Here is a 57253-nt window from a genome sequence, read left to right on the forward strand (position 1 = left end):
TCGATCAGCCGCCGCGCGCCCTCGTCGCCGTCAAGCGATGTCAGCCCTGCGAAGAAGTCGGCGCCGAAGCCAATAGGGTGACCCCGCTGCCCGGCGTGAAAGGGCGCAACGCAAGCGTGCGAGTCAAGTGCGTTGGCGACTTGAGTGATGGTCTCGGGTGCAATCCAGGGCATGTCGGCCAGGGCGATGATCCACCCGCCGGCTTGCGGGCGCGCGGCCACACCGGCTGCCAGGCTGGCGCCCATGCCACGAGCGGCATCGGCACACCGCAGGACTTCGCAGCCTGCTTCGCCCAAGAGCGCGGCCAACTGTTCGACCTGCGCGCCGTGCGTAGCAGCGGCGGGCACCACGGCCACCACGTCACCCAATGCCTGCTTCAGATGGCGCGCGGCCTGGACCGCCACGGGGGTGCCGTCGGGCAGCGGGGCAAGCAGCTTGTTGGCCACGCCCGCCGCATCAAACCGGCTGCCGCGGCCTGCGGCCAGCAACACGCCAACAACAGGCCGCTGCTGCATCAGACCACCTCGGTCTTGAGCGTGACTTCCACGTTGTTACGCGTGGCGTTCGAATACGGGCACACCTGGTGCGCCTGGGCCACCAGTTTCTCGGCATCGGCTTGCGACAGACCGCTGATCCGTGCGGTCAGGCCCACCTTCAGACCGAAACCGCCTTCCTCCCGCGTACCGATACCCACATCGCAATGGATCTCGATGTTGCTCGGATTGAGCTTGAGCATGCTCTTGGCAACGAAGTCGCACGCCGAGCCAAAGCAGGCGGCATAGCCGGCGGCAAACAGGTCTTCGGGTGTGGTGGTGTTGGGCTTGCCGGGGCCGCCCATGGCCTTGGGCACCGACAAGTCGTGCGAAACCTGGCCGTCTTCGGTCTGCGTGTGGCCGTTGCGGCCGCCTGTGGCCTTGGCGTGGGCGGTGTACAGGATATTCAATGCCATGACATGCTCCTCCGGAGGGTGAACAACGCAATCGCGGACGCAAGAATCAGTCCGCAAAACTCAATGGATAGGGCTGCAAAAACAAGAAAGCCGGCACACATGACTGCATGCCGGCTTCGATCACATCACGCGACGATGACACTCACACCGTATCGAACGGCAGCTTGCGCTGACGCTTGCCGGTCAGGGTGAACAACGCGTTGGCTACCGCCGGTGCAATCGGCGGCGTGCCGGGCTCGCCCAGGCCGGTCGGGTTGTCTTCCGACGGCACGAAGAACACGTTCACCGGCGGCGCGTCCGGCATGCGCACGGGCGGGAAATCAGTGAAGTTGCTGTTCTTGGTGGCACCGTTTTCGATGTCGATGGCAAAGCCCGGTTGAATCATCGCCAGACCGAACACGCACGCACCCTGGATCTGCGCTTCCGCGCCCATCGGGTTGACGACACGGTTGGCATGCACGCCGGCCGTGACGCGATGCACGCGCGGCTTGCCCTGGTCGACCGACACCTCCACCACATACGCCACCACCGATTCGAACGACGCATGCACCGCCACGCCCCAGGCCTGGCCCTTGGGCAGCTTGCGCTTGCCGTAGCCGGACTTGTCGACGGCGAGTTGCAGCGCCGCACGATGGCGTTCGTGTTCTTTACCGGTGAAGCGCGCCAGACGGAAGGCCACGGGGTCTTGCTTGGCGGCATGCGCCACCTCGTCGACCATCGTTTCCATCACGTAGGCCGTATGCGTGTGGCCCACGGAACGCCACCACAGCACCGGCACGTTCACGTCCGGATGGTGCACCGTCAGCTGCATCGGGAAGCCGTAGTCGTTTTCGACCACGCCCTCGACCATGGTCTCGTCCACACCGTTCTTGACCATGAAGGCCTCGAACGGCGTGCCCTTGAGGATCGACTGACCGACGATCACGTGGTCCCAGCCGACGACCTTGCCGCTGTTGTCCACGCCCACGTTGACGCGGTGTAGATGCATCGGGCGGTAGTAGCCACCGCGGATGTCGTCTTCGCGGCTCCAGATCACCTTGACGGGACCGTTGTGCCCGGCCGCCGCATAGGCCTTCGCCACGTTGGCCGCTTCCACTACGTAATCCGACGTGGTGATCGCGCGCCGGCCAAAACCGCCGCCCGCCATCATGGTGTTCAGCTCGATCTTCTCGGGCGATACGCCGAGCACCTTGGCGATGGCGCCCTGGTCGATGGTCTGGAACTGGGAGCCAACCCACACCTTTGCACCCGTGGTCTTGCCGCCGTCTTTCTGCAGATCGATCGTGCAGTTCAGCGGCTCCATTGGAGCGTGCGCCAGGTAAGGAAACTCGTAGTCGGCCTGAATGCGCGTGGCGGCAGATTGGATGGCGCTCATGTCGGCAGCCTTGGCCACCGTGCCGGGTTGGCCGGCGAGCTTCTTGTATTCCGCCATCAGTGCGGGCGTGGACACCGTCGAGCCGGCGTCTTCCCACGTGACTTGCAGCGCATCGCGGCCCTGCTTGGCGGGCCAGTACCCGTCTGCAATGACGGCCACGCCTGTGCCGCCACGATCGGTCGGGATCTGCAGCACATCGACCACGCCCTTCACCGACTTGGCCGCGGCCACGTCGTACTTGGCCACCTTGCCGCCAAAGCGCGGCGGGCGGGCCAGCACGGCCACCTTCATGTTGGGCAGGCGCGTGTCGAGGCCAAACTTGAGCGAGCTGTCGAGCTTCGCACGTGCATCCAGACGTGGCGTCGGCTTGCCGACAATGCGGAACTGCGATGGGTTCTTCAGCGTGACCTGCGCGGGCACGGGCAGCGCCATCGCCGCCTGGGCCAGTTCGCCATACGTGGCGTGGTGGCTGCCCGACGTGACCACGCCATTGGCCGTGCGGCATGTCGACGGATCGACCTTCCAGCGTTCAGCCGCCGCCGAGATCAACATCGCACGGGCACGCGCGCCCAACTCGCGGTATTGCTGGAACGAGTGGTTCAGCGCGGTCGAACCGCCCGTCATCTGGATACCGAAGCCCGGGTCCTTGTACGGATCGCCGGCTGGCGCCAACATGCCGCGCACGTTGCGCCAGTCCACGTCGAGTTCTTCAGCCAGCGCCATCGGCAAAGCCGTGTGCACGCCCTGACCGAACTCAAGCCGGTTGACCGCCACCGTGACAGTGTTGTCCGGCGCAATGATGATGAACGCCTGCGGCGGCGAAGGCGGCTTGGCCTTGGCGTCCTGCGCGCCAGCCAGCATCGGCGCCACACCCAGCGCCAGGCCGCTGCCGGCCAGCGTCGTGAGTTTCAGAAAGCTGCGGCGATCAAACGTTGCCGACCCGGCATCCGCAGACGCCGGTTGATGTTGCGCGCCGCCACCGGCCAGCGCTTCAAGATTTCGAATACGCATCGTGAATTCTCCGGTGGGGCTCAGGCCAGCGATTTTGCTGCATCGTGAATGGCCGCGCGAATGCGTTGGTACGTCGCGCAGCGGCACAGGTTGCCGGCCATTGCGCTGTCGATATCGGCGTCGGTCGGCTTCTTCTTGGTGCGCAGCAAACCCACCGCGCTCATCATCTGGCCGCTCTGGCAGTAGCCGCATTGCGCCACATCGTGCTTGACCCAGGCATCGAGCACGGCCTTGCCGACCTTGTCATCGGCGATGTGTTCAGACGTGGTGATCTGCTGGCCGGCCACCGCAGAGATCGGCAGCACGCAACTGCGCGTGGGCTGACCGTTCAGGTGCACCGTGCAGGCGCCGCACGAAGCGACACCGCAACCGAATTTCGTGCCAGTCAGACCGAGGTTGTCGCGCAGCGCCCAGAGCAGCGGCGTCGACGGGTCAGCATCAACTTCCACTGGTTTGCCGTTGATGTTCAACGTGACCATTGGGGGATTCTCCTTGTGGGGCGTGAGGGAGTCTTGCCGTTATAGACCCTTTGATATAGCGGGCTGGCGGCATGGACGGGGTGTATTAAAGCAGGTTCGGATGGGTTCTGCTGGCGCCCACGTCACATGGCTTCTGGCGGGCAGCACACGTTTTCGTCGGCTCTGGATCCGGCGTTTCATCTGCCCCAAAAAACCGTCCGGAATCCGCCCCGTCAACTTGACAACACCCCGCCTTCCCCATCACTATCGGCGAATGCACTTCCAGCAGACCACCCTCCCAACCGCTCCTGCCCGCACCCTCTCGTGCGTGCGCGGTCTGCTATCCGCTTCTCTACTACGCGTGTAAGCGCGTAGATCTCTCTTTCCCCCTCGTTCCGGTATTTGACCGGTCCGTCCCTAACCGGCGACGGGCCTTGTGTGTGGCGCAGCCTGTGCGCCGAATCGTTGGAGCCTCTCATGCCTGCCTCGATCCCGCTTTCGCTACGACTACCGATCGGTTGCCAGACCACGCGCCCGTGGCTGTCTGGCCGCCACATCCCAAACCCGATTCCGGCCACCCCGGACGCTGCCCGCGCGGCCGTCCCCGTTGTACGAAACCGATCTCGATCTCACAGGACGCACACACCATGTTGAAGAACCCCGGCACCAAATACCGCCCCTTCCCCGCCATCGCCCTCGCCGATCGCACCTGGCCCAACAAGACCATCACCCGTGCACCCATCTGGATGAGCACGGATTTGCGCGATGGCAACCAGGCCCTGTTCGAGCCCATGAACGCCGAGCGCAAGATGCGCATGTTCAAGATGCTCGTGCAGATCGGCTTCAAGGAAATCGAAGCCGCTTTCCCCGCTGCCTCCCAAACCGATTTTGATTTTGTGCGCGAGCTGATCGAGGGTGGACACATCCCCGACGGCGTGGCCATCGAAGTGCTCACGCAAGCGCGCGAAGACCTCATCCGCCGCACGATGGAATCGCTGCGGGGCGCCAAGCGCGCCATCATCCACGTCTACAACGCAACCGCGCCGGTGTTCCGCCGCACGGTGTTCAACACTGACCGCGAGGGCGTCAAGCGCATTGCCGTGCAAAGCGCCAAGCTGATCCGCGAGATTGCGGAAACGATGCCCGAGACGCAGTGGACGTACCAATACAGCCCGGAAGTGTTCAGCGGCACCGAACTGGATTTCGCGCTGGAGGTTTGCAATGCGGTGACCGAAGTATGGGAGCCGACGCCCGAGCACAAGATCATCTTCAACCTGCCGGCCACGGTGGAGATGGCCACGCCAAACATCTACGCCGACCAGATCGAATGGATGCACCGCAACCTGGCGCGTCGCGATTCGATCATCCTGTCCGTGCATCCGCACAATGACCGCGGCACGGCCGTGGCCGCGGCTGAACTGGCCGTGATGGCCGGTGCGGACCGCGTGGAAGGTTGCCTGTTCGGCAATGGCGAGCGCACCGGCAACGTGGATCTCGTCACGCTTGCGTTGAACCTGTACTCGCAGGGCGTGGATCCGGAGCTGGATTTCTCGCACATCAATGACGTGGCACGGACCTGCGAAGACTGCACGCAACTGCCGGTGCATCCGCGTCACCCGTACGTGGGCGACCTGGTGTTCACGGCGTTCTCCGGCTCGCACCAAGACGCAATCAAGAAAGGCTTTGCGGTGCAGAAGCCCGATGCGTTGTGGGAAATGCCCTACCTGCCGATTGACCCGGCCGACGTGGGCCGCACGTATGACTCGATCATTCGCGTGAACAGCCAGTCGGGCAAAGGCGGCATCGCCTATCTGCTGGAATCCGGCTATGGCGTTGCCATGCCGCGCCGACTGCAGGTGGAATTCAGCAGCACCGTGCAACAACTGACCGATGAAAGCGGCCGCGAAGCCACGGGCGCCGACATCTGGGCACTGTTCCAGCAGACCTATCTGCGCGGCGACGGCGCGATCGGCTACGTATCGCACCGCCTGACCGAGCGCGACGACGGCAGCCAGCATATCCGCCTGGTGGTCAACATCGCTGACCGCGAGCACATCTGCGAAGGCACCGGCAACGGGCCGCTGGATGCGCTGGTCCATGCGCTGTCGCACGTGCTGACGGCACCCCTGTCGATCCATCACTACGAGGAACGTGCGCTGGGCCAGGGCGCCAATGCCGATGCCATCGCGTTTGCAGAAATGGCCGCGTCGGGCGTGGCGGGCAGCGTATTCGGCGTGGGCGTGGATGCCAACCTGACAACGGCATCGATTCGCGCCGTGGTGGGGGGCGTGAATCGCCTGATCGCACGCGCCGGTAACGGCATGCTGCGCAGCGGCAAAAGCGAGGCGCAAGCGGTGTAACGCACAAGTCGGGCTCACGCTGTGGAGCGCGAGTTGCTAAATTGGAGAGATGAGTCTCGGGCCCTGCCCGGGCTCATCCCTTCCCAAGCGCGCCAGCGTGCACATCCACTGCCACAGGAGAACCGACATGACCACTCGTCCGACCGCGAAAGAGAATGCCAAGCGATTTGCCAGTGTGATCCAGGCGCTGCAGGCATGCGAGGCCGCTTGCACTCATTGCGCGACGGAATGCAGCAAGAATGGCCACGCCGAAGCCATGGCCCGCTGCATCAGCGTGTGCACGGATTGCGCGGAATACTGCGCCCTCACGCGCAAATTCCTGGAGCGCAACAGTGAATTCGCAGAACTGCTTCTGGAAGACTGCGCCGAGATCTGCTCCCAATGCGCCGAAGAATGCGATCATCACGGCCAAGGCCATTGCAGCGCCTGTGCAACTGCCTGCCGTGCCTGCCTGGACGCCTGCCTGAAAGTCGCTGGCGTTGAAGCGGTCACCGCGGAGCCGACTGTTTTCTGATTCTTTTTTCAACGCGTATGAAAATTGGCGAACTCGCCCAGCGCACGGGCATCAGCATCGAGACCATCCGCTTCTACGAAGCGCAGGGCCTGTTGCCCCCGCCGGCGCGCGCCGCCAACAACTACCGCGTCTACACGCCCGAGCATGTCGAGCTGCTAGCCTTCATTGCGAAGTGCCGGTCGCTCGACATGGCGCACACAGAAATCCGCCGCCTGCTCGAATTGCAGGCCAACCCGCAGGCGTCGTGCGAAGAGATCAACAACCTGCTGGACGAACACCTGCGTCACGTTGAAGCGCGCATCGCCGAGCTAACCGATCTCAAGGGCCAGATCGAGGCGATCGGTCAACGCTGCACGACGGCCGCTTCGGTGGCTGAGTGCGGCGTGCTGCAATCGCTGCACGAAGAGCCCGTCGCCGCCAATCATCACGGCCACAGCCATGAACATGGCGAGAGCGAACACGCGCACCGGCATATTCGCGGCGTGCATCGCTGAGCTGTCTTTTCCCACGCCGGGCACGCCACTTTGACGTGCGCTTTGACGTGCGATACTCGCCGCATTTCACGACACGTGGGTGAGGCGGATGAAGACGAAACTGGCTGCAGCAGCACGATTCCAGCATCGACAACGCGTGGCATGCACAGCGCTTGGCGCGATCGCGTCTGCCGTGGCTGTCACAGCGCAGGCAGCGACGCCTTCGCGCATCACCGATGTCACGCTGTATCCGGATAGCGCCACGGTCGTGCGCACGGCCACGGTGGCCGCAGGCGCCCGCAGCGTAGAACTGACCTGCCTGCCGATGTCGTTCGACGCAGGCAGCCTGCGTGTGGAAAGCGACAGCAGCATCCGTGTGGGCGATGTGCGCGTGGAGAGCGTTCCCAGCGAAGGCAGCGGCTGCGCCAGAACGGCGCTGGACACACAAATCCGCACGCTGGAAGACCAACGCGCCGCGCTTGGCGTGCAGATCCAGGCGAATGCGCTGTCAGCCAGCTACCTGAAGGCCGTGAGCGAACGCACGGGCGGCGATGGCCGCGCACCGGCCACCGATTTTTCGACGCTTGGCCGCGCGACCGACGCGCTGGCACGCAACGCGCAAGACGTCTTTACCCGCCAGGAACAACTGAAGAAGCGCGACGCTGAATTAAAGGCGCAGCTCGACGCGCTGCAACGCACGCACGGCTCGGCATCCAGCACGCTGCGCACGGTCCGCATTGCGGTGGCGGCGCCGCGCGGCGGTGAGTTGCGCATCAGCTATCAGACCTCGCGTGCAGGCTGGCGACCGGCCTATCAGGCGAGTGTGGATTCAGTGCGTTCGAATGTCGTTGTCGAGCGGCAGGCCACGCTTGCGCAATCCACCGGCGAAGACTGGCGCGGCGTGCATCTGCGCCTGTCAACGGGCCAGCCCCGCAATACGCCGCGCGGGCCGGAACCGTACGCGTGGCAGTTGGATATTCAGCCACCGCCGCAGGCGATGCCCTACCCCGCCGCACCTGCTGCGGCGATGGCGCCAGCACCCAAGGCCAGATTTAGCCGAAGCGATGAGCAACGTGAGGCGGACGGCGGCCCGCTATTCGAAGTGAACGCCGTTCAGACCGCCTTCGCCACCGAGTTCGATGTGCCAGGCGCTGCCGAACTGCCGTCGGACGCGCAGAAGGTGACCCTCACGCTGGCCAGCGAAACCCTGCCCGCCAAGCTGGCAGCACGCAGCACCCCACGCCTGGATACCTCGGCTTACCTCGTTGCGACGGTGGACCGCCCGGAAGGCATCTGGCCCGCAGGCAACATGCAGTTGCGCCGCGATGGCGCGGTGGTGGGCAGCACGCAGTGGAATCCGGCAGGCGAAGACCAGAAGGTCACGCTGCCCTTCGGCCGTGACGATCTCGTGAACGTCGTAGTGGAAACGCCGAAGACGTTCCAGCGCAGCGTGGGCCTGCTGGACAACCGCAACGAGCGCCAGTTGGCCGCGCTCTACACGGTGCGCAACCGGCACCGTGACGCGATCGACGTGCAGATCCTGGAAGCCACGCCGGTCAGCCAGTCCGACGACATCAAGGTGCGCTCAACCTTCTCGCCGGAACCCGCCAAGCGCAACTGGGAACGCCGCCCCGGCGTGATCGCGTGGGAGCAGACGATCCCGGCCGGCGAAAGCGCACGCTTTTCGGCCGACTACCAGATCACCTACCCGAAAGACGCGCGCATCACCGGCTTGCGCTGATCGCGTTGCCCCGCGCGCGCCGGCAAATCAGGCGCGCGTGCGCATCACGCGCAGGCCGTTGAACACCACCAGCAGGCTCGCGCCCACATCGGCGAAGATCGCCATCCACAACGTGGCGTCGCCCATCACGGCCAGCGCCAAAAATACCGCCTTGATGCCCAGCGCCAGCACAATGTTCTGACGCAGCACGGCCACCGTGCGACGGCTGATGCGGATGAAGCTGGCGAGCTTGCGCGGGTCGTCGTCCATGATGGCCACGTCAGCCGCTTCCAGCGCGGTGGCGGTACCGGCGGCGCCCATGGCGAAACCGATATCGGCCCGCGCAAGTGCCGGAGCATCGTTGATGCCATCGCCCACCATGCCGACGAAGCCGTGCTGTGCGGCAAGCTCGCCCACCACGCGTTGCTTGTCGGCGGGGAGCTGCTCTGCGTGCACCTTGTCGATGCCGACCGTCTTGGCGATGGCCTGTGCGGCGCGGCGGTCGTCGCCGGTGAGCATGACGGGCGTCACGTCCAGCGCGCGCAATGCCGCGATGGCCTCGGCGCTTTCGGCACGCTCGCGGTCACGCACGCCGAACAGCGCCACGACACCGTTCGCATCGCACAGCGTGACGGCGGACATGCCCTCCGCTTGCAGCGACTCAGCAGCGGCGCGCCAGGCGGACGTGTCGAAGCCCCGCTCTGCGACGAGCGCCGCGTTGCCAAGATGCCAACGCACACCGTTGAGCGTGCCCGCCACGCCACGGCCCGGCAGCACCGACAGGTCTTCCACCGCATTCGCATCGACTGCACCGTGCGCCGCAGCGGCCTGCACGATGGCCACGGCAATCGGGTGCGTGGTGTTGGCATCCAGCGCTGCGGCCACTGCCAGCGCATGCAATTGCGTGGTGTCGGTTGCGGCGTTCAGCTCTGCGACGGCGCGGCGTGCGCCGTCGGGCAGCATCACTGCATCCAGCACCGGGCGGCCGGCGGTGAGCGTGCCGGTCTTGTCCAGCGCCAGCGCGCGCAGGCGCCGGCCGCTTTCCAGATACACGCCGCCCTTCACGACGATGCCGCGGCGCGCCGCAGCGGCCAGGCCGCTGACCACCGTGACCGGCGTGGAGATCACCAGCGCGCACGGGCAGGCGATCACCAGCAGCACCAGCGCGCGATACGTCCACGCCAGCCAACCGTCGGCCGTGACCAGCGGGCCGATGACGGCCACCGCGAGCGCCAGCAACATCATCGCGGGCGTGTAGATGGAAGAGAACTTGTCGACAAAGCGCTGTGTGGGCGCGCGCTGCGACTGCGCTTGCTGAATGGCCCCGGCGATACGCGCCAGCGTGCTATCCGCAGCCACCGCCGTGGCCTGCGCTTCGACCACGCCGTCGGTCACGATGGTGCCGGCGAGGATGGTGTCCCCCATGGCTTTTTCCACCGGCAGGCTTTCGCCTGTGACGGGCGATTCGTCCAGCGCGGCGCGACCGCTCACGATGCGCGCGTCGACAGGCACGCGGCTGCCGGTGCGCACACGCAGGCGCGCGCCAACGGCAACGCTGTCGACAGCCACGTCGCGCCAGCCGCCTGCGCCATCGGCCAACTCTGCGGTGTCTGGAGCGATGGCGGTGAGTGCGCGCACGGCATCGCGGGCACGCACCAGCGCGCGCGCTTCAATGGCTTCTGCCACGGCAAACAGGAAGATCACCATGGCGGCTTCGGCCCACTTGCCGATCAGCAGGGCACCGATGACGGCCACCGCCATCAGGAAGTTGATGTTGAACGTGAGCGCGCGCACGGCAATCCAGCCCTTGCGCAGCGTCGGCCCACCCGCCAACGCGATGGAGGCAAGCGCCAGCGCCAGCACAGGCCAAGCGTGATCGCCAAGCGACCAAGCGATGGCCTCCGCCCCGAACGCCGTTACGCCGCCGATACCGAGCAGCCACGTACGGCGCGAAATGCGGGTCGGCTCCGCAGGAGTTGCCGCCAGGCGATCGCGCCGTTCAAGCACCTCGCCATCCATGCCGATGGCACGCAGCGCCTCCAGGAAGGGCGCCACATCGTCAACGGTGTGGTGGATGGTGAGATGACGCTCCAGCAAGTTGAAATCCAGCGCGACAACGCCGTCGGCGCTGCCCAGCTTGGCGCGAATCATGCGCTCTTCAGTCGGGCAATCCATCTGCTCGATGCGCACGACGGTGCGGCCGGTGGCGGCTGCGCGCGCTTCGGCATCTAAGGGCGCCGCGGCTTCGGGCGCTTGGCCGTGATCATGATCGTGGTGGTCGTGATCGTGATGATCGTGGCCATGATCATGCGCATGTTGGGCGGCGTCCCTTACGACCGGTTGTGCATGACCGCAGCAACCGCCACAGCCGGACGCTTCCGGCTTGGCGTGGTCGTGGACAGGCAAGGTGGAGGCGAGATCGGGTTTCATGCCTCCATTCAAAACCCTGAAGAAGCTTCAGGGTCAAGCCCCGCCTTCCCGTGACGTCAGATGAGGTCTTTCATCCACTTGGTGACGATGGCACGGGCTTCCGGCCAATCGCCCAGGCCGGATTCGGCATTGATATGGCCGCGCGCGCCCAGGTCGACGGGCTCCGCACCCCACGCTTCGGCTTGGCTGTGGCTCCAGGCTGCGTTACTGAACGGGTCGTCGGTGCTGAAGACGAGCACAGCGGGAAACGGCAAACGCTGCTGCGGAATGGGCCGGAAGTCGGCCAGCTCTGGCGGCATGTCGGCGCGATCGAGTTGGGGCGGTGCAACCAGCAAGGCCCCGCGCACTCGCACGGCGCGAGCGGAAGTGGCCGCCCAATGTGCCGTCAGCACGCAGCCCAGGCTGTGCGCCACCAGAACGACATCGCCAGGCGCCGCGCTGACTTCAGCTTCCAGCGCGGCCACCCAATCCGCACGCTTGGGGGCAAACCAGTCGCGCTGTTCAACACGGCGATCACCATGCAGGCGTTCCCAGCACGATTGCCAATGCTCGGGGCCGGAGTTCTGCCAGCCGGGCAGGATCAGGACGGTCGGGGTAGCGCTCACGGGGGCTCCGGCGTTGGGTGGTTGGATTGGGATGCGAGACATTCTGCCGGGATTTGGCAGGCGGCGTCGGCACCACTCATCGGCGAATCCGCACAATCGATCCAAATATTCTGTTTCACAGGCAGATCCCCAACTTCTACAGTCGCTCCTAAATCCCGCCAACAGGGATTCCGAATCCTAGGGTCCATCGACCCCTCACTCGGAGGAGACCATGCTCGCACTGCTCGGGCTGCTGACCATCGTTGCGCTGTTTGTCGTCATCCTGACCAAACGCATGTCGCCGTTGGTCGCGCTCATCGCCATTCCCGTCATCGCCGCGCTTGTGGGCGGCTTCGGACTCAACACCAGCAAGTTCATCATCGGCGGCATCAAAGACGTCGCGCCCGTGGCGGGGATGTTCATCTTCGCCATCCTGTACTTCGGCATCGTGACCGATGCCGGCATGCTGGACCCGATCATCGACCGCATCCTGCGCACCGTGGGCAGCCGCCCGCCGCGCATCGTGGTGGGCTCGGCGCTGCTGGCCCTGCTGATTCACCTGGATGGCTCAGGCGCGGTAGCGTTTCTGATCACCATTCCCGCCATGCTGCCGCTGTACGACCGGCTCGGCATGGACCGCCGCATCCTCGCGTGCGTGACGTCGATGGCGTGCGGCGTGAACTTCCTGCCGTGGACCGGGCCGATGATCCGCGCTTCCGCGTCACTGCATATGCCCGTCACGGACATCTTCAACCCGCTGATCCCGGTGCAGATTGCGGGGCTCATCTTCGTGTTTGCCTGCGCATGGCTGCTGGGCAAGCGTGAAGAAAAACGCCTGGGCCTCGCCAACCACGCTGGTGGCGCGCAAGTCGTCGCGCGCCCGCTGTCAGATGCAGAACAGGCGCTGCGCCGCCCGCGCAATTTCTGGATCAACCTCATCCTCACCGTCGTGGTGATGGGCGTGATGGTGAGCGGCAAGGTCGACCCGGTGGTGATGTTCATGCTGGGCGTGGTCGCCGCGCTGCTGATCAACTACCCGAACGTCGATCAGCAACGCCAGCGCGTGGACGCCCACGCCAAGGCCGCCCTGATGATGGCGAGCATTCTGCTGGCGGCGGGCGTATTCACCGGCATCATGAGCAAGTCCGGCATGCTCACGGCAATGGCCAAGACGGCGGTCGATTTCATTCCGCCCGGCATGGCGCACCACATTCCGGTGGTGCTGGGCGTGCTGTCGATGCCGCTGTCGCTGCTGTTCGATCCCGATTCGTTCTACTTCGGTGTGCTGCCCGTCGTGGCAGAAGCATCAAAGATGCTGGGGGTTGCGCCGGTGCATGTGGCACAGGCCGCCGTGCTCGGCCAGATGACCACCGGCTTCCCGGTCAGCCCGCTCACACCGGCGACCTTTCTCGTGGTCGGCCTGTGCGGTATCGAGTTGGCAGACCACCAGAAATTCTCGATCCCCTTCCTGTTCGGTGCCTCGCTGCTGATGACCGCAGTGGCCGTGGTGCTGGGCGTGCTTCCGTGGTGATGGCATGAAGACCGCGTTGAAAACATTCCGCATCGGCGGCGGCGCCGGTTATTCGGGCGACCGCATCGAACCGGCGTTGGAACTGGCCGAGCACGGCAACATCGACGTGCTGATGTTCGAATGCCTGGCCGAGCGCACCATCGCGCTCGCGCAGCAGGTGCGCCGCAAAGACCCATCGCATGGCTACGACCCGCTGCTCGAAGCGCGCATGCGCGCCGTGCTGCCGGCATGCGCGGCACGCGGCATCCGCATCGTCACCAACATGGGCGCGGCCAACCCGCAGGCGGCTGCCGAGCGCACGCGCGACATCGCACGCGAGCTGGGCCTCAAGCTGCGCGTGGCGGCCATCACCGGCGACGATGTATTCGATCTGCTGCAGGCCCGCGGCCAGGACTTCACGCTGATGGATGGCGGCGCGACAGTCGCATCGCTGCAGGCACGCATGGTGTCGGCCAATGCGTACCTCGGCGCGCAAGGCATTGTCGATGCGCTGGCGCAAGGCGCGGACGTCGTCATCACCGGGCGCGTGGCCGATCCGGCGCTCGCGCTCGGGCCGCTCATTCATGCGTTTGGATGGCGCATGGACGATTGGCATCGCCTGGGCTGCGGCACGCTTGCGGGGCATCTGCTCGAATGCGCGGGGCAAATCACGGGCGGCTACTTTGCCGACCCCGGCATCAAGGACGTACCCGATCTCGCACGTCTGGGCTTCCCCATTGGCGAAGTCGGGGAAGACGGCTCGGTGCTCATCACCAAAGTCGCCGCGGCCGGCGGGCTCGTCACCGAAGCTACGTGCAAGGAGCAGTTGCTGTACGAAATTCATGACCCGGCGCGCTACCTGACGCCTGACGTGGTGGCGGACTTCTCCAACGTGCGCATGCACGGCAGCGGCAAAGACCGCGTCGTCATCGAAGGGGCCACCGGCACCCCGCGCACGGGCCAGTTGAAGGTTTCGATCGGCTATCTCGACAGCTATATCGGCGAGGGCCAGATCAGCTATGCCGGCCCAAACGCGGTGGCCCGCGGCAAGCTGGCGCTCGACATCGTGCGCGAGCGGTTGGCGCTCACCGGCGTGCAGATGACGGAGACGCGCTTCGAGCTGATCGGCGTGGATGCACTGCATGGCGCTGCCCTTTCCCGCACCGATGCCGAACCGTACGAAGTGCGCGTGCGCGTGGCCGCGCGCACCGAGTCGATGGCCGAAGCCGTGCGCATCGGCAACGAAGTGGAAACCCTGCTGACGTGCGGCCCGTCCGGCGGCGGAGGCGCGACCAAGAGCGCGCGCGAGATCATCGCCGTCGCATCGACGTTGATTCCCGCTGAACTCGCCCCGCACGCCGTGCACATTCTGGAGAGCTGACATGCCCCGCACCCTCCGCGACCTCGCCCACACCCGCGCCGGCGACAAGGGCGACATCTCGTGCATCTCCGTCATCGCGCTTCGTCCGGAATGCGCGGAAGAATTTGCCTTGCTTGAGCAGCACGTGACGGCCGAGCGCGTGCGCGCGCATTTCGCTGAACTCGTCCGCGGCGATGTCGAGCGCTACGTGCTGCCGCAGCTTAGCGCGCTCAACTTCGTGCTCCAGGGCGCCCTGGCCGGCGGCGTGACGCGATCCCTGGCGCTGGATGCGCATGGCAAGTCGCTCGCAAGCGCGCTGCTCACGCTGGAGATTCCAGGCTAAGCTGGCACACCACGCCCGGCATCGCCATGAACCTCTCCGTCAAGCAGCTCCGCGCCTTTGCCGCGCTGCGCGAGCACAAGAACTTCACGCAGGCGGCACAGACGTGCCACTTGTCGCAATCGGCCTTCAGCGCGCTGATCCAGAACCTGGAGGCCGATGCCGGCGTGCGCCTGTTCGACCGCAATACGCGCCATGTTGAACTGACCCCCGAGGGCGAAGCCTTTGCCGAATCGGCGCTGCGCCTGCTGGCCGATTTCGAGGCGACGTTCTCGGAGTTGCGCGATCGCGCCGCGGCACGCACCGGGCGCGTGACGGTGGCCGCCTTGCCGTCGATCGCGGCGGGCATTCTGCCGGGCGTGCTGGCCGCGTTCTCTGCCCAGCATCCGGGCATTCAACTGGCGCTGCACGATCAACTCTCGGACCCGTGCATCGACATGGTCCGGCGCGGCGCGGCGGACTTCGCCATCGCGGCCATGGGCGCCGACATGGCGGGTCTGGCCGCCCAACCGTTCTGCACCGACGATTTCCACCTCGTCTGTCACCAGGATCACCCGCTCGCGCGCAAGCAGGCGCTGGCCGTGGGCGACCTCGTCGATACGCCGTTCATCCACCTCGCGCGCAACACGAGCATCCGGCAATACCTCGATGCGGCGCTGCACCCGACCAAGCTGCGCAGCGGCATGGAAGTCGAACACCTGGCCACCGCGGCCGCGCTGGTGGCGGCCAACCTGGGCATCACCGTCATTCCCGCGCTGGCGCTGTTCCAGTTCCGGTTGCCGGAGCTGGTAGTGCGGCCGCTGCCGCTGCCTGGGCTCGTGCGCACGCTGTATGTCATCCGGCGCGACGGGCGCAGCCTGTCGGTGGCGGCGCAAGGGCTGCTCGACTTGCTGCTGGCGCACCCCGCGCGCACGACGGCGCCCGTTTGATGCGGCGCAACCCGGGCACATCCGGGTGCAGCATCGCCCACCTGCGCTGCTACAGTGAGGCATTCACATTCCGATTCTGCGGAGCGCCCCATGCATCAACGCATTCTTGCCGCTTTTGACGGCACTCATGAAGCCCACCTGGCGGTGGAGGAAGCCGCCGCCCTGGCCCGCGCCTTCAACGGCCGGGTCCGGGTCGTCTGGGCGATCGGATCGCCGGCCATGCCGGAGTCGCGCGAAATCTACAGCGTCGACAAATTGCGCGAAGAGGCACACCGCACGGCCAGCGCATCGCTGGTCGAATTGCAGCGCCTGTTCGACGCTGACGGCACCGCTGCTGAAACCGGTGTGCTGATGCTCGACTCCACCGACGACGACATCGGCCACGCGCTCGAGCACGAGGCCGAGCGTTGGCAGGCCGACACCATCGTGGTGGGCTCGCACGGCAAGCACGGGCTCGCGCGCCTTCTGCTGGGCAGCGTGGCCGAGCGCACGGCACGCCTGTCGCACCGCACCGTCATCGTGGTGCGTGCCCAGCACCCGGACCACGCTGCCGGCTGATCCTGTCTGAAGTCGAATAGCCCCACTATGCAACTTGTTGCATAGAAAAACACGGCTGTGCTATGTTGCATCCCACGTTGATGCAATCCGTTGCACTTTCTGCTCAGGAGCCAGCATGCCGCAGCCGATTCCCCAGACATTGAACGCCCCCGCGCAAGCCACGCTCGAGGCCTGGCATGCCATGCTCGACAGCGGCAACATGGATGATCTCGACCGGCTGTTCGCCGACGACGTGGTCTTCCGCTCACCCGTGGCGCATACGCCTTACCCGGGCCGCACGGCGACCACGCTGGTGCTGCGCACCGTCAACACCGTCTTTGAAGACTTCAAATACCACCGCAGCTTCGCCACCGACGAGGGGCTAAGCGTGGTGCTCGAATTCAGCGCCAACGTGAGCGGCAAGGCCCTCAAGGGCATCGACATGGTGCGCTTCAACGCTGAAGGCAAGATCGTCGAGTTTGAAGTCATGGTCCGCCCGGCCACTGGCTTGCAGGCACTCGGCGCGGCCATGGGCGCCAAGCTAGGCGACAAGATCGGCCTGCTCAAGGCCGGCGCCTGAATACCCATCCCCCCAATTCCGAATTCCATACCAAGACCAACGGAGACTGCCATGTCGCTGCCCCCGATCCTGCAAAACCGCCTGTCCGTGCCCGTGGTGGGCTCGCCGCTGTTCATCATTTCCAACCCCGACCTCGTGATCGCGCAGTGCAAGGCGGGCGTGGTCGGCTCGTTCCCGGCGCTCAATGCGCGGCCGGCCGAGCTGCTGGAAACCTGGCTGCAGCGCATCACCACGGAGCTGGCCGAATACGACGCGCAGCACCCCGACAAGCCGTCGGCACCGTTTGCAGTCAACCAGATCGTGCACAAGTCGAACGACCGCCTGGAGCACGACCTGGAGCTGTGCGTGAAGTACAAGGTGCCCATCGTCATCACCTCGCTGGGCGCACGTGAAGACGTGAACCAGGCGGTGCACAGCTACGGCGGCATCGTGCTCCACGATGTCATCAACAATAAATTTGCCAAGAAGGCGATCGAGAAAGGCGCGGATGGCCTGATCGCCGTGGCGGCGGGCGCGGGCGGCCATGCGGGCACCACCTCGCCGTTTGCGCTGATCCACGAAATTCGCGAATGGTTCGATGGCCCGCTGCTGCTGTCGGGCGCCATCGCCAACGGCAATGCGATCCTGGCGGCATTGGCAGCGGGTGCGGACCTGGCCTACGTCGGATCGGCGTTCATCGCCACCGAAGAAGCCAACGCGATCGAGGGCTACAAGCAAGCGATCGTGGAAAGCACCGCCAGCGATATCGTCTACACGAACCTGTTCACCGGCGTGCACGGCAACTACCTGCGCAAGAGCATCGAAGGCGCCGGCCTGGACCCAGACGCGCTGCCGGAATCAGACCCGAGCAAGATGAACTTCGGCTCGGGCGGTGGCGCCAAGGCCAAGGCATGGAAAGACATCTGGGGTGCCGGCCAGGGCGTGGGCGCGGTCAAGCGCGTGGTGCCGGCAGCGGAACTCGTCAAGCGCTTTGCCGAGGAGTTCGAAGTGGCGCGCCGTCGCCTGAACAACATCGAAGCGCTGCGCGCTCCGGCCGGTAGCAAGGCGACGGCTTGAGTTTTAAGCGGTGACTGAGGCTGGCTCCAGCAACGGCAGCACATCGTCTGCCCACGCGAGCCAGCCTTCTTCGTAAACGATGCCGCGCTGAAGCACTGCGTGCTGCAACTGCTGCGCACGTGTGAGATCAGCCCGCGAAAAATCGCGCTTCTCGATCTCGCGGAAGGTGTTCAGCCGCGTGCGGTGCTGCTCGATCAGGCGCTGCATCTCGTCGGCAAAACCGAGGGGGCCGATCACCGCCTCGGCGCGCAGCTTCACCAGCACTTCCTCCCGGTTGTCCGACGACACGGTCGGCTCCAGCACCCAGCGGGCGAGTTCGGCCTGGCCCGGCGGCAGCACGGTGTACGTCTTCTTGCGGCTGTCTTCCTCTTCTTCCACGCTCACCCAGCCGGCTTCGGCCATGCGGCCAAGCTCACGGTAGATCTGCTGATGCGTGGCGCTCCAGAAATAGCCCATCGACTTGTCAAAGCGTCGGGCAAGCTCGTAGCCCGACGAGGGCTTTTCCAGCAGGGATGTCAGCAATGCGTGTTGGATGGACATGGGCGAGAGATAACGTCAGCTTTGTTTTGCGTCGACCGGGTTGTGAGCACCGCTGGCCCGATCCGACAAATTCGATCTGCGAACTTTACAGAACCCCGATGGGCGAGTCATGCACTGCTTCGCCACCGTTGGTTTGGTGCCGAACGCGCGCGTTCTGCTTGCTCTGTGCACTTGCGAAAGCGCGGCGCCTTACCTTGCAGGCTGCGTGGTCATGAAATCCTGCGCCGCTTTCACCAGCCATGTCCGCAGCGCTTGCAGCGGCGGGTAGTCAGCGCGACTCATGGGCCAGGCGAGGTAGTAACGCTCCGCGCTTTCCATCTCGGGCACATGCGGCAACGCCTGCACCAGGTCGCCCTGCTGCAGCTCGTGAGTGATCAGAAAACGCGGCAGTAACGCCACGCCCAGGCCCGCAACGGCAGCTTGCGCGGCCGTGGCAAATTGGTCGAACAGCATGCCCTGGGGTTCTGCCCCTGTCACCTGATGGCTGGCCAGCCAACGCGGCCAGGCATCGGGGCGGGAGGCCAGGTGCAACAGCGGCGCATGCAGCAGATCGCGCGGCTGCGCAAAGTCGTAGCGGGCCAGCAGCGCCGGGCTGCAAGCAGGCACGACGGTTTCGCTCATCAGCAAGGCCAGGTCCGCCCCCGGCCAATGCGGCGTACCGAAATGGATGGCCGCGTCCACCGCTTCCAGTTGAAAGTCGAACTGCGACAGCCGCGTCGTCAGATTGATGGTGATGCCCGGATGCTGGTCGAAAAACGCGGGCAGGCGCGGTGCCAGCCAACGGGTGCCGAACGTCGGCAGGATGGCCAGATTCAAGCTGCCGCCCTGCGGATTGGCTCGAAACCCGACCGTGGCGCTGGCGATGCGCATCAACGCGCCGCGGATTTCCTCCGCGTACGCCTGGCCCGCCGCGCTCAGCCGTACGGTCTGGCGTTCACGCACGAACAGCTCAGCGCCCAGGCGATCTTCCAGCGCGCGGATCTGGCGGCTGACAGCACTTTGCGTGAGGTGCAGCTCCACGGCGGCGGCCGTGAAGCTCTGGTGGCGTGCGGCGGCCTCGAACGCGCATAGCAGGGACATCGGCGGCAGAAAGCGGCGGGACAGGAACATGGGGCGCAGGAGTTGTGCGGTGCAAAAGTCGCTCAGTCATTCTATTTTGGAATGACCTAAGGCCGGATTATCGTTTGACCGAGCTTCATTCGCCACCCTAGCATCGCTTCACCCTCTGCCAAACCCAGCCCAGTCATGAGCGATTCGCATCAACCTTCGGCCTCCCACTTCATCCACGCCAACGAAATCCGCTCTCGCTTTTCGCGCGCCATGTCCGCCATGTACCGCGAAGAAGTGCCCCAATACGGCACTCTGGTCGAGCTGGTATCCGACATCAACGCTCGCACGCTGGACGCCCAGCCCGCGCTGCGCGCGCAGATGGCGCAGTCGGGCGAACTGGAGCGGCTGGACGTCGAGCGCCACGGCGCCATCCGCGTCGGCACGGCAGCCGAGCTTGCCACGCTGCGCCGGCTGTTTGCCGTCATGGGCATGGAGCCGGTGGGTTACTACGATCTGTCGGTGGCTGGCGTGCCCGTGCATTCGACGGCGTTCCGCCCGGTGGGCGATGCCGCGTTGCTGGCCAATCCGTTTCGCGTGTTCACGTCGCTGCTGCGGCTTGAGCTGATTGCCGACGCCGCACTGCGTGACAAGGCCGCTGCCATCCTGGCGCGCCGCCAGATCTTTACGCCGCGCGTGCTGCAATTGATTGCCCAATGCGAGGCCGACGGCGGCCTGGTCAGCACAGATGCCGACGCCTTTGTGCGCGAGGCGCTGGAGACCTTCCGCTGGCACAGCACCGCCACGGTCGATGCCCAGACGTATCGTGCGCTGCAAGCCGCCCACCGCCTGGTGGCCGACGTGGTGTGCTTCCGCGGCCCCCACATCAACCATCTGACGCCGCGCACGCTCGACATCGACGCCGCGCAGGCCGCCATGCCAACACGTGGCATGGACGCCAAGGACGTGGTGGAAGGTCCGCCGCGCCGCAACTGCCCTATCCTGCTGCGCCAGACCAGCTTCAAGGCGCTGCAGGAGGCTGTGCGCTTTACCGACGATGACGGCGCCCACACGGCGCGCTTTGGCGAAATCGAGCAGCGCGGCGTGGCCCTGACGCGCAAGGGCCGCACGCTATACGACCAACTGCTGGCCGAGGTGCGCAGCATGGGCAATGCCGGCAGTGCGGCGCCCAACTACGGAAGTCGGCTGGCCCAGGCGTTCCGCGCCTTTCCCGACAGCCATGACGCACTGCGTGCACAAGGGCTGGCGTTCTATCGCTATACCCTCACGCCATCCGGCCAGGCACACGCCGACAGCGCAGCGGCGGCCGATGCGTCATTGGATGAACTTTTGGCCAACGGCTGGGTGCAAGCCGATCCCATCACGTATGAGGATTTCTTGCCGGTCAGCGCGGCGGGCATCTTCCAGTCCAACCTGGGCGGCGAAGAGCAGAAGCAGTATCAAGCCCACGCCGCACAGCAAGCGTTTGAGGCTGCGCTGGGCGCACGCGTGCATGACGAAATCGCGTTGTACGAAGCGGCACAGCAGCGCTCGATCGATAAGGTGCGCGCCGTGCTGCGCGGCACGCCCGTCGTGGATGCCGCATGACCGGCCTGCACACACCAGCCGCCATGCCGGGCTTTGCCGCCCCGTTTGCGAACCCCGCCGGCTCGCCCATCCGCGAACTGTTTCCGTACCTCAGCCAGCCGGGAATGATCTCGCTGGCGGGCGGGTATCCGTCGCCCAGTCTGTTCGATGCCGAAGGGCTGGCGCACGCCGCCGCCCATGCCATGGCGAGCGATACGCAAACCCTGCAGTACGGCGCCACGGAAGGACTGCCCGTCCTTCGCACGGCGCTCGCAGCGCTGATGGGCGCGCGGGGCATCCAGGCCAGCGCCGAGCAGATGATGGTGACCACGGGCTCGCAGCAAGCGTTTGACCTGCTGGTGCGGGCGTTGATCGAACCCGGCGATACGGTGCTGGTGGAAGTGCCCGCCTACCCTGCCACGCTGCAAGCCTTGCGCCTGGCGCAAGCCCGCATCGTGCCCGTGCCGATGGACGAACACGGCCTGCAAACCGATGCGCTGGCCGACCTGCTGCACCAGTTGCCCGCCACGCAGCGCCCCAAGCTGCTCTACACCGTGCCGAATTTTTCCAACCCGCGCGGCACGCTGCTGTCTGCACAACGGCGCGAAGCCCTCGTGCAGTTGGCCTGCACCCATGGCTTCTGGGTGGTGGAAGACGATCCCTACGGCGAGCTGCGCTTTGATGCGCCGGAGGGCCACGCCGTTGCCATGCCCGCAACCCTGCGCGCGGAGGGCGACCGGTTGGCAGCGGGCGGCACGAACCCGGTGGTGTATCTCTCCAGCCTGTCCAAGACCGTCGCTCCCGCGCTGCGGATCGGCTGGATGCTGGCCGACAGCAGCCTGCTGCGCCGGTGCGCCATCGCCAAACAGACGGTGGATCTGTGCACGTCGCCGCTGACGCAAATGGTGGCAGCCCGCTATCTGGAAAGCGGCCGCTACCCGGCCACGGTGCAGCGCGCCCGCATCGAGTATCAACGGCGCATGCAGGCCCTGGTGCAAGGCATCGCCACGCAGCTGGATGGCCATGTGCAGTGCGCTGCGCCGGCAGGCGGCATGTTTGTCTGGGCGACGTTCGCGCAGTCGATCGACCCGCAAGCACTCTTTGATGCCGCTGTGTCGCAGCAGGTGCTCTATGTGCCGGGCAAGGCGTTCTACCCAGACAACGCGCAACTCAACACCATGCGCTTGTCGTTTGCCGCGCCCGAGGTGCCGCAAATCGAGCAGGCCGTGCAGCGGCTGGCCGCGGCGGTAACGCTGGCCATGCGGTGACAGCTCCCCTTCAGACAAGACAACCTTCATCGCCATTGCCATGACACCCGACAATCTGATTCCGGCCTTGCGCGACATCGTGGGGCCTGCCCATGTTCTGACCGGCGATGACTGCGCCGAATACGAATCCGACTGGCGCCAGCGCGTGCGCGGCAAGGCGCTGTGCGTGGTGAGGCCGGGCAGCACGGCGGAAGTGGCCGCGGTCGTGCGCGCGTGTTCGCAGGCCGGCGCCTCCATCGTGCCGCAAGGCGGCAATACGGGCCTCGTGGAAGGCTCGGTGCCCGATGCCAGCGGCAAGCAGATCATCGTGAGCCTGCGCCGCATGCAGGCCGTGCGCGCCATCGACGCCGCCAACATGACGATGACGGTGGACGCCGGTTGCGTACTCCAGTCGCTGCAGGACGTGGCAAGCGAGGCGGGCATGCTGTTCCCGTTGAGCCTGGGCGCGGAAGGCAGTTGCACAATCGGCGGCAACCTGGCAACCAACGCAGGCGGCACGCAAGTGCTGCGCTATGGCAATGCGCGCGAGCTGTGCCTGGGGCTGGAAGTCGTGCTGGCCGAGGGGCAAATCTGGGAGAGCCTGCAAGGCCTGCGCAAGGACAACACCGGCTATGACCTGCGCAATCTGTTCATCGGCAGCGAAGGCACGCTGGGCATCATCACGGCGGCCACGCTGCGCCTGTATCCGCAACCGGCCGCGCAGTTGACGGCATGGGCAGCCGTACCTTCACTGCAAGCAGCCACGGCGTTGCTGGCCTTGTCGCACCGGCATCTGTCTGCCGCGCTCACAGGCTTTGAGGTCATGAGCCAGGAAGGGCTGAAGCTGGTCGACACGCACTATCCGCATCTGCGCGTGCCGATGTGGCGCGAAACGATGTGGTGCGTCTTGCTGGAAGCCTCCGACAGCGAATCGGAGGCGCACGCCCGGGCACAGTTTGAACACCTGCTGGAAACCGCCATGGAAGACGGCATCGTGACCGACGCGATCATCGCCGAGAACATCCGGCAGGCGCACGACCTGTGGCACATCCGCGAGAGCATCACCCTGGCCCAGGCGGCCGAAGGGCCCAACATCAAACACGATGTCTCGGTGCCGATCTCGCGCATCCCCGACTTTGTGGCGCAGACCGATGCACATCTGCAGGCCCTGGCGCCGGGCCTGCGGCTCATCAACTTCGGGCACCTGGGCGACGGAAACCTGCACTACAACGTGCAGCCTCCGGCGGGGGCAGATGCCGCGGCGTTCGTTGCCGCGCATGAGGCTGCGATTGGCGATGCGGTGTATCAGTCCGTCCACCGGTTTGGCGGCTCGATCTCAGCCGAGCATGGCATCGGCTCGCTCAAGCGCGATCACCTTCCGCACTACAAGGCGCCGGTGGCGCTGCAATTGATGCAGACCATCAAGCAGGCGCTCGACCCGCAACGTCTGCTGAACCCGGGTCGCGTGCTCGCATGATCGCCCGGTCAGATCAGATGGCGCGATAGGCGTCGCTCACGGCCATTGATTGCATGGGCCGGCGCAGCGTCGGATCAAACGGATTGATCTGCGTGGTCAGCCGATTGGCCTCGCGCAGCAGCATGTCGTAGACGATGGGCAGGCGCTCGGCGCTCAGGCGGTTGGCGAGCGTCCCCACAGAGAGCGCGGCGACGACGTTGCCATTACGATCGAACACCGGCACGGCAATGCCGGCCATACCTTCGAGCAGCCCGTCCGTCTTGGCGCTGTAGCCGAGCTCGCGCGCCTTTCTGACCTCGGAGCGCAGATAGACCTCGTCGTACACGCTGTAGTGCCGGATGCGCGGCAGGTTGTAGCGCAGCACCTCCTCCTGCTCGGCATCGGGCAGGTGCGCCAGGATCACCAGCGCGCCCTGGCCCACACCGAGTTCAATCCGGCCGCCCACATCACCCGTGAAGGTGCGGATCGGATATTGGCCTTCCACGCGATCTAGGCACACCGCATCAAAGCCCGAGCGCACCAGCAGCAGGACCGTGTCGCCCAGGCTGGCGTTCAGCCGCAGCAAGGCTGGCCGCGCGACCGAGCGCAAGTCGTTTACCGCGCCGGCCTGGGCCGCCAGGCAGAACAGGTCCAGGCTCAGCCGGTACAGCTTGTTCTGCTGATCCTGCTCGACCATGCCTTCTTGCGTCAGCCCCTGCAGCAGGCGGTGCGTGGTGGCGGGCGTCATTCCCAGGGTCTTTGCCAGGTAGGTGACGCGCACACCTTGGTGCTGCTGCTCCGCCATGGTGCGCAGGATCTGGAAGGTGCGGTGCATGGCGCTGCGCTGATGCGCATCGTCTTCGGAATCTACTGACATAAAGCTGGAATGGACTGAATTCGGTTGATCGATTGTATTCCGTTCAGTGGAATAAATATGAGAAATATTCCAACTACAGCGTATACACCTAGGCTGGAACGATGTTTTGGCACAGGTGTTGCAATAGCATAGCCATATTGTTCAAACAGAAGCGTCTGGCGACGCCCCCAAGTCGCAAAGGATGACCGATGAGTTTTCTGCGCCTCAACCATGTCTCCAAGCAGTACGGCGACCTGCGGGTCGTTCAGGACTTCAACCTGAACGTGCACAAGGGCGAGTTCGTCTCGCTGCTGGGCCCGTCGGGCTGCGGCAAGACCACGACCCTGCAGATGATTGCGGGCTTCGCGGAGGTGACCGAAGGCTCGATCGAGCTGGACGGCAAGGACATCACCCGTGCCAAGGCCAACGCGCGCGGCCTGGGGATCGTGTTCCAGACCTACGCGCTGTTCCCGCACATGACGGTGCGCGAGAACGTGGAATTCGGGCTGGAGATGCGCAAGTGCCCCGCAGCAGAGCGCCGCGAGCGCGCCATGCAAACGCTGGCGCTCGTGCATCTGGACAAGCACGTCGATCGCTATCCGCGCGAACTCTCGGGCGGCCAGCGCCAGCGCGTGGCCCTGGCGCGGGCGCTGGTCATCAAGCCGCCAGTGCTGCTGCTGGACGAGCCGCTGTCGAACCTGGACGCCAAGCTGCGCGAAGAGATGCAGTTCGAGCTGCGCGAGATCCAGCGCAAGGTCGGCACGACCACCATCATGGTCACCCACGATCAGGCCGAAGCCATGTCGATCAGCGATCGCGTGGTCGTCATGGAAGCGGGCCGCATCACCCAGGTGGATACACCGCTGGCGGTGTATGAGCATCCGCGCAATGCGTTCATCTCCACCTTTGTCGGCAAGGCCAATCTGCTGCATGCCGCGGTGGTGTCGGGCGCCGATGGCGCACTTCGCGCATCGGTCGGTTCCGTGCAACTGGCGCTGCCGCCGGGCACGCCGGCGGGCAGCAAGGTCGTGCTGGCGCTGCGCCCCGAAAAGATGACATGCACCGCCAACGGCACCGGCCGCTGCGAAGGCCGCGTGACCGAACGCTTCTTCCTCGGCAACCAGTGGATGTACACCGTCGACACGCCGCTCGGCGCAATGCTGGTATCCGCCGTCAACGATGGCGATGCCCCGCGCGAAGTGGGCCAGACCGTCGGCGTGGATTGGCAGGACCGCTATGTCCGCGTGATTGGTACCGAGGGGAACGCAGCATGAGCCGCAGACCGACCTGGGTGCCATGGAGCATGACCGGCCCGGCGCTGGCGCTCTTTGCCGTAATGCTGTTCGTGCCGCTCGCGCTGAGCGTGATCCTGTCGTTCAACGCGTTCGATGCCGACAAGGGCCCCATCGCGGGCACTTTCACGTTCGTGCACTACCTGCACGTGGTGCAAGACCCGTACTACTACGAGATCTTCTGGCGCACGCTGCGCGTCTCGGCACTTGTGACGCTGGTGTGCATCCTGATCGGCGCGCCCGAAGCCTACATCCTGAGCCGGATGCGCAAACCCTGGCGCTCGATTTTTCTGCTCGTCATTCTGGCGCCGCTGCTGATCTCGGTCGTGGTGCGCGCCTTCGGCTGGAGCATGCTGCTCGGGCCCGAAGGCCTGATCAACGCCGCGTTCAAGGCCGTTGGCATCGGCTCGGTCAAGCTGCTGTACAACGAGACGGCCGTCGTGATTGCGCTGGTGCACGTGATGCTGCCGTTCATGGTGATCCCAGTGTGGACCTCGCTGCAAAAGCTCGACCCTTGGGTGGAAAACGCCGCGCTGTCATTGTCCGCATCGCACTTCACCACCCTGCGCCGCGTGGTGCTGCCACAGGTCATGCCGGGCATTCTGTCGGGCAGCCTGATCGTGTTCGGCCTGGCGGCCAGCTCATTCGCCATTCCGGGGCTGCTGGGCGGGCGCCGCGTGAAGATGGTCGCCACGCTCATCTACGACGAATACCTGAACGAACTGAATTGGCCGCTGGGTGCAGCCATCGCGTTGATTCTGCTGGCGGCCAACCTCGTCATCATGCTGGGCTGGAACCGCATGATCGAAGGCCGTTACAAGAAGACGCTGGGCTGAAGGAGCGCACATGCAAAAGAACGGACCGCTCGCGCTCATCTTCAACGCGCTCGTCATCACCTTCATGCTGGCACCGCTGGTGATCGTCTGTATCGTCGCCTTCACGCCTGAAGAAACGCTCACGCTGCCGACCCATCATTTCTCGCTGCGCTGGTTCGATCAGGTGCTGCATCACCCCGACTTCGTGCAATCGTTCTGGAACAGCCTCTGGCTGGGCCTGGCGGCGGCCACGCTGTCGACCGCGCTGGCAGTGCCGGCCGCCATGGCCATCGTCCGCTACCGCGCGCCGGGGCTGCAGTATCTGCAAGGCGTGTTTCTGTCGCCGCTGATCATTCCGCACCTGGTGCTGGGCGTGGCGCTGCTGCGCATGTTTTCGCTGGTGGGCGGGCAAGGCAGCTTCGGCTGGCTGATCTTCGCGCACGCATTGATCGTCACGCCGTACACCATGCGACTGGTGATGGCTGCGCTGGTGGGCTTTGACCACTCGGTCGAGCACGCCGCTTATTCGCTGGGTGCGAGCAGCTTCACGGTGTTCCGCCGCATGACGCTGCCGATGATCCTGCCGGGCATCACGGGCGGGTGGCTGCTGGCCTTCATCAACAGCTTTGATGAACTGACCATGTCGATCTTCGTGGTGTCGCCCGCCACCGTCACGCTGCCGGTGCGCATGTACATGTACGCCACGGAATCGCTCGACCCGATGATGGCCGCCGTCTCGGCGCTGATCGTCTTCCTCACGCTGGCGCTGATGCTGCTGCTGGACAAGGTCTACGGCCTGGACCGGATTCTGATCGGCAAGCATTGAGACACAGATCACGATGAACGCTCCTGCAAATCCATCTGCCCGCGCGCAGCTCCAGCGCCTCAAAGAGCGCAATCGCCCCGCAGTGGCTTTTGTGCTGGATGGCCAGCCCGCCGAAGCGCTTGCCGGCGACACCATCTTGACGGCCGTGCTCACGCAAACACGCCAGTTGCGCATCGATGAATTCAGCCACCAGCCGCGCGCAGGCTTCTGCCTGATGGGCGCATGCCAGGACTGCTGGGTGCGCCTGGCCGATGGCAAATCGCAGCGCGCCTGCCAGACCATGATCGAACCCGGCATGCACATCTGCACGCAACCCGCCGGCGGCGAGGGAGCCGCGTGATGACGCAACCCGCCCCCACGCTGCAGCGCCAGACGCAGGAGGATCTGCCGCCCGTCATCATCGGTGCCGGGCCGGCAGGTGTGCGCGCGGCGCAAACGCTGCTGGCACACGGCCTCAAGCCCATCGTGCTGGATGAAGCCCCGCGCGCCGGCGGTCAGATCTATCGCCGCCAGCCGGATGGCTTTGCCCGGAGCGCCGCTGATCTGTATGGCACCGAAGCCGCGCGTGCGCAGGCCGTACATGCCGCCTTTGACCAGCTCCAGCCACAGATCGATTACCACCCGCAGACCCTGGTGTGGAATGCCCAGCCCGATCTGCTCGACCTGCTGCATGTGCCGACGCGCGCAGTCAGCAGCCTGCCCTGGCGCGATGTGATCGTCGCTACCGGCGCCACAGACCGTGTGCTGCCGATCCCGGGTTGGACACTGCCGGGCGTCTATACGCTGGGCGGGGCGCAAGTCGCGCTCAAATACCAGGGCTGCGCGATTGGCGATGCCGTTGTGTTTGCAGGCACCGGCCCGCTGCTGTATCTGGTGGCCTGCCAGTACGCCAAGGCCGGGGCAAACGTCGTGGCGGTGCTCGACACCGCCCCGGCCACCGCGCGCTACAAAGCAGCACCGGCCATGCTGGGCCAGCCGGCTGTCATGGCCAAGGGCATGGCGCTGGTGGGCTGGCTCAAGCTGCACGGCATCCCCATGCATCACGATGTGCGTTTGCTGCGCGCGGAGGGCGATGCGGCATTGGAGCAACTCGTCTGGCAAGACAGCGCCGGCCGTGAACAACGCACGGCTTGCTCCGCTGTCGGCATGGGCTACGCACTGCGGCCCGAAACACAGCTCGCCGATCTGCTGGGCTGCGCGTTCGAGTTTTCTGCCCTGCACCGCTGCCACGTGCCGCGCATCGACGCCATGCGGCGCAGCTCCGTCGCGGGCGTCTATCTGGCGGGCGATGGCGCGGGCATCATGGGCGCCGACGCAGCCGAGTACTCCGGCGAATTGGCAGCGCTCGCTCTGTTGCAGGATCGGCAAATCACCGTCGATGCTGATCGCTCGGCCGCGCTGCGCCAGCGCCTGCAGAAGATCGAGCGGTTCCGCCACGCGCTGGAAGTTGCTTTCCCCTTTCCCGATGACTGGGCCGCGCACGCCGGCGACGACTTGGTGGTGTGCCGCTGCGAGAACGTCACCGCAGGCACCCTGCGGCAAACGGCAGCCGAATGCGGCGTGCACGAGCTGAACCGGCTGAAGGCGCTGTGCCGGGTGGGCATGGGCCGCTGCCAGGGCCGGATGTGCGGCGCAGCGGCAGCAGAAATCCTGGCGCACGCGCAGTCCGTTCCGCTGGTGCAGGTGGGCCGGTTGCGCGGTCAGGCACCGATCAAGCCGCTGCCACTGGATGTGACCGAGGCGATCGAACCGGAGAGCCACCATGCGTGAGCAGCTTGCATGCGACGTGGCCATCATCGGCGGCGGCATCATGGGCAGCGCCACCGCGCTGTTCCTGCGGCGGCGCGGGCTGACCGTCACGTTACTCGAGCGCGACCTGTGCGGTTCGCGCTCAAGCGGTGTCAATTTTGGCGGTGTGCGCCGCCAGGGGCGCTCCATTGAGCAATTGCCGCTGGCCCAGCGTTCGCACCAGATCTGGGGGCGTCTGACCGAGCTGATCGGCACCGAGGCCGAATACGAGCGCAGCGGACACTTCAAGATCGCCCGTAGCGTGACCGACATGGAATCGCTGGCCAGCTATGCAGCACGCAGCGAGGGCTTTGGCCTCGGGCTGCAGCTCATCGAAGGCCGGGCTGCACTGCAAAAGGTCTTTCCGATGGGCGGCGACCAGGTCGTCGGCGGCTCGCTGTGCCCGGAAGACGGACAGGCCAACCCGCGCCTGCTGTCGCCCGCATTTGCGCGCGCGGCGCAGGCAGCAGGCGCCGATGTGCGCGAGCACGCGCCGGTGCAATCGGTCGAGCATGACGGCGCGCGCTTCGTCGTCCATGCACGGCAGCATGACCGCGATCTGGAAGTCAAAGCCTCCGCGCTGGTCAACTGCGCCGGGGCCTGGGCGGCCCAGTTTGCGGCGCAATGGGGCGAGCCCGTACCGATGTTCACCATCCCGCCCACCATGGGCGTGACCGAGCCGCTGCCGTTCTTCCTGCCCTGGAGCCTGGGCGTGGAAGGCGGCGGCATCTATTGCCGCCAGGTGCGGCGCGGCAATGTGGTATTCGGCGGCGGGCGCGGCTACGTGTTGGACGACGAGCGCGCGCGCTCGTCGCACGTGGCGATCCTGCGCCAGCTACCGCAGTTGGCTGCCCTGCTACCGCAACTTACGGGCGCCCACATCATCCGCACGTGGAGCGGCACGGAAGGCAACCTGCCTGACGACCAGCCCGTGATTGGGCCAAGCGCCCGTCGCCCCGGCCTGTTCCACGCCTTCGGCTTTGCCGGCGCCGGTTTCCAGCTCGGGCCCGGCGTGGGCGATGTCATGGCCGAGCTGATTGCCGAAGGCCGCACCACCACGCCAATCGAACCCTTTTCCATCCAACGCTTTCTGCCACCCGCAGCTTGATGCACTTGATGCCCCAGGAGATCACCATGCTTGTGAAACACGCGAAAACATCGTTCACGTCCATCATTGCAGCGGCTGCCGGAACCGCGCTGTTCGCCGCCGGCGCCGCCCACGCCGACACCAAGACGCTGTACATCGGCATGAACGGCGGCAACATGGAACGCACCTACACGCAGTTCGTGTTCCCGCCGTTCGAGAAGGCCAACAACGTCAAGGTCGTCGTCGTGCCCGGCACCTCGACCGACATCCTCGCCAAGGCCCAGGCGACCAAAGGCAAGGCGCAGATGCACGTGATGACGCTGGACGACGGCGTCATGTTCCGCGCCATCGGCATGGGGCTGTGCGAAAAGCTCAAGCCTTCGGCCAACCTGTCGGCCGTTCCCGCCATTGCGCACCTCAAGGGTGACTACGCGGTGGGCCTGTCGATGGGGCTGACGGGCCTCGCATACAGCACCAAGATCTTTGCCGACAAGGGCTGGGCGCCGCCCACCTCGTGGGGCGATCTGGCTGACCCGAAATACAAGGGCAAGGTGGTCGTGCAATCCATGCCGGCTTCGTCGTTCGGGCTGGATGCCTTCCTGATGTTCAACCGGCTCAAGGGCGGCACGGAAAAGAACGTCGACCCGGCCTTCAAGGCATGGCCCACCACCATCGGCCCGAACGTGGTCGAGTACATCCCGAACTCGTCGAAGGTGGTGGAAATGATGCAGTCCGGCGATGCCGCGCTGTTCCCGTACACGCTCACGCAGGTGGAGCTGATGAAGTCCAAGGGCATCCCGATGGAATTCGTCGCACCTAAGGAAGGCGCCGTCGTTCTGTTGACAGCGCAGTGCGTGCTGGCCAACAACCCCGATGCCGAGCTGGCGCAGAAGCTGGCGGACTACCTGATCAGCCCCGCGGCCCAGGCGCTCGCCATGGAAAACGGCTCCTACAATCCAGTCAACCCCAAGGCGTCGCTCAAGGGCAAGGCGGCGGACGAGCAGAACAAGATGAACAACATCCTGAAGACGGCCGTTGCCCTGGACTGGGATGTGATCAACGCCGAGCGCCCGGAGTGGAGCAAGCGCTGGAACCGCACCGTCGAGCGTTGAGTTGAGCGCCGCTGCACCGCAACAGTTTTTTGATTGAACACGAGAGAACAGCAAGGATTCGCGCCATGTCAGATTCACGAACACGATTGCAGACCGTACTGAAGGCCCTCGGCCTAGACCTGAAGGCCTACGAAGGGTCGGACTGGACGAGCCGCGCCCCGCGCGATGGCGCGGTACTGGCGACCGTGAAATCGCATACCGCCAGCGAGGCCGAGGCTGCCATCCAAGGCGCGCATCAGGCGTATCTGGCATGGCGTACCGTGCCGGCACCCGTGCGCGGAGAACTGGTGCGCCGCCTGGGCGAGGTCCTGCGCACGCACAAGGCAGCGCTTGGCGAACTAGTCTCGCTGGAGGCAGGCAAGATCACCTCCGAGGGCCTGGGCGAAGTGCAGGAGATGATCGACATCTGCGACTTTGCCGTCGGTCTGTCGCGGCAACTGCATGGCCTGACCATCGCCAGCGAGCGGCCTGGTCACCGCATGATGGAAACCTGGCATCCGACGGGCGTGGTGGGCATCATCTCGGCGTTCAACTTTCCGGTGGCGGTGTGGTCGTGGAACGCTGCGCTGGCCCTGGTGTGCGGCAACGCCATCGTGTGGAAGCCGTCGGAGAAAACGCCGCTCACCGCCATTGCTTGTCAGCACCTGATGCAGCAGGTTGTCGACGCGTTCAATGCGGAAAAGCCGGGCGCGATTCCTGCCGGGCTGAGCCAACTGCTGATCGGCGGACGCGATGTGGGCGAAGCGCTCGTGGCCAGCCACCTTGTGCCGGTCGTCAGCGCCACGGGCTCGACGCGCATGGGCCGCCAGGTGGGCGTGAAAGTGGCGGAGCGCTTTGGCCGGTCGATCTTGGAGCTGGGCGGCAACAACGCAATGATCGTCACGCCTTCGGCGGATCTGGAACTGGCGGCACGCGCCATCACCTTTGCCGCCGTTGGCACGGCGGGCCAACGCTGTACGTCGCTGCGACGCCTGATCGTGCACCGCTCGGTGGCCGATACGCTGCTCGCCCGTCTGGAAAAGATCTACCAAAGCATTGCCATAGGCGACCCGCTGGCCGATGGCACGCTGGTCGGCCCGTTGATCGACCAGGCGGCCTTCGACGGCATGCAACAGGCACTGGCGCAAGCCCGCGCTGAAGGCGGCGAAGTGTTGGGCGGCGAGCGCGTGCGCGAAGACCTGGGCACCGACGCCTGGTACGTGCGCCCCGCGCTGGTCAAGATGCCGAAGCCGACGAAGGTGATGGAAAGCGAGACCTTCGCGCCGATCCTCTATGTCGTGACGTATGACGGCGACACCGAGCAGGCCATCGCCATCCAGAACGGCGTGCCGCAGGGTCTGTCGTCCGCCATCTTCACGGCAAACCTGAGCGATGCGGAGCGTTTCATGTCGTCGGCGGGCAGCGACTGCGGCATCGCCAACGTCAACATCGGCACATCGGGCGCCGAGATCGGCGGCGCATTCGGCGGGGAAAAGGAAACCGGCGGCGGGCGGGAATCCGGCTCGGACGCATGGAAGGGTTACATGCGCCGCGCCACCAATACCGTCAACTACAGCGGTGCGCTGCCTCTGGCACAAGGCGTCCGGTTCAACGTTTGATCAGCGCTTGTGCGACGTGATGATCAGGCGGCGGCGCGCAATGCTCCGCCGCCTTGATGGTCAACACGCGCTCAACGCGCCGCGCCACCCACATCCGTGATCGCGCTATAGACAAGCGTGCGCAATTGCCGGCGCACGGGGTAAGCAGACGACGGCAGGACCTGCGTCAGGAACAGGCCGATGAGGTCTTCCTGCGGGTCCACCCAGAAGAAGGTGCCGGCCGCGCCGCCCCAGAAGAAATCGCCCGTGCTGCCGGGAATCAACGTGGCCGCCTGCGAGATCGTGGTCGCGAAACCCAGCCCGAAACCCACGCCGTCATACGCTGCCTCGCTAAACATGGAAGGCGACGACAGGCTCGACATGTCGCGCCCGCCCGGCAGATGGTTGGCCGTCATCAGCGCCAGCGTTTTCGGCCCCAGCAGGCGCACGCCATCCAACTCGCCGCCCTGCAACAGCATGCGTGAAAAGCGGAGGTAATCCGCCGCGGTGGAAACCAAACCACCGCCACCGGAAATGAAGCTGGGCGGTTTCAGGTACGGGCTCGCGCGCGGATCGTCCTGCAAGACCGGCCCACGATCGGACACGGCCTTCGAACCCATCGCCCCCACGGCGTAGCACGCACAGAAGCGCGACGCCTTCTCTTCTGGCACATGAAACGCCGTATCGACCATGCCCAGCGGGTCGAAAATCCGTTCCTTCAGGAACGTCTCGAACGGGATGCCGCTGATCTTGCCGACCAGGTAGCCGAGCACATCGGTGGAAACGGAGTAGTTCCACGCCTCGCCCGGCGAGAACTCCAGCGGCACGCCGGCCAGCTTTTCGATCATCTCGTCGAGCGTGCCATCGGTGGCGATATCGCCCAGCTTCAGCCGGCGGTACGCCGCGTCGACATTCGTGTTCTGGTGAAAGCCATAAGTCAGCCCGGAGGTGTGGCGCAGCAGGTCGACCATGCGCATGGGGCGCGTGACCGGGCGCGACTGGAAGCCCTCCATGAAGCCGCCGGCGTGCACGCCCAGGTTCGCCCACGCGGGGATGAATTTGCTGACCGGATCGTCCAGCGCGACCTTGCATTCCTCCACCAGCATCATGAACGCCACCGACGTGATGGGCTTGGTCATCGAGTAGATGCGGAAGATGGAATCTTCAGCCAGTGGCACCTGGCGCTCGCGGTCGGCCAGGCCCAGCACGGAGTTCAAGGCCAGTTCGCCGCGCCGCCATACCTGGACGAGCGCGCCGGGCAGCTTGCCCGTCGCAATGTAAGCGTCATCGATGAAGCGCTCGACCCGTGCGAGCCGATCGCGGGACATCCCCTGCGTTTGCGTGCCTTGCCTGTCCATGCCGTCTCCTTACATTGATGCCCGCGCCGGGCGCAGGCTTGCCAGACTCCGATCCGGTCTGCGCGGTATTCCGACGCGCGCAGACCCGCCCAGCGACACTGTACAGCGCTGATCCGTTACCCGCGACAATGCCCGGCCCGCGCCTATGCTTCAATGCAGTTCGACCGCAACCCCGTACCAACATGAAGCGCTTCGACGACCTGTATCTCTTCACGCGCGTGGTGGAAGCCGGTGGCTTTTCCGCTGCCGAGCGTGCCACGGGCATCCCCAAGTCACGTCTGAGCCGGCGCATTGCCGAGCTGGAGGTGCAGCTCGGCACGCGGCTGCTGCAACGCTCAAGCCATCGCGTATCGGTCACGCCCGTGGGCGAAGCGGTGTACCGGCACGCGCGCGACATGGCTGATGCGTCGGCGGCCATTGAAGCGCTGGCCGGCGCAGCACGCAGCGAACCGGCCGGCGTGCTGCGCGTCGGCACGTCGCCTTTGCTGGCAGAAACGCTGGTGGCCGGCTGGCTGGCCGAATTTGCCGATGCGCATCCGAAGCTGCGCATCGAGCTGGACTTGTCCAACACCTACGTCGACCTGATCGAGCAGCGCATTGACGTGGCGATCCGCGCGGCCACGGGGCCGCTGCCCTCACGCGATGTGGTGGCGCGGCATCTGGTGGTCTCGCCGCGCGTGCTGGTGGCCAGCCCCGCATTGATTGCCCGTGTGGGTGAGCCCGACACGCCCGCCGCGCTGAAAATTTCCCGTGCCTGGGGCAAGGCTCGCTCGCCCGAAGCCGCGATTGGATATTGCAGGATGCACGCGGCCATCGGCTAGCGCTGCCGATTCGCCCTCGCTTTGCCAGCGATAACATCATCGCCCTGCGCGAAGCCGCCATCGCGGGGCTTGGCCTGGCCATCCTGCCGCAGCATTGCTGCCATGCGGCGCTTGGCAGTGGCCACCTGCGCACGGTGTTGCCGGGCTGGACACCCGAGCCGGCCGACCTGCACGCACTCTATCCATCGCGTGCAGGCGTGCCGCCTTCGGTGAAGGCGCTGGTGGCGTTCCTGCGCGAGCGCTTTGCCGCGGAAGCCACCATGCAACCGTTGACCTGAACCCGCGCGTTACTTCACCACGCGGCCAAGGAAGTCGAGCATGTGGGCACCAATTTCCGCATGGTGCGTCTCCAGCGCAAAGTGGCCGCTGTCGACAAAGTGGATCTCCGCATCGGGCAGGTCGCGCTTGAAGGCCTCCGCGCCGGGCGGAATGAAAATGGTGTCATTGCGCCCCCACACCGCCAGCAGCGGCGGGCGATGCGCGCGAAAGTACGCGTGCAGCGCCGGATACAGCGCCACGTTGCTCGCGTAATCCAGGAACAGATCCATCTGGATGTCGAGCTGGCCCGGGCGGCTCAGAAAATACTGGTCGAGCAGGTAGCCATCCGGTGCCACGCGCGTCGGGTCCGGCACGCCATTCAGGTATTGCCACTGGGTCATCTCATCTGAAACGATCGCATGCAACTCACGGCGATGCGCTTCGTCCGGATTGTCCCAATAGGCCTTGACTGGCGCCCACGGCCCCTCGCCCAGGCCTTCCTCATAGCCGTTGCCGTTTTGCGTGACGATGGCGCTGATGCGCTCCGGATGCGCCATCGCCAGACGCCAGCCGACCGGCGCGCCGTAGTCGAACACGTAGATTGCGTAACGCGACAGGCCGATCGCTTGCGTAAAGCCGTCGACCACGCGCGCCAGGTTGTCGAACGTGTAACGGAAGCCGCTCGGCACCTGCGTCAAGCCAAAGCCGGGAAAGTCCGGCGCCACCACGTGATAGCGCTCCGCCAACTGGGGGATCAGGTTGCGGAACATATGCGACGCGCTGGGAAAACCGTGCAGCAACAGCACGGTGGGCGCATCGGCTGGGCCAGCCTCCCGATAGAACACGCGCACACCTTCGACATCCACCGTGCGGTGGCGCACAGCGCTTGGGGCATACGCATCGACAGCCAGATCAACGGTTCGGGCAGGGGCGTTCATGGCAAAGCTCCGGATGGGTTTCGGGAAACAGCAGTGAAACCATCGTAACCTTTATAATTACTATTTACAAGTTACATGAAATTTTCCCATCGTTCGCATACCGATTTGTGATGTCAAACAAAACGGGCACGCCGTCTGGCGTGCCCGCGCGGGAAACGATGCAGCCGAAAAACTCAGGTGAGCCGCTCGAGCGCCTGGGCGGCAATGCGCCGCGTGATGGCTTCGGCCGAGTCTTCCGTGGCCAACTGGCCGGCCTGGCCCGACCACAGGTTGATGAAATCACCTGAGCCGGTCGGCTCCGTCTTGGCGCGCAGCGGCGCCAATGCACCACCAGCCGTGGGGAAGGCCGGGGCAAACGCGCTCATCGGGCCAATCTCACGCATCAGCCGGTTGACGATGCCACGCGCCGGGCGGCCGGTGAACAGGTTGGTGAGCGCGGTGTCGGCGTCCGTTGCCTGCTTGAGCGCCGCGCGATGAATGGCCGATGTCTTGGCCTCCGGCGACAACATATAGGCCGTGCCGATCTGCACCGCCGATGCCCCCAGCGCCAACGCCGCCACCACACCGCGCGCATCGCCAATGCCACCCGCCGCAATGATGGGCACCTTCACCGCATCCGCTATCTGCGGCACCAGCGCAAAGGTGCCGACCTGCGATTCGATCGTCTTGGCGAGGAACATGCCGCGATGGCCGCCCGCTTCGTTGCCCATGGCGATGATGGCGTCTACGCCGCGCGCTTCCAGCCAGCGCGCCTCTTCCACCGTGGTGGCGGCGGAGATGACCTTCGCCCCCGTGGCCTTCACGCGGGCCTGCAATTCCGGCGAGGGCAGGCCGAAGTGGAAACTCACCACCTCCGGCTTCAGTTCTTCCACCAGCGCGCAAGTCGCTTCATCGAATGGCGCACGGTTGACGGCCGGCGCTTGCGCGTTCAAGTCGATACCAAACTCGGCGTAGTACGGCGCCAGATGGGCGCGCCATTTGGCATCGCGCTCGGGATCTGACTGTGGCGGCGTGTGGCAGAAGAAGTTCAGGTTGATGGGTCCACGCACGGCCGCCCGAAACTGCTCGACCTGCTGGCGAATCTGCTCGACGCTGAGCATCGCGCACGGCAGCGAACCGAGGCCACCGCCGCGCGCCACGGCAATCGCCAGTTCCGCGCCAGCCACGCCGGCCATCGGCCCCAGCACGATGGGCACTTCGATATTGAACAACTCCAGCACGCGTGCGTCAGGCCATGCGCTCATGATCATCTCCGGCAAGAAACTTGGACGACACATGGTAATGCGGCGGGCTTTTCACCGGATTGACCCGTTGAAACGTGCATGCAACAAGTAACTGGAATAGAGCGTTAAATTGGTTACAATTACCTCACCATCTTTCTCGTAGACCGCCATGTCCTCACCTGCCGCCGCCCCCGCCGATGCGCCCCTGCTGATCGCCGACGACCCGGTCCTGGACATGCTCAACACCGTGGCCAACGTCAACGGCCAGCCGCACGATTTCTGGCAGAACGACGTCGATGTCTCCGATTGGCTGGTGCGCGCGGGCTGGCTCGCTGAGCCGGTGGCTGGCCGCTACCCGCCTGGCGTGCTGCTGGCCGTGGCGCGACACCTACGCGAGGTGATTCGCACCTTGGTGGAAGCACGCAAAGCGGGCCGTGCGGCCAGCGCCGATGCGCTCAACGTGTTCCTGCGGCAAGCGCCGAGCCATCCCGTGCTGGTATGGGAAGACGGCACCCCGCGCGTCGAACGCCTGCGCCCCGCCGATTCAGTCGAGCAGTGTCTGGCACCGCTGGCCGAAGCCGCCGCGCACCTGCTCGCCGAAGGCGATTTCCAGCTCGTGCGCGTGTGCGAACACCCGGAATGCACGCTTTGGTTTTACGACCGTACAAAGTCGCATAAGCGCCGCTGGTGCAGCATGGCAGTCTGCGGCAACCGCCACAAAGTGGCCGAATATCGCAAGCGCCAGCAGGGCTGACCGCAGCGTCGCTCGTTCCAACGCTGGAACGCCGCGTCGCGGCCAGACGGGCTGCGCATCAGATGGCGGGTTCGTAATCTGTTCTCCCGAAACTTTCACCGCCTCAGGAGAGCAGCATGTCTCAAACTCAATCCACACCCGCACAACGCCTCGCAGGTCGCACGGCTATCGTCACGGGAGGCTCTCGCGGCATTGGCGCGGCCGTTGCGCGTCGACTGGCCGCCGACGGCGCACGCGTGGCCGTGGTCTATCGCAGCAACGCCGCAGAAGCCGACGCCGTGATCAACGCCATCCGCAGCACCGGCGCACAAGCCATTGCCGTGCAGGCCGACGTAAGCGACGCACCGTCCGTCGATGCAATGGTGAGCACCGTGCGCGAGGCCTTCGGCGCCATCGACATCCTTGTCAACAACGCAGGCATCCTGGAAAACCGACCGGTGGGCAGCATCGATCTCGCATCGTTCGACGCGCAGTTTCGCACCAATGCCTTCTCGACAATTCTCGTGACGCAGGCGGTGCTGCCGCATGTGCCGACACGCGGCGGGCATATCGTGAACGTGTCGTCGAGCCTGGTGTACCGGCCCCGCGCAGGGCTGGCGGTGTATGCGGCAAGCAAGGCCGCCGTCAGCGCCCTCACCCACGCGTTTGCGGTCGAACTGGGCGCGCGCAACATCACCGTCAACGCCGTGGCACCCGCGCTCACGCGCACCGACATGACCGCCCCGATTCCCGATGAGGTGAAAGCACGCATGCGCGAATCGACCCCGATGGGCCGCCTGGCCGAACCAGACGACATCGCCGACGCCATCGCCTTCCTGGCCTCCGACGACGCCCGCTGGATCACCGGCCGCACGCTAATGACCGACGGCGGATTCATCTAACAACCCGCCTCTCCCACGGGCGCTGGGCCGAAACGCCAGCCCAGATACACAGAGGGTGTGGCCGTACCCTGCCCTAGATGGCGCCTTGGATTTTTGTCGCGGGGAGGAAAAAGAGGGGAGGCTGTCTGAGCGCAGCGAGTTTGCCTCCCCTCCCTCCCCGTGACACAAATCCAAGGGGAAGTCGCCATCTCGGGCGCGCCTTTCTTTGCTTACCTTTCTTTGGCAAGACAAAGAAAGTAAGTCGGCCCCGCCAGGGGCCGAAACCCAACAAGGAACCAATACCAACAAGCCGCGCCCGAAGAAAAACACGAGCGCAGCGTCCAACAATTTACTCAGCCAACTGCTTCACAAGCCGATAAAGAAACTCCCGCCCGTCATACAACCGCGTAATCTCGATACGCTCATCCAGACCATGCGTGCGCAAGTCAGCCGGCTCGGTAAACAGCCCCGACACGCCATACATCGGAATACCTGCATTGCGCATGAACCGGCTGTCGGTTGCGCCCGTGCTCATCGCCGGAATCACCGGCACATTCCACATCTGCTGCGTCAGCGCCTCCACCGTCTTCACCAGGTCGCCATTGAGCGGCGACGCGGGGCTTGCGAGCGGCTTGTTGACGTAGCGCACGCTGATCTTCTCGTTGCCGATCACCTGCTTCAACTGACGATCGATATCGGCCGGATCATCGTGCGGCAGGATGCGGCAATTGACGGTGGCCTTGGCCGATTGCGGCAGCGCATTCTCGGCATGGCCGGCATTGACCATCGTGGCCACGCAGGTGGTGCGCAACTGCGCGTTGTAGAACGGAATGGCCGAAAGCCGATCCATCGCAGCCTGGTCCGGCTTGCCGGTGCCGACCGAACGCATGTCGTCCGCCAGTTGCCCCGTGGCCAGCGGCGCGCTGCGTGCGAAGTAAGTCTGCGTCACGTCGGCCAGCTTGACGGGAAACTGATACGCGCCCAACCGATCCAGCGCGGCTGACAACGCATAGATCGGATTCGTCTTGGTCGGCACCGAGCTGTGGCCGCCCACGTCACGCACTTCCAGCTCGTACGTCGTGTACATCTTTTCGGCCACCTGAATGCGGTGAAGCACCGGCTTGCCGTTGCGCAGCTCGCCACCACCGCCTTCGTTGATGCCGAACTCCGCCTTTACCAGCTCGGGCTTGTTGTTGACGATCCAGTACGCGCCGTTGGTCGGCACATCGCCGCGCTCCTCGTCTGTGGTCAACGCCAGGATGATGTCGCGCGATGGCCTGAAGCCTTCCTGCTTAAGCTGCCCCAGCACCGACACGAAGGCCGAAGCCATCGCCTTGTCGTCAATCGCGCCACGCGCGGTGAAATAGCCGTCAGTCTCTTGCAGCGTGAAGGGGTCGGTCTTCCAGTCTTCGCGCTTGGCTTCCACCACGTCAATGTGGGCAAGCAACAGCATCGGCTTCTTGGCGCCGCTGCCCTTGAAGCGCAGCATCAGGTTGCCCTTTTTCGGGAAGGGCTCAAGCACCTGCATGTCGGCAGCGGTAAAACCTGCATCGCGCAGGCGCTTTTCCATCGCATGCGCGGCCTTGGTGGTGTCACCCGCCGAATGCGTCGTGTTGATCTCCACCAGCTCTTTGTAGATGTCGTGATAGCGCTGCTGCTCGGGCGTGAGCGTGGTGGGCGCGGGTTTGCTGGCGGGGATGGTCTGGGCGAAGGTGCCGGCGCTGCATGCCAACACAGCTGCAGACACCAAGGCGCGAACGGGAACATGACGACACTGGAAACGCACGACACCTCCGAATAATCGTTATGTGAACCGGCTCATGGCTCGTATCGAGCGGCTCGGGGGGGGGGGGCGTAGCAAAACCATGAGCGGTTTCTGAGTGCACCGCATAAAACAAAACGGGGCCGACCCGAAGGCCGACCCCGCAGTGTAGCGCCACGGCAGCCATTTCGCTGCTAGGGCAACCTATCAGGAAGCATGCTTTACATCGCCACGCGAAACACCGCCACAGCGCGGCGCAGCTCGTCCGCCTGTTCTTCCAGTGCCTGCGCAGCGGCCGCGGCCTGCTCGACCAGCGCGGCGTTCTGCTGCGTCACGTCGTCCATCTGCGTGACGGCTTCGTTGATCTGCTCGATGCCGGTGCTTTGCTCAGCCGAGCCCGCGCTGATCTCGCCCATGATGTCGGTCACGCGCTTCACGGCCACAACGATTTCTTCCATCGTCTTGCCTGCACGCGCCACCAACGTCGAGCCCGATTCCACACGCGTGGCGGAATCCTCGATCAACGATTTGATCTCCTTGGCGGCAGCCGCGCTGCGCTGCGCCAGCGTGCGCACTTCACCGGCCACCACCGCAAAACCGCGGCCCTGTTCGCCGGCACGCGCGGCTTCCACTGCAGCGTTGAGCGCCAGGATGTTGGTCTGGAACGCAATGCCTTCGATCACGGCGATGATGTCGGTGATCTTGCGCGACGATTCGCTGATCTCGCCCATGGTGGTCACCACGTCTTGCACCACGGCGCCGCCCTGCACGGCAATCTCGGAGGCGCTTACCGCCAGCGTGCTGGCCTGACGCGCGTTGTCGGCGTTCTGCTTCACGATGCTCGTGAGCTCTTCCATGCTTGATGCGGTTTCTTCGAGCGAGCTGGCCTGTTCTTCGGTGCGCTGCGACAGATTGGTGTTGCCCGCTGCAATCTGCTGGGTGGCCGATGCGATCGACTCGCTGCCGCGACGCACCGTCACCACGGTCTCCTTCAGCTTGGCTTGCATCTGCTGCAGGCCTTCCATCAGCAAGCCCATCTCGTCACGCGATTGGATGCGTACGTTGGTGGTCAGGTTGCCGCCCGAGATCTCATGGAAGTGCACCAGCATCTCTGCGAGCGGGCGCGAGATCGCGCGCGACAGCACCAGGTAGCAGGCGGCAGCCAGCGCGATGCCCACGGCGATCACGATGATGAACGCCCACACCAGACCGTCGAAGAACGACTGCGCCCTGCTGTAAGCCGACGCGGCAATCTCTGCTTGAATGGCGTTCAGACGATCGGCCTTGATGGCGTACGGGACGAACAGCTCGTACAGCTTGTCGAGCACCAGCGGGCGCGCGGCAGCGTAGTCGTGGCGGTCGAACGCCGCCAGAGTGGGCTTCAGACCATCGTTGAAGAACGCATCGCGCAGGCGCTTGGCCTCGCCAGCGGTCTGCTCTTCCTCGGGCGTTGCAAACGGCAGGGCGCTGTAGGCATTCCAACCGTCATCGCTTGCCTTGACCTGTTCGCGGGCGGCCTTCACCAAGTCGGCGATCTTCGCGTCGTCCGTTTCATAGACGGCCCGATCCAACGCCGTACGGACTTGCACCAGCCTCGAAATGGCCTGACCCAGCGCACGTGTGGATGCGAGCTGATTCGAATAGGTTTCCTTTAGCGCGTTGTTGGAACGCATGTTGCCGTACAACCCCAGGGCGCCGACGCCCGCCAGGAATACAGCCAGAACAAACAGGACCAGCGCCAGCCGGGCCTTGATGGAGAGCGTCTTCATATCTGCCGTGGATTGCTAAGAACAAAACGTCGCGACCCCAGACGGGGCGCCGAATTTAGCGAAACTAACGACAGGTACTCAGCGTTCTTTAATCAATATGTCCGGGTTTGCACTGAATATACGGCGCGTACCGCACTTAGTTAAACGCGCTTCATACGCGGCGCGTCCATGCGTTCAACGGGTGAAACATTCGCTGCTTTCACGCTCATTGCCCGGCGTGTGGCAAATCCATCGACGCCAGCACATCCTTGATGTGCTGCGCGGCCTGCTGGGCATTCTGCGCGGCGGGCACGGGCGGCTGTTGATCGGTCGACAGGTTGCGCACGTGGTCATCAATGCTGATGCCGGTGCCAAGTGGCGCGAGCATCGCCGCCGATTCGTGCATGGCCCATTGGAAGTCATTGAGCGGCGCGTTGCGGGCGGCCTGCAAACCAGCGGGGTTCGCTGCCATGGCGCGGGCGGCGACTGGGTCGCGGTTGTCGTCCGGCGCACTCAATTCCAAGACCTGCCCCAGGTCGGGTGCGCTGGCATCGCGGGCAGTGAGCGGCGTCCGGATGTTGTAGCGCATGCGCAGCGTCTTGATGATCGCGGTGTGGTCGTACGGCTGCGCCACGGTCGAGCGGAAGATGGTGCCTTTGGGAATCCACGGTGACACCACCACCGCCGGCACGCGCACGCCCAGCCGGTCGAACGCGAAAAGCTGCCCGGGTTGCGGCGGGCTGGGCGGCACCACGGCGGGCGGCGGCACGTGGTCGAAACAGCCACCGTGCTCGTCGAAGGTGATGACGAGCATGGTCTGGTGCCACTGCGGCGAACTGCGCAGCGCGTTGTACACCTGGGCGACGAGTGCATCGCCGTAGCCGACGTCGTGCGGCGGATGCATATCGTTGGGCCAATCCAGATCGGCAAAGTAGCGGGGCTCGATAAAGCTGTACGAGGGCAGCTTGCCGCTGGACGCATCGTCGAGAAAATCGTCAAACAGGTGGAAGTGGTCCAGATGCAGCCACAGCCGCGTGAGCGTGAGCGACTGCGCGAAGTCGTGGTAATAGACTGCCCAATCGTCGGGCGCCGCGCCGTCGAGCACATTGAACAGCGTCGGCATGAGATACGGAAAGTGCACCGGCGAGTTGTTCGGATAACCGTGCGCGGAACCGGTGTGCACAAAGAACCGGTTGGGCCACGTCTGGCACGGCGCCGAGGCAAACCACGCATCGCACACGGCATAGTTACGCGCCAGCGTGCTGAGTGCAGGCACCTGGTCCGACGTGAAGAAATGCATGATGTCGCGCGGGTCGCCACCGTTCTTGGCGTAGTTGGTGGTGAAACCCTGCATGGTGGGCGTCTGCCCCAGCGGCATCTGCTGGCCGAAGAGCTGCTGGTTGATGTCGGTGAACAGCTCGCCCGGGTCGGGGTTGGGCAGCGTCATCACGTTGGGCGGCGCGGGCGTCGTCCACACGCGGATGGGCTGGCCGCCGCCGTCGGGATTGGTCTCTTCGCCCGACAGGCCGTCGAACTCCGCGCTCTTTGAATACAGCGTGCCGAACAGGTTGTCGAACGACCGGTTCTCCAACATCAGCACAACTACGTGCTCGATTACATCCAGGCCTGGCATGGTGGCCCCCTCGTTTCGTTTTCGTTGCTTCGTCTTGCGGGCCCGCGCGGGGCGGCGCCCTGCGGGTCACTATAGGAAGAAACGAGGGGGATTGGCGTGGCGCGCGCCTACCGACGGTCCGCCGGCAGCACACGCCACGCAATCAGTGCGCTGCCCGCTGTCACCAGCCACACCACGGGCCATGACGACCACGCCAGCACCTGCGGCAGGCACAGCGACGTGAGCCCGAGCGCCGCAAACGCGCCCGTGTTGCCCAGACCCAGCGCCGTGCCAGCACGCTGCGCACCGGCCAAGGTGGCCAGTTCGGTATAGCCCACGCCATGCCACGCCGATACGCAGATGCCGCCCGCCACCACAGCCGCCACCAGCGCGACGCGCATGACCGACAGATCAATCGACAGCGCCGACGTCATCCACGCCACCCCGGCCAGCACGACAAACAGCACGACGCTCAACCGCGCGCAGGTAAGCAGATAGGCGCGGCGATTGCCGTGACGGTCGGTCCAGCGGCCGCTCCACACGCGCATGACGGCCGCCCCGCCCTGCACCGCTGCCATGGTCAGGCTGAGCGTGAGCACATTGGCGTGCGCAAAGTCGCGCAGGAACACCGTGGCAAAAGCGACGACCGCGCCTTGCGGTACGCACAGCAGCCCAATGGCCAAGGCCATGCGCAACAGCGTCGGATCGCGCAGCGGCCCCGTGCCGCCAGGCGCCGCAGTGCGTGCTGCCACATTCACCGTATCCGGCGCGTCATGCACCCACAGCCACGTCAGCGCCGCAGTCAACGCACACGCCACCGCCAGCACGCCATACACGGCGGCAAACCCGGCGTGCGCGGCCAGGCTCGGCAGCACCAGCGCGCCAATGCCGCCGCCCAGCGGAACGGCGGTCTGGCGGATGCTCATGGCAAGCCCCCGCTCGCCTTCGCGAAACCAGCCCATGACGGCGCGCCCGCTTGATCCGTTCACGCTGCCACCCAAGAGGCCGACGCTCAGCATGCCGCCCACCAGCCACGCCAGCGGCGGCGCGTGGCCATGCAGCGGCGCCACGCAACATGCCATCACGAACAGCGCCAGCGCGGTCAGCCCAAGCCCCGTCAGCAGCACCGTGCGGTCGCCCCAGCGGTCGGTCAGCAAACCCCACGGCAACTCGCTGATAGCGATGCCCAGCCCCAACGCGCCCAGTGCCACGCCCAGTTCGGCATTGCCCAGGTGATACGCCGAGCGAATGAACACGGCCGTTGTCGGGATGCCTGAAAACGCGGCCGAAAAGCTCGCATTGGCCGCCACTCCCACGCCCAGCACCTTCCAGCGGTGATGGCGCGACATGGGCGTCGAAGTGGCCGGTAAGCACATCGCGGTTGTCATGATCGTTTCTCCAGAAATGCGTTTGACAGCAGCAGTCTGGCGGAGCAACATCAGGCCTAAATGACGTTAATCCCTCATTTCAAGACATCATGCGCAGAATCGGCTTTTTGGTGTTTCCGGGCTGCAGCCTGCTCGATTTCACTGGCCCGCTGACGGCCTTTGACGTGGCGAACCGGCTCGCGCCGCAGCCGGCATATCGCATCGACGTGCTGTCCGAAAGCGGCACGCTGGTGCAGAGCGCGCCCGGCCTCGTCATGCAGACGCGGGGCCTGGACGATCCGGTCTTCGATACGTTGATCATCTCGGGCGGCAACGGCCCGCGCGAAGACGCGTTCTCGCCCCGGCTGATCGCCTTCGTGCGGGAAGCGGCGGAGCATTCACGGCGCATGACGAGCGTGTGCTCCGGCGCCTTTGCGCTGGCGGCGGCGGGCCTGCTTGATGGCCGCCGCGCAACCACGCACTGGCGCATGGCGGCGCTGCTGCAGCGGCGCTATCCGCGCGTGCAGGTGCAGAGCGACCACATCTTCATCCACGACGGGCCGGTCTGGACGTCGGCCGGCATCTCGTCGGGCATCGACCTGGCGCTGGCGCTCATTGAGGAAGACCTGGGCGTCGACGTGTCTCGCGCCGTGGCCCGCGAGCTGGTGGTCTACCACCGGCGGCCCGGCGGGCAATCGCAGTTCTCGACCTTGCTGGAGCTGGACCCGGCATCGAGCCGCATTGCACGTGCGCTGGGCTATGCGCGCGAACACCTGCATGAAGCGCTGGACGTCGACCGCCTGGCCGAAGTCGCCCACCTGAGCCGCCGGCAGTTCGACCGCGCCTTTGTGGCCGAGACCGGCCAGACGCCGGCCAAGGCCATCGAAAAGCTCCGTGCAGAAATCGCCCGGCCGCGCGTGGAAGCCGGTGATGAATCGCTGGAACAGGTCGCGCGCGCCGTGGGCTTTGCCGATCCGGAACGCATGCGGCGCGCGTTCATCCGCGTGTTCGGGCAGCCGCCGCAATCGGTGCGGCGCTCCGGGCGGTCAGGGCACACACGGCTGGTGGCCTAACACGCCGCGCCAATGCATCCGCTACCCTGGCGCACCTGAAATCCGTAGCCTCGAATTCGCACCGATGTCCGACAATCAAGACCTGCCCCTGCTCTACAGCTATCGCCGCTGCCCCTACGCCATGCGTGCGCGCCTGGCGATGCTGCAGGCCAATCGACGCTTCCAGACGTTTGAGATCGTCATGCGCGACAAGCCTGCCGAACTGCTGGCGCTGTCTCCCAAGGGCACCGTTCCTGTCTTGCATCTGACAGAGGGCGGCGTGCTGGAAGAGAGCCTCGACATCATGCGCTGGGCCTTCGAGGCAAACGACACGGATGGCTGGTGGCGCCGGGCGCAATCCGACGACAACCTCGCCCTGCTGCGCACCAACGACGGCGAGTTCAAACGCCAGCTCGATCGCTACAAATATCCCGACCGCTATCCGCAGGAGGCCACGCCGCGCGAGACGGCCCGTGCCCTGGCAACAGAAACCCTGCTGATACCGCTGGAATCACGCTTGCTGGATCAACGCTATCTTGGCGGCTCGACGCCGTGCGCGACCGATCTGGCGATCCTCCCGTTCGTGCGGCAGTTTGCAGCGGTGGAGCCGGACTGGTTTGCCGTTCAACCTTTGCCGGCAGTGCAGGCCTGGCTTGCCGAGTGGCTCGGCAGCCGCCTGTTCGAGGTCTGCATGACGAAGCAGCCCGTGCAGGCCGTTGCCGTGTTTCCGGAGTATCAGCATCCCAATTGATCGACTGATCCATCGATGGAGGCGTGTGTGCGATGAACGAACCACAAACTGCATCCCCCGACAGCACAGCAGCGCGCGTCGCGTTGTGGCGCGCCTTGCATGTGCACAACGATGCACCGCCGCACGTGCTGGAAGACGAGGTGGGCTTGAAGTTGCTGGCCCCGGAACCCGGCTGGCGAAAACGCGGTGACATGGATCCGCAGTTCACGCGTCCGTTTCGTGCGTCCATCGTGGCGCGTGCACGCTTTATCGAAGACCTCGTCATCGAGCAAGCAGCCCGCGGTTTGAGCCAGTACGTGATTCTCGGGGCGGGGCTGGACAGCTTTGCGCAACGCCGGCCGGATGTGGCGGCAGGCATGACGGTGTTTGAGGTCGATCAGCCGGGCCCGCAGGCCTGGAAGCGCCAACGCCTGGAAGAACTCGGCTTTGGCGTTCCGCAGTGGCTGCGCTTCGTGCCGGTGGATTTTGAGGCGCGCGAATCCTGGCAGGATGCGCTGGTCGCGGCCGGGTTTGATAAGGGCAGGCCGGCCATTGTGGTGTCCACGGGCGTGAGCATGTATCTGTCGAAGGAAGCGAATGCGGCCACGCTGCGGCAGGTGGCGTCGCTTGCGACGGGCTCGATGCTGGCGATGACGTTCCTGCTGCCGCTGGAGATGGCGGACCCGGACGTCCGGCCTGGCCTTGAGATGGCGGAGAAAGGTGCACGCGCGAGCGGCACGCCGTTCATCAGCTTCTTCACGCCGCCCGAAATACTCGCACTGGCCCGCGAAAGCGGCTTTCGCGATGCCCAGCACATTTCAGCAGACATGTTGACGGGGCGCTATTTCTCCGGCCGCGCCGATGGGCTGCGCCCGCCGCGCAATGCCGAAGAGCTGCTCGTGGCGACGGTCTAGCCGTACGCGCGTCTACCGCTCGCGCAGCGGCCCGGGCAACGCCTTCAGGCCAATCCACAACACACCGATGACCACGTTGACGGGCACGCTCAACGCGCTGGGCACGTAGAACAGTACCGACAGGCCCGGCGTGTTGAGCCCCAGCTCCAACACGCCGCCCAGTGCGTAGAAAAGCAACCCGCACCAGAGCCAGCGACGCATATAAGCGAGCAACCAGTGCGCATGCGCCTGGTTGAAACGCCACGCGGCAGACCGTTCAAACAGGTTGCCGCGGCTGGCATCTTTGAACAGCCAGCCGAAGAAGAAGTAGCGGTACAGCAGCGTGCGAAAGGCGAGTTCTTGCATGATGGCTCCCTCGGCCAAACCAGCCTTCAAGCGAGCAAGTTTGGCTCCAAAATCGCGCGGGCGCCATGCCCTCCAGCGCCGGGTTGATCATGAAGCACCCGGCCGTGCCGCCCCGCCTTTCAGCTCGCCAGCTTCTTGAAGGTCTCCAGCACTGCGTCGCCCTTGAACGGCTTGACGATCCAGCCCTTTACCCCGGCGGCCTTGCCACGGTCTTTCATGGCAGGGCTGCTTTCGGTGGTAAGCATGATGACGTTGACCGTCTTGTTGCCTAGCTCGCCGCGCACCTTTTCAACCATGGTCAGGCCGTCCATGTTGGGCATGTTCACATCGCTGATGACGAGTCTGACGCCGGGGTTGGCCTTGATCTTGGCCAGGCCGTCCTTGCCGTCCACGGCGGTGTCCACCGCCAGACCGTGCTTCTTCAGAAAGCCGGCCACCTCATCGCGGACGGTGCTCGAATCGTCGACAACCAGAATCTTGCTCATGACGCTTTCCTCGTTCTCAATCTTTCCAATCAAAACAATTCCAACTCACCGCCGGATTCCACTTCGTCGCTCACATCGGCCACGAAGTCCAGCGGGGCATGGGCACACACGCACACGGTGGCATCCACGCGCACCGTGTCGTTGATGGTGACCGCGTAGGCGGCCACGTAACCGGGCTTGAGCACGTCCAGATACGGCAGGCAGCGTGCGCTCACCACATAAGGCGTGGACATGCCAAGGTCGGGAAACACCTGCAGCAGCTCCTGGTTCAGCGCGCCGCAGCACAGGTTGCCGATTTCCAGGCGCGCTTCTTCAAAAGAACGCCCCGTGCCTTCACCAGTGAAGTAGGCGCGCGTGGCGTCGGAGTCATCAAAGCGCAACACCAGCAGCAGGCGGAAGGCGATGGACGAGATGGTGAGGATCAAGGCCTCCTCACCGCTGAGTGCGTCGCCTTCGGCAGCGGTGCCGATATGGCAGGTGTCTTCCGGCCGCCGCGCAAGCCGCGTGCGAGCGGCCTTGCGGAAAATACGATCGAAACTCTCTTGTGCGTTGCTGCGGATCACGTCAAACCTGCCTAGTGAAGCTGGTGTTGAAACTGGCTCGCCAGCGCCTCGACGCTCGACAGCGACGCTGTGATCATCTTGCCGCCCGCCTGGATGTCCTGGAACGTGGCGGTTGTAGTCAGATCGTTCAGGTGCAGGCTGTTGCGGTAGCTCTTCGACAGTTCTTCCGAACGCGCAGCCAACGCGCGCACTTCGCTGGCCACCACGGCAAAACCCCGGCCCGCCGTGCCCGCACGCGCCGCCTCGATGGATGCATTGAGCGAGACGATCACGACATGCCGCACGATGGATTGCAGCTCCTGGTTCTTCGCGTGCATATCGTGGTTCTGCTCCATGAGCGAGATCATCTGCTCATGCCAGCGCTCGAACGTCAGTGCCAGGCCGCGCAGGCGCGCCGCTTCTTCGGCAATCTTCGCGGCGCGGCTCGCCCACTGTTCCTTCGCGGCCGTGGCCGACTGCAGTTCGGTACGCAGTTGCTCGATGACTTCCAGCTGATCGGCAGCGGCATCACGCATCTGGGCAACGGTGGTTTCCAGCGCGGCAACTTCGCGCCCGCCCGTTTCCACCAGCGCGGCGTGCCTCGCAAGATCAGCCGACAGATCGGCGACACGGCGATCGGCCTCGCCCAAGGTGCGCGCCATCGCATTCACTTTCCGCTGGCGGATCAGCCACATCAGCACGCCGGCGACCAAGCCTCCAGTCATCACGGCCAGAACAATCGCCCCCATCACGATGCTTCCTTATCCAGATCCATGCGCGCTGCCCGTTGCGCGCCGAGCGCAGCGTTCACGCTGTCGACCGCGAGCCGTTCAGGCAGGCACACCACCGTCTGGAACTGGCGAAACGCGGCGCCCTTGTTGTCGTCGGTAAAGCGCAGTTCGATGCGGCCATGCTCGCGCTTGAGGAACTCCAGCACGGCGTCCATGCCGACCCCGCGTCCGGACACTTCTGTCACCTTGTCGGCGGTCGAGAAGCCCGGGCGGAAGATGCACTGCGCGATATCTTCGTCGGTCGCGTGTTGGTCTGCGCCGATCCAGCCGCGCTCCATGGCGATACTGCGGATGCGGTCGAGCGCAAGACCCCGGCCGTCGTCGCACAGCGTGATCTGGAGCATGCCCTGGTCAACGCCCACGTCGATGTCGATCGTGCCGGCAGACGGCTTGCCGTGCGCCAGGCGTTCGGCGGCGGGTTCGATGCCGTGGTCGATGGAGTTGCGCAGCAGGTGCATGAACACGTTCTGCAGGATGCCGCGCGCCTCGCTGCGCACGCGGTAGCCGTTGTCGTCGATGCGCACGGCCACAGGCTCCTTGCCCAGTTCTTGCGCCAGCGACGGCAGCGATTGCAACGCGCCGGACAACAGCGCGTCCACCGTCTCGCTGCCCAAGAGGCGCAGCTGCTCATAAATGGAATCGCGCATCGCAACCAGTTCGTGCAGGCTGCCTGGATTGGCTGACTCCAGCAGGCGCAGGCTTTCCTGAATGCGTGCCATCACATCGGGGGCGACTTGCGTGGCATGGCCTGACACTGCATCGCCCTTGCGGCCCAGCTTCACCTCGTTGATGCGGGCGTAGTTTTCGATGGCCTCGCGCACACGCGTCAGCTCTTCCATCAGCCAGTCCTGATCCCACGTGTGTTCGGTGTCCGGTTCGCGCAGCGCGTGGTAGGTCTGCTCGGTCTCGTGCACCACGTTGGTCAGATGCTGCAGGTTGTACGTGCGCGCATTGCCTTTGATGGTGTGCATGTTGCGGAACAGCGCCGCAATGGCCGCGCTGTCCGCCTGCGAATACTGACGGATGATCCGCTCGTTCTCGTGCACAAAGGTCGTGGAGCTGTCGATGAAGTGCTGGAACTTCTCCTGGCTCACCGCCAGGATCTCGCCAATCATCTCCAGGTTGCGGCGCTGCTCGCTGGCCTCGGCGGCCAACTTGCGCAGCTCGGTCACGTCGCGCACGCACAGCATCAGGCGCAGGATCGTGTCGCTCTCGTCGGTAATGGCCGACCACGACAAATCGAGCGTCTTCACGCGTCCGTCCGGCATGCGCTTTTCCACCTCGCTTACAAGCAGATGCTGGTTGAACGCGAAGTTGATGATGTCCTGCCCCAGGCATGCATCGACCGCCGCTTCCACCTGCGACAGCGCATCGGCGCCAAGGCTGGTATCGGCAAAGATCAGCTCCATCAACTTGCAGCCGGCAATCTCCTGCGTCTCGAAAATCGATTCGAGGTAGATCGAGTATTCCTCGTGCACCACGCCGCCATCGACCACGGTCAGGATGCCCTGCTGCATGTTCTGCAGCATCGCCTGGATGTCGGCCGTCTTCTGCTTGAGCAGCGCGGCGTTCTCCTGGATCTTCTCGATCATCTGGTTGAACGCGACGACCGAGTGGCCGATCTCGTCCATGCGGCCCACAGGCACACGGCGCGTGAAATCCTGGCTGGTGGCGATCTCGCTCATCTCGGCCTGCATGCGCGTGAGCGGGCGGGTGATCTGGCGATACAGCAGCATGCCGACAACGGTCAGCAGCACGATGGCCACGCCGCTCACCACGCCAATGGTGGTGGCTGTGCTCGCAAGCTTGCCGTTCAGGCCGGCAATGGCTTCGTCCTTCTCACGGTTTTTCTCGATGCGCAGCGTCTCGACAATCTTTTCCAGCACATCGCGGTAGCTGGCCACGTTGGCAAACAAGAAGGCCTGTGCCAGTTCATCCTTGCCCGCGAGCTTCATGTCGGTGGTCTGCTGGATGGCCTCGACGTAGCTGTCCACGCTTTCCTTGGCCTGCGCAACCAGGCCTTCCTGCGCGTGGCTGTTGGCGCGCTTGGCTTGCACGTCCAACGCAGCGCGCAGCGCCGCTTCCTTGGCTTTCAAGTCTTCCCTGGCCTGCGCGACGATGTTGCCGTCAGGGGCATACACCAGCACCATCGTCGCAAGCTGGACATCCTTGACGAGCGATACGAGGTCAGCCGATGCCAGCGCGCTCGGCACCACGCCCTCCGTCACCTGGCGGACTTCTGCCGCGCTGCCGCGGGTCTGGTAGACCGCGTATCCGCCGATGGCCGCCAGCGCGGCAAACATCAGCACCACCAGCAATGTAATGCGATGACGAATGGTCATTTGAAATTCTCTCAATTCAGTCACCCCCTGAAAGGGGGGATTCCTCAATATGTTTTCCTGAACATCGGAGGCGCAATTATTAAAGTCGAAAGATGACCAATCGATGACCGTCGCATCAACCATCTGGACATTGCGGTATTGAATTTCCGTGCGCAGGCATTGCGCCGCATACCCGCGCTGCACTTGGATTCCCGGCGAAATCGTTTGACATCCCCACTCAAGTAGGGGAATTGCACGAAATCGCTAAAGTTATTTTTCTCATCGCCGTTAACTCAGCGCCGTCTTATTTTCTTTTTTATTTCTCGCATTATTTTTTCGCCTCGATTCCAAAAGCAGAAAAAGGCGTTTCTCAGTGTCCCGGCGCTGAGCCTGATGGCGTATCTCGCCCACCGTTGCCAAGTGGCTACCGGCCCATGTTCCTGCCAGAATGGTTTGCTTGGGCCCACCACGGAGGCAGACACATGAAGAAGAGCACGCAGGACACCGCCGCACCCGCGTCCGAACTGATCGACGCGCGCATTGCAGAGCTGGACGACTGGCGCGGCGAGATACTCGCCCGCCTGCGCGCCATCGTCCGGGCGGCCGACCCCGACGTGGTGGAGGAATGGAAATGGAGCGTGCCCGTGTGGTCGCACCATGGTCTGATCTGCACTGGCGAGGCCTACAAGCAGACCGTCAAGATGACGTTTGCCAAGGGCGCCTCCGTGCCTGACCCTTCCGGCCTGTTCAATTCCAGCCTTGACGGCAACACCCGCCGCGCCATCGATTTCCGTGAGGGCGACAAGGTGAACGAGAAAGCGTTGAAGGCGCTCATCCAGGCGGCCATTGCCGTGAACAAGGCCGGCGCCAAGCGTTGAAGAACGCGCAAGCTCGCGCGGGTCGGGCCGGAGCCGTTAACATACGGCCCGCCTGATCAACCAACGGAGCTACCGCAGTGATTCAACCGACCAGTGTATTCAAGGACAACCTCGCCCAGCTGCCCGCCATTGACGGCATCGAACGCATCGATCTGGTCAACGGCCAGGGCGCCGTAGTGGCTGATATCGAAAACAAGCCCGGCAAGCAAGGTTCGGTGGCGGTGTATCACTACCTGCAGCAGACGTTCGGGCAGCTCGACGCCAAGGCCGCCGAGCACGGCCTAGCCGTGTTTGCCGAACACACCATCGACGCACGCAACCGCCCCGGCGCCCACCCGAATGTGGACCGCCTGCTGGCCATCGCGGCGGGTGAGCCGGCCCTGCGCATCAACGTCGTAAAGGCTGGATGACGCGTCGCTGATGCACGCCGCAAGTAGCGAGTGAACCACCTGTTCTCTCGCTGCACTGCACACAGCGGCATCTGAAAAGCCGTGCGCGGCGCACGCTGATTGCCAGCCATGGGCACGCGGCGTAGCATGAGGCAGCCCTTCTTCGGGAGCCGCCTCATGCCTGACCAGCACGAAGACAAGGTCCGCCAGCATATGGCGGATGCAGTGGCCCTGGCGCGCGAACGTGCGCCCGATATTGCCGACCTGTTCGAGCCGTTCCTGCGGCACTACTACGGCCTGGCAGACCCCGAAGACGTGATCTCGCGCAGCGTTGCCGACCTCTACGGCGCGGCGATGGCGCACTGGCAACTGGGTCAGAAATTCGTGTCGGGGCAACCGCGCGTTCGGGTCTACAACCCGAGCCTCGAACAGCATGGCTGGTACTGCGGTCACACCGTCGTTGAAATCGTCAACGACGACATGCCGTTCCTGTTCGACTCCGTGACCATGGAGATCAACCGGCAAGGGCTGGCCCTGCATTCCGCCTTCCACCCCGTCTACCGCGTACAGCGCGACGGCGCAGGCATGCGCGTGGCGGTCTCAGCCGGCGGCGGCGTACAGCGCCCGGCGGCTCTTGCGGGCGACATGCCCGACACACCCGCCGATGCGGACAGGGAAACCCACGGCGTTGCCCGCTTCGAATCAACCATCCACATCGAAGTCGATCGGTTCTCCGAGCCCGAACGCCTGCAGGCTTTGCACGACGGCCTGATGCGAGTGCTGGGCGACGTGCGTGCCACGGTGGAAGACTGGAAGCCGATGCAAACGGCCGCCCAGGCCGCCATCGACGCACTGGCCGTACGCGCCGCACACCCCGCCACCGGTGACGTGGAACGCGCCGAGATTGCCGAAACGCAGGCCTTTCTCACCTGGATGCTTGAGCGGCATTTCACCTTCCTTGGTTATCGTGATTACGAACTGATCACGCAAGACGATGGCCATTACCTGCGCGGCATACCGGGCACCGGCCTGGGCGTGCTGCGGGAAGCGCTGCGCGACACCTCCACGCCGGACACGACGCGCCTGGCACCGGGCGCGGCCAAGTTCATCGACGCGCCCGAGCCCATCTTCCTCACCAAGGCCAATTCGCGGGCGACCGTGCACCGCCCCGGGTATCTCGACTACGTCGGCATCAAGCTGTTCGACGCCGAAGGCCGCGTCTGTGGGCAGCGGCGTTTCCTCGGGATGTACACGTCGAACGTCTACATGGTGCCGGCCGAAGACATTCCGCTGGTGCGCCGCAAGGTGGCCGACGTGATCCGGCGCACGGGCTTCCTTCCTGACGGGCATCTGGCCAAGACGCTGGTCACCATCCTGGAGCAATACCCGCGCGACGAGCTGTTCCAGATGGATGCCGAAGCGCTGCACGACATCGCACTCGGCATCCTGCGGCTGCAAGAGCGCCAGCGCACGCGCCTGTTCGTGCGCCGTGATCCGTTTGACCGTTTCGTGTCGTGCCTCGTGTTCGTGCCGCGCGAAAAGTTCAACACCGACCTGCGCGTGCGCATCCAGAGCCTGCTGCAGGCGGCGTATCACGGCACCGCCGTGGAGTTCACGCCGCAGCTGTCGGAATCAATGCTCGCGCGCATCCATATCACCGTGCGCACGCAGCCGGGCAACGTGCCCGAAGTGGACGTTGCCGAACTCGAAGACCGCATCGTTCAGGCCGCCCGGCGCTGGCAGGACGACCTGGCCGACGCCCTGCTCGAACGCGGCGGCGAGGAGCACGGCAACCGCCTGCTGCGCCGCTATGCGGTCGCGTTTCCAGCGGGTTTTCGCGAGGACTACGCCGCGCGCCTTGCCGTGCGCGACATCGAACTGATGGAGCCGCTGCTCGCCGGCAATGCGGCGGACAAGGTGCTGACCATGCAGCTTTACCGGCCGCTCGAAGCGCCGCCCGGTGCGCTGCGTTTCAAGATCTACCGCGCCGGCCAGCCGACATCGCTGTCGCACAGCCTGCCGATGCTTGAACACCTGGGCGTGCGCGTCAACGAAGAGCGCCCCTACTGCATCGAACCCGCCGATGCCGTCCCCATCTGGATGCACGACTTCGGCATGGAGACCATCGACGGCAGTGAAGTCGATCTGGACGAAGCCCGCGCGCGCTTTGAAGACGCCTTCGCGCGCATCTGGTGCGGCGATCTGGAAAACGACGATCTCAACCGCCTCGTGCTGCAGGCCGGCCTGACTTGGCGCGAGGTGCGCATCCTGCGTGCGTATGCGCGCTACATCCGCCAGATCGGTTCGACCTTCAGCAATACGTATATGGAAAGCGCGCTGAACGGCAATCCGTCGATTGCGCGGGCGCTGGTGCGGCTGTTCCTGGTGCGATTCGACCCCGCCCTTGCCGAGGCCGAGCGTTCGCGCGCGAGCGAAACGCTGCGCAAGCAGATCGACGAGGCGCTCGAAGACGTGCCCAACCTGGATGAAGACCGCATCCTGCGACAGTTCCTGGGCGTGGTGGAAGCCACGCTACGCACGAACTATTTCCAGAGCCTGCCGGACGCCGGGCAGGGTCAGCCCAAGCCCTATCTGTCGTTCAAGTTCGACCCGGCGCGCGTGCCCGGCTTGCCAGAGCCCAAGCCGATGTTCGAAATATGGGTGTATTCGCCGCGCGTGGAAGGTGTGC

Annotated in this window: 51 protein-coding genes and 1 pseudogene (2 of these 52 only partly in view); 31 read left to right on the forward strand and 21 right to left on the reverse strand. The window is 65.0% G+C overall.

Translation table 11 applies throughout. The features are described from left to right. The 4 genes from ACCD03_RS00255 to ACCD03_RS00270 all read right to left on the reverse strand — a co-directional run. On the reverse strand, window positions 1-515 hold the 5' portion of the coding sequence (locus tag ACCD03_RS00255) for a nucleotidyltransferase family protein (protein ID WP_413410434.1). Its footprint begins 82 nt before the window's first position; only the first 515 of its 597 coding nucleotides appear in the window; its start codon is at window positions 513-515; the stop codon falls past the left edge of the window. Further along, window positions 515-949, reverse strand: a complete 435-nt coding sequence (locus ACCD03_RS00260; protein WP_009240025.1) for an organic hydroperoxide resistance protein — start codon at window positions 947-949, stop codon at window positions 515-517. The genes ACCD03_RS00255 and ACCD03_RS00260 overlap by 1 nt, the downstream gene beginning before the upstream one ends. Window positions 950-1091: 142 nt before the next feature. After that, window positions 1092-3335, reverse strand: a complete 2244-nt coding sequence (locus ACCD03_RS00265) for a xanthine dehydrogenase family protein molybdopterin-binding subunit (RefSeq protein ID WP_316676421.1) — start codon at window positions 3333-3335, stop codon at window positions 1092-1094. Window positions 3336-3355: 20 nt separating this feature from the next. Beyond that, complete coding sequence (locus ACCD03_RS00270; protein WP_004631388.1) at window positions 3356-3814, reverse strand: (2Fe-2S)-binding protein; 459 nt, start codon at window positions 3812-3814, stop codon at window positions 3356-3358. A gap of 626 nt (window positions 3815-4440) precedes the next feature. On the opposite strand from ACCD03_RS00270, the gene leuA reads away from it, so the two are divergent. The 4 genes from leuA to ACCD03_RS00290 all read left to right on the forward strand — a co-directional run bounded on the left by leuA (window position 4441) and on the right by ACCD03_RS00290 (window position 8881). Further along, the gene (leuA, locus tag ACCD03_RS00275) at window positions 4441-6153 is read left to right on the forward strand and encodes a 2-isopropylmalate synthase (RefSeq protein WP_413410437.1); all 1713 of its coding nucleotides are present in this window, start codon (window positions 4441-4443) and stop codon (window positions 6151-6153) included. A 127-nt stretch (window positions 6154-6280) separates the two neighbouring features. Continuing rightward, window positions 6281-6667, forward strand: a complete 387-nt coding sequence (locus ACCD03_RS00280) for a four-helix bundle copper-binding protein (protein WP_413410677.1) — start codon at window positions 6281-6283, stop codon at window positions 6665-6667. 17 nt (window positions 6668-6684) lie between these two features. Further along, window positions 6685-7161, forward strand: a complete 477-nt coding sequence (cadR, locus tag ACCD03_RS00285) for a Cd(II)/Pb(II)-responsive transcriptional regulator (RefSeq protein WP_413410439.1) — start codon at window positions 6685-6687, stop codon at window positions 7159-7161. 88 nt (window positions 7162-7249) lie between these two features. Then, window positions 7250-8881, forward strand: coding sequence for a mucoidy inhibitor MuiA family protein (locus tag ACCD03_RS00290; RefSeq protein WP_413410441.1), 1632 nt, complete (start codon window positions 7250-7252; stop codon window positions 8879-8881). A gap of 27 nt (window positions 8882-8908) precedes the next feature. On the opposite strand, the gene ACCD03_RS00295 is transcribed toward ACCD03_RS00290, so the two are convergent. Together ACCD03_RS00295 and ACCD03_RS00300 are read right to left on the reverse strand one after the other, a co-directional pair. Next, entirely contained in the window at window positions 8909-11290 is a 2382-nt protein-coding gene (locus tag ACCD03_RS00295; protein ID WP_413410443.1) for a heavy metal translocating P-type ATPase, read from the reverse strand. Between the two features lie 56 nt (window positions 11291-11346). Further along, window positions 11347-11895, reverse strand: a complete 549-nt coding sequence (locus ACCD03_RS00300; RefSeq protein WP_413410445.1) for an RBBP9/YdeN family alpha/beta hydrolase — start codon at window positions 11893-11895, stop codon at window positions 11347-11349. Window positions 11896-12106: 211 nt separating this feature from the next. On the opposite strand from ACCD03_RS00300, the gene ACCD03_RS00305 reads away from it, so the two are divergent. The 7 genes from ACCD03_RS00305 (at window position 12107) to ACCD03_RS00335 (ending at window position 18186) form a co-directional block, all read left to right on the forward strand. Further along, window positions 12107-13405, forward strand: a complete 1299-nt coding sequence (locus tag ACCD03_RS00305) for a CitMHS family transporter (RefSeq protein WP_413410447.1) — start codon at window positions 12107-12109, stop codon at window positions 13403-13405. A 4-nt stretch (window positions 13406-13409) separates the two neighbouring features. After that, complete coding sequence (locus ACCD03_RS00310) at window positions 13410-14765, forward strand: acyclic terpene utilization AtuA family protein (protein WP_413410449.1); 1356 nt, start codon at window positions 13410-13412, stop codon at window positions 14763-14765. 1 nt (window position 14766) lies between these two features. After that, on the forward strand, window positions 14767-15087 hold the full coding sequence (locus ACCD03_RS00315; protein ID WP_045205825.1) for a hypothetical protein: 321 nt from the start codon (window positions 14767-14769) through the stop codon (window positions 15085-15087). 26 nt (window positions 15088-15113) lie between these two features. After that, the gene (locus ACCD03_RS00320; protein ID WP_024977532.1) at window positions 15114-16013 is read left to right on the forward strand and encodes a LysR family transcriptional regulator; all 900 of its coding nucleotides are present in this window, start codon (window positions 15114-15116) and stop codon (window positions 16011-16013) included. Between the two features lie 90 nt (window positions 16014-16103). Continuing rightward, entirely contained in the window at window positions 16104-16571 is a 468-nt protein-coding gene (locus ACCD03_RS00325) for a universal stress protein (protein WP_024977531.1), read from the forward strand. A 115-nt stretch (window positions 16572-16686) separates the two neighbouring features. Continuing rightward, window positions 16687-17130 (forward strand): nuclear transport factor 2 family protein, encoded by a 444-nt coding sequence (locus ACCD03_RS00330; RefSeq protein ID WP_045205822.1) that lies wholly within the window; start codon window positions 16687-16689, stop codon window positions 17128-17130. A 51-nt stretch (window positions 17131-17181) separates the two neighbouring features. Beyond that, the gene (locus ACCD03_RS00335) at window positions 17182-18186 is read left to right on the forward strand and encodes an NAD(P)H-dependent flavin oxidoreductase (RefSeq protein WP_045205821.1); all 1005 of its coding nucleotides are present in this window, start codon (window positions 17182-17184) and stop codon (window positions 18184-18186) included. A 3-nt stretch (window positions 18187-18189) separates the two neighbouring features. Here ACCD03_RS00335 and ACCD03_RS00340 read toward each other — a convergent pair whose 3' ends face one another. Both ACCD03_RS00340 and ACCD03_RS00345 read right to left on the reverse strand, forming a co-directional pair. Then, a complete protein-coding gene (locus ACCD03_RS00340) occupies window positions 18190-18726 on the reverse strand; it encodes a PadR family transcriptional regulator (protein WP_413410453.1) in 537 nt (178 codons plus the stop codon). Between the two features lie 189 nt (window positions 18727-18915). Further along, the gene (locus tag ACCD03_RS00345) at window positions 18916-19836 is read right to left on the reverse strand and encodes a LysR substrate-binding domain-containing protein (RefSeq protein WP_413410455.1); all 921 of its coding nucleotides are present in this window, start codon (window positions 19834-19836) and stop codon (window positions 18916-18918) included. Between the two features lie 135 nt (window positions 19837-19971). Between ACCD03_RS00345 and ACCD03_RS00350 the strand changes: the two genes are divergently transcribed. From ACCD03_RS00350 to ACCD03_RS00360, 3 genes are read left to right on the forward strand one after another with little or no spacing between them, the layout of a single operon-like run. Further along, a complete protein-coding gene (locus ACCD03_RS00350) occupies window positions 19972-21381 on the forward strand; it encodes a VOC family protein (protein WP_413410456.1) in 1410 nt (469 codons plus the stop codon). Further along, window positions 21378-22628, forward strand: coding sequence for a PLP-dependent aminotransferase family protein (locus tag ACCD03_RS00355; RefSeq protein ID WP_413410457.1), 1251 nt, complete (start codon window positions 21378-21380; stop codon window positions 22626-22628). Before ACCD03_RS00350 ends, ACCD03_RS00355 begins: the two co-directional genes overlap by 4 nt. 40 nt (window positions 22629-22668) lie before the next feature. Beyond that, window positions 22669-24084 (forward strand): FAD-binding oxidoreductase, encoded by a 1416-nt coding sequence (locus tag ACCD03_RS00360; RefSeq protein ID WP_413410458.1) that lies wholly within the window; start codon window positions 22669-22671, stop codon window positions 24082-24084. Between the two features lie 13 nt (window positions 24085-24097). On the opposite strand, the gene ACCD03_RS00365 is transcribed toward ACCD03_RS00360, so the two are convergent. Further along, a complete protein-coding gene (locus tag ACCD03_RS00365; protein ID WP_413410459.1) occupies window positions 24098-24940 on the reverse strand; it encodes an IclR family transcriptional regulator in 843 nt (280 codons plus the stop codon). A 188-nt stretch (window positions 24941-25128) separates the two neighbouring features. Between ACCD03_RS00365 and ACCD03_RS00370 the strand changes: the two genes are divergently transcribed. The 8 genes from ACCD03_RS00370 to ACCD03_RS00405 all read left to right on the forward strand — a co-directional run bounded on the left by ACCD03_RS00370 (window position 25129) and on the right by ACCD03_RS00405 (window position 33437). Continuing rightward, on the forward strand, window positions 25129-26193 hold the full coding sequence (locus ACCD03_RS00370) for an ABC transporter ATP-binding protein (RefSeq protein WP_413410460.1): 1065 nt from the start codon (window positions 25129-25131) through the stop codon (window positions 26191-26193). Next, window positions 26190-27047: an ABC transporter permease gene (locus tag ACCD03_RS00375; RefSeq protein ID WP_253540228.1), complete on the forward strand. Its 858-nt coding sequence runs from the start codon at window positions 26190-26192 to the stop codon at window positions 27045-27047. The genes ACCD03_RS00370 and ACCD03_RS00375 overlap by 4 nt, the downstream gene beginning before the upstream one ends. 10 nt (window positions 27048-27057) lie before the next feature. Next, on the forward strand, window positions 27058-27852 hold the full coding sequence (locus tag ACCD03_RS00380; protein ID WP_253540231.1) for an ABC transporter permease: 795 nt from the start codon (window positions 27058-27060) through the stop codon (window positions 27850-27852). 13 nt (window positions 27853-27865) lie between these two features. Next, entirely contained in the window at window positions 27866-28192 is a 327-nt protein-coding gene (locus tag ACCD03_RS00385; RefSeq protein WP_413410461.1) for a (2Fe-2S)-binding protein, read from the forward strand. Then, entirely contained in the window at window positions 28192-29622 is a 1431-nt protein-coding gene (locus ACCD03_RS00390) for an NAD(P)/FAD-dependent oxidoreductase (RefSeq protein ID WP_413410462.1), read from the forward strand. The genes ACCD03_RS00385 and ACCD03_RS00390 overlap by 1 nt, the downstream gene beginning before the upstream one ends. Continuing rightward, the gene (locus ACCD03_RS00395) at window positions 29615-30748 is read left to right on the forward strand and encodes an NAD(P)/FAD-dependent oxidoreductase (RefSeq protein ID WP_413410463.1); all 1134 of its coding nucleotides are present in this window, start codon (window positions 29615-29617) and stop codon (window positions 30746-30748) included. Before ACCD03_RS00390 ends, ACCD03_RS00395 begins: the two co-directional genes overlap by 8 nt. A 26-nt stretch (window positions 30749-30774) precedes the next feature. After that, a complete protein-coding gene (locus tag ACCD03_RS00400) occupies window positions 30775-31839 on the forward strand; it encodes an ABC transporter substrate-binding protein (RefSeq protein WP_413410464.1) in 1065 nt (354 codons plus the stop codon). Between the two features lie 65 nt (window positions 31840-31904). After that, window positions 31905-33437, forward strand: a complete 1533-nt coding sequence (locus tag ACCD03_RS00405; RefSeq protein WP_413410465.1) for an aldehyde dehydrogenase family protein — start codon at window positions 31905-31907, stop codon at window positions 33435-33437. Window positions 33438-33508: 71 nt separating this feature from the next. On the opposite strand, the gene ACCD03_RS00410 is transcribed toward ACCD03_RS00405, so the two are convergent. Further along, on the reverse strand, window positions 33509-34774 hold the full coding sequence (locus ACCD03_RS00410; protein ID WP_045205806.1) for a serine hydrolase domain-containing protein: 1266 nt from the start codon (window positions 34772-34774) through the stop codon (window positions 33509-33511). 182 nt (window positions 34775-34956) lie between these two features. Between ACCD03_RS00410 and ACCD03_RS00415 the strand changes: the two are divergent. Beyond that, window positions 34957-35873: pseudogene (locus tag ACCD03_RS00415) on the forward strand (LysR substrate-binding domain-containing protein). Between the two features lie 9 nt (window positions 35874-35882). On the opposite strand, the gene ACCD03_RS00420 reads toward ACCD03_RS00415, so the two are convergent. Beyond that, window positions 35883-36791 (reverse strand): alpha/beta fold hydrolase, encoded by a 909-nt coding sequence (locus ACCD03_RS00420; protein ID WP_413410466.1) that lies wholly within the window; start codon window positions 36789-36791, stop codon window positions 35883-35885. Between the two features lie 173 nt (window positions 36792-36964). Further along, window positions 36965-38035 carry an NAD(P)H-dependent flavin oxidoreductase gene (locus ACCD03_RS00425; RefSeq protein WP_413410467.1) on the reverse strand — a complete coding sequence of 357 codons (1071 nt, stop codon included), beginning with the start codon at window positions 38033-38035 and terminating at the stop codon, window positions 36965-36967. Between the two features lie 148 nt (window positions 38036-38183). On the opposite strand from ACCD03_RS00425, the gene ACCD03_RS00430 reads away from it, so the two are divergent. Both ACCD03_RS00430 and ACCD03_RS00435 read left to right on the forward strand, forming a co-directional pair. Beyond that, window positions 38184-38768, forward strand: coding sequence for a CGNR zinc finger domain-containing protein (locus ACCD03_RS00430; RefSeq protein ID WP_413410468.1), 585 nt, complete (start codon window positions 38184-38186; stop codon window positions 38766-38768). A 116-nt stretch (window positions 38769-38884) separates the two neighbouring features. Beyond that, window positions 38885-39649 (forward strand): SDR family NAD(P)-dependent oxidoreductase, encoded by a 765-nt coding sequence (locus ACCD03_RS00435; RefSeq protein WP_045205801.1) that lies wholly within the window; start codon window positions 38885-38887, stop codon window positions 39647-39649. A gap of 328 nt (window positions 39650-39977) precedes the next feature. On the opposite strand, the gene ACCD03_RS00440 is transcribed toward ACCD03_RS00435, so the two are convergent. From ACCD03_RS00440 to ACCD03_RS00455, 4 genes are all read right to left on the reverse strand, one after another. Further along, window positions 39978-41375 carry a M20/M25/M40 family metallo-hydrolase gene (locus tag ACCD03_RS00440; protein WP_413410469.1) on the reverse strand — a complete coding sequence of 466 codons (1398 nt, stop codon included), beginning with the start codon at window positions 41373-41375 and terminating at the stop codon, window positions 39978-39980. Window positions 41376-41611: 236 nt separating this feature from the next. Further along, window positions 41612-43159 carry a methyl-accepting chemotaxis protein gene (locus ACCD03_RS00445; RefSeq protein WP_413410470.1) on the reverse strand — a complete coding sequence of 516 codons (1548 nt, stop codon included), beginning with the start codon at window positions 43157-43159 and terminating at the stop codon, window positions 41612-41614. A gap of 205 nt (window positions 43160-43364) precedes the next feature. Beyond that, window positions 43365-44771 carry an alkaline phosphatase family protein gene (locus ACCD03_RS00450; RefSeq protein WP_413410471.1) on the reverse strand — a complete coding sequence of 469 codons (1407 nt, stop codon included), beginning with the start codon at window positions 44769-44771 and terminating at the stop codon, window positions 43365-43367. Window positions 44772-44878: 107 nt separating this feature from the next. Further along, complete coding sequence (locus ACCD03_RS00455) at window positions 44879-46138, reverse strand: MFS transporter (RefSeq protein WP_413410472.1); 1260 nt, start codon at window positions 46136-46138, stop codon at window positions 44879-44881. An 89-nt stretch (window positions 46139-46227) separates the two neighbouring features. On the opposite strand from ACCD03_RS00455, the gene ACCD03_RS00460 reads away from it, so the two are divergent. The 3 genes from ACCD03_RS00460 (at window position 46228) to ACCD03_RS00470 (ending at window position 48813) form a co-directional block, all read left to right on the forward strand. Next, a complete protein-coding gene (locus ACCD03_RS00460; protein WP_413410473.1) occupies window positions 46228-47190 on the forward strand; it encodes a GlxA family transcriptional regulator in 963 nt (320 codons plus the stop codon). A gap of 64 nt (window positions 47191-47254) precedes the next feature. Further along, window positions 47255-47920, forward strand: a complete 666-nt coding sequence (locus tag ACCD03_RS00465) for a glutathione S-transferase (protein WP_413410474.1) — start codon at window positions 47255-47257, stop codon at window positions 47918-47920. 32 nt (window positions 47921-47952) lie between these two features. Further along, complete coding sequence (locus ACCD03_RS00470) at window positions 47953-48813, forward strand: class I SAM-dependent methyltransferase (protein ID WP_413410475.1); 861 nt, start codon at window positions 47953-47955, stop codon at window positions 48811-48813. A 12-nt stretch (window positions 48814-48825) separates the two neighbouring features. Here ACCD03_RS00470 and ACCD03_RS00475 read toward each other — a convergent pair whose 3' ends face one another. From ACCD03_RS00475 to ACCD03_RS00495, 5 genes are all read right to left on the reverse strand, one after another. Next, window positions 48826-49158 carry a hypothetical protein gene (locus ACCD03_RS00475; RefSeq protein ID WP_024977499.1) on the reverse strand — a complete coding sequence of 111 codons (333 nt, stop codon included), beginning with the start codon at window positions 49156-49158 and terminating at the stop codon, window positions 48826-48828. A gap of 119 nt (window positions 49159-49277) precedes the next feature. Then, window positions 49278-49643 (reverse strand): response regulator, encoded by a 366-nt coding sequence (locus tag ACCD03_RS00480; protein WP_024977498.1) that lies wholly within the window; start codon window positions 49641-49643, stop codon window positions 49278-49280. A 29-nt stretch (window positions 49644-49672) separates the two neighbouring features. Next, entirely contained in the window at window positions 49673-50206 is a 534-nt protein-coding gene (locus ACCD03_RS00485) for a hypothetical protein (protein WP_413410476.1), read from the reverse strand. An 11-nt stretch (window positions 50207-50217) separates the two neighbouring features. Further along, window positions 50218-50934, reverse strand: coding sequence for a methyl-accepting chemotaxis protein (locus tag ACCD03_RS00490; RefSeq protein ID WP_316677391.1), 717 nt, complete (start codon window positions 50932-50934; stop codon window positions 50218-50220). Then, window positions 50934-53318, reverse strand: coding sequence for a HAMP domain-containing protein (locus ACCD03_RS00495; protein WP_413410477.1), 2385 nt, complete (start codon window positions 53316-53318; stop codon window positions 50934-50936). The genes ACCD03_RS00490 and ACCD03_RS00495 overlap by 1 nt, the downstream gene beginning before the upstream one ends. A gap of 461 nt (window positions 53319-53779) precedes the next feature. Between ACCD03_RS00495 and ACCD03_RS00500 the strand changes: the two genes are divergently transcribed. From ACCD03_RS00500 to ACCD03_RS00510, 3 genes are all read left to right on the forward strand, one after another. Further along, a complete protein-coding gene (locus ACCD03_RS00500; RefSeq protein WP_045205791.1) occupies window positions 53780-54175 on the forward strand; it encodes a DUF1801 domain-containing protein in 396 nt (131 codons plus the stop codon). Window positions 54176-54252: 77 nt separating this feature from the next. After that, window positions 54253-54585: a DUF2322 family protein gene (locus tag ACCD03_RS00505; protein WP_413410478.1), complete on the forward strand. Its 333-nt coding sequence runs from the start codon at window positions 54253-54255 to the stop codon at window positions 54583-54585. A 156-nt stretch (window positions 54586-54741) separates the two neighbouring features. Then, window positions 54742-57253, forward strand: the 5' portion of a protein-coding gene (locus ACCD03_RS00510; protein ID WP_413410479.1) for an NAD-glutamate dehydrogenase. Its footprint extends 2411 nt past the window's final position; the window shows 2512 of its 4923 coding nt (coding positions 1-2512); it begins with the start codon at window positions 54742-54744; the stop codon falls past the right edge of the window.

Origin of the sequence: Ralstonia sp. Ralssp135 (assembly GCF_047304345.1) — a bacterium.
Taxonomy (GTDB): Bacteria; Pseudomonadota; Gammaproteobacteria; order Burkholderiales; family Burkholderiaceae; genus Ralstonia; species Ralstonia chuxiongensis.

Coding starts and splice junctions, on each gene's coding strand:
- ACCD03_RS00260 (WP_009240025.1), bottom strand. CDS start 949: ATGGCATTGAATATCCTGTACACCGCCCACGCCAAGGCCACAGGCGGC.
- ACCD03_RS00265 (WP_316676421.1), bottom strand. CDS start 3,335: ATGCGTATTCGAAATCTTGAAGCGCTGGCCGGTGGCGGCGCGCAACAT.
- ACCD03_RS00270 (WP_004631388.1), bottom strand. CDS start 3,814: ATGGTCACGTTGAACATCAACGGCAAACCAGTGGAAGTTGATGCTGAC.
- leuA (WP_413410437.1), top strand. CDS start 4,441: ATGTTGAAGAACCCCGGCACCAAATACCGCCCCTTCCCCGCCATCGCC.
- ACCD03_RS00280 (WP_413410677.1), top strand. CDS start 6,281: ATGACCACTCGTCCGACCGCGAAAGAGAATGCCAAGCGATTTGCCAGT.
- cadR (WP_413410439.1), top strand. CDS start 6,685: ATGAAAATTGGCGAACTCGCCCAGCGCACGGGCATCAGCATCGAGACC.
- ACCD03_RS00290 (WP_413410441.1), top strand. CDS start 7,250: ATGAAGACGAAACTGGCTGCAGCAGCACGATTCCAGCATCGACAACGC.
- ACCD03_RS00295 (WP_413410443.1), bottom strand. CDS start 11,290: ATGAAACCCGATCTCGCCTCCACCTTGCCTGTCCACGACCACGCCAAG.
- ACCD03_RS00305 (WP_413410447.1), top strand. CDS start 12,107: ATGCTCGCACTGCTCGGGCTGCTGACCATCGTTGCGCTGTTTGTCGTC.
- ACCD03_RS00310 (WP_413410449.1), top strand. CDS start 13,410: ATGAAGACCGCGTTGAAAACATTCCGCATCGGCGGCGGCGCCGGTTAT.
- ACCD03_RS00315 (WP_045205825.1), top strand. CDS start 14,767: ATGCCCCGCACCCTCCGCGACCTCGCCCACACCCGCGCCGGCGACAAG.
- ACCD03_RS00320 (WP_024977532.1), top strand. CDS start 15,114: ATGAACCTCTCCGTCAAGCAGCTCCGCGCCTTTGCCGCGCTGCGCGAG.
- ACCD03_RS00325 (WP_024977531.1), top strand. CDS start 16,104: ATGCATCAACGCATTCTTGCCGCTTTTGACGGCACTCATGAAGCCCAC.
- ACCD03_RS00330 (WP_045205822.1), top strand. CDS start 16,687: ATGCCGCAGCCGATTCCCCAGACATTGAACGCCCCCGCGCAAGCCACG.
- ACCD03_RS00335 (WP_045205821.1), top strand. CDS start 17,182: ATGTCGCTGCCCCCGATCCTGCAAAACCGCCTGTCCGTGCCCGTGGTG.
- ACCD03_RS00340 (WP_413410453.1), bottom strand. CDS start 18,726: ATGTCCATCCAACACGCATTGCTGACATCCCTGCTGGAAAAGCCCTCG.
- ACCD03_RS00345 (WP_413410455.1), bottom strand. CDS start 19,836: ATGTTCCTGTCCCGCCGCTTTCTGCCGCCGATGTCCCTGCTATGCGCG.
- ACCD03_RS00350 (WP_413410456.1), top strand. CDS start 19,972: ATGAGCGATTCGCATCAACCTTCGGCCTCCCACTTCATCCACGCCAAC.
- ACCD03_RS00355 (WP_413410457.1), top strand. CDS start 21,378: ATGACCGGCCTGCACACACCAGCCGCCATGCCGGGCTTTGCCGCCCCG.
- ACCD03_RS00360 (WP_413410458.1), top strand. CDS start 22,669: ATGACACCCGACAATCTGATTCCGGCCTTGCGCGACATCGTGGGGCCT.
- ACCD03_RS00365 (WP_413410459.1), bottom strand. CDS start 24,940: ATGTCAGTAGATTCCGAAGACGATGCGCATCAGCGCAGCGCCATGCAC.
- ACCD03_RS00370 (WP_413410460.1), top strand. CDS start 25,129: ATGAGTTTTCTGCGCCTCAACCATGTCTCCAAGCAGTACGGCGACCTG.
- ACCD03_RS00375 (WP_253540228.1), top strand. CDS start 26,190: ATGAGCCGCAGACCGACCTGGGTGCCATGGAGCATGACCGGCCCGGCG.
- ACCD03_RS00380 (WP_253540231.1), top strand. CDS start 27,058: ATGCAAAAGAACGGACCGCTCGCGCTCATCTTCAACGCGCTCGTCATC.
- ACCD03_RS00385 (WP_413410461.1), top strand. CDS start 27,866: ATGAACGCTCCTGCAAATCCATCTGCCCGCGCGCAGCTCCAGCGCCTC.
- ACCD03_RS00390 (WP_413410462.1), top strand. CDS start 28,192: ATGACGCAACCCGCCCCCACGCTGCAGCGCCAGACGCAGGAGGATCTG.
- ACCD03_RS00395 (WP_413410463.1), top strand. CDS start 29,615: ATGCGTGAGCAGCTTGCATGCGACGTGGCCATCATCGGCGGCGGCATC.
- ACCD03_RS00400 (WP_413410464.1), top strand. CDS start 30,775: ATGCTTGTGAAACACGCGAAAACATCGTTCACGTCCATCATTGCAGCG.
- ACCD03_RS00405 (WP_413410465.1), top strand. CDS start 31,905: ATGTCAGATTCACGAACACGATTGCAGACCGTACTGAAGGCCCTCGGC.
- ACCD03_RS00410 (WP_045205806.1), bottom strand. CDS start 34,774: ATGGACAGGCAAGGCACGCAAACGCAGGGGATGTCCCGCGATCGGCTC.
- ACCD03_RS00420 (WP_413410466.1), bottom strand. CDS start 36,791: ATGAACGCCCCTGCCCGAACCGTTGATCTGGCTGTCGATGCGTATGCC.
- ACCD03_RS00425 (WP_413410467.1), bottom strand. CDS start 38,035: ATGAGCGCATGGCCTGACGCACGCGTGCTGGAGTTGTTCAATATCGAA.
- ACCD03_RS00430 (WP_413410468.1), top strand. CDS start 38,184: ATGTCCTCACCTGCCGCCGCCCCCGCCGATGCGCCCCTGCTGATCGCC.
- ACCD03_RS00435 (WP_045205801.1), top strand. CDS start 38,885: ATGTCTCAAACTCAATCCACACCCGCACAACGCCTCGCAGGTCGCACG.
- ACCD03_RS00445 (WP_413410470.1), bottom strand. CDS start 43,159: ATGAAGACGCTCTCCATCAAGGCCCGGCTGGCGCTGGTCCTGTTTGTT.
- ACCD03_RS00450 (WP_413410471.1), bottom strand. CDS start 44,771: ATGCCAGGCCTGGATGTAATCGAGCACGTAGTTGTGCTGATGTTGGAG.
- ACCD03_RS00455 (WP_413410472.1), bottom strand. CDS start 46,138: ATGACAACCGCGATGTGCTTACCGGCCACTTCGACGCCCATGTCGCGC.
- ACCD03_RS00460 (WP_413410473.1), top strand. CDS start 46,228: ATGCGCAGAATCGGCTTTTTGGTGTTTCCGGGCTGCAGCCTGCTCGAT.
- ACCD03_RS00465 (WP_413410474.1), top strand. CDS start 47,255: ATGTCCGACAATCAAGACCTGCCCCTGCTCTACAGCTATCGCCGCTGC.
- ACCD03_RS00470 (WP_413410475.1), top strand. CDS start 47,953: ATGAACGAACCACAAACTGCATCCCCCGACAGCACAGCAGCGCGCGTC.
- ACCD03_RS00475 (WP_024977499.1), bottom strand. CDS start 49,158: ATGCAAGAACTCGCCTTTCGCACGCTGCTGTACCGCTACTTCTTCTTC.
- ACCD03_RS00480 (WP_024977498.1), bottom strand. CDS start 49,643: ATGAGCAAGATTCTGGTTGTCGACGATTCGAGCACCGTCCGCGATGAG.
- ACCD03_RS00490 (WP_316677391.1), bottom strand. CDS start 50,934: ATGGGGGCGATTGTTCTGGCCGTGATGACTGGAGGCTTGGTCGCCGGC.
- ACCD03_RS00495 (WP_413410477.1), bottom strand. CDS start 53,318: ATGACCATTCGTCATCGCATTACATTGCTGGTGGTGCTGATGTTTGCC.
- ACCD03_RS00500 (WP_045205791.1), top strand. CDS start 53,780: ATGAAGAAGAGCACGCAGGACACCGCCGCACCCGCGTCCGAACTGATC.